Here is a 57671-nt window from a genome sequence, read left to right on the forward strand (position 1 = left end):
CATAGTCATGTTTGTTAAAAAATGTCTTAAATACAATTAGTTTAAACAACTTCAAATAAAAAAAGAAAAAAGGCGTAACCATTCATACGCTTGCCTTTCTTCAGGTTACCGCCAAGTGACCTCGTACATAACAAGCAACGAATGGTTCACGCCTTATGGCGCGAACCTTCAAACTGCTTATCCTCATGTACGGAATATTGGCGGTATTCGAAGAAAGAGAACAAGAGCTAAAAGCTCAATATATCTCACCCTCATGGGTGGCAAAATGTTATGGAATGGTGACGCGTCAGGTTATTTAATGTGTTAAAATTAAATAGTTTGCGAGTTTATGAAGATAGGCTTTCCCTGCCGTAGCACTCGCCATGAACACGCCGTATGCCTTGCATCGGCTGTCCTTTCATATGCGTCTCATTCTCTTTTATGTCTGTTTCTTAAACAATTAATTTAAAGGGTTATACATTCAATTAACTCTATTCTGCAAGCCATGCTACATGGCTACTCGTTGCAAAGATAGTGCAAGGCGAACGCAATAAAGTTCACTTTAATTGCTGAGCCGAAGCCTATCTTATGCAAAAGTAGTGCAAAGCGAACGCAATAAAGTTTACTTTAATTGCTGAGCCGAAGCCTAACTTATGCAAAGATAGTGAAAATCTACAATATACGCAAATATTATGCCTGATTTTGTAGATGGCACTGACAATGCAAACTAATTTTGCGGACTAACTTGCCTACATTTTCCCATTATAAAACTCCATGAATGCGACTGTGCAATACTCATGGTCGGCTGCGGAACCGGTCTCACGCACACTGTGCATGGCAAGCACAGGATTGCCCATATCCACACCACGGAGAGGGAGAGAGGATGCGAGAATGTTGCCCAAGGTTGAGCCTCCGGCGACATCACTGTGGTTAACAAACCGCTGGCAAGGCACACCGGCGTGCTCACATATCTGCTGGAACACGGCTGCAGAGACGGCATCGCTGGCATATTTCTGTGAGGCATTGAACTTGATGACAGGTCCTCCGCCAAGCACAGGGTGGTTTGTAGGGTCGTATTTCTCAGAGTAGTTTGGATGCCATGCGTGTGCATTGTCTGCACTAATCATAAACGCGTGCTCCACAGCACGGTACATATCCTCTGCTGTTCCTCCCTGAGCGGAGACAAGACGCTCAATGAGCGACATGAGGAACGGACTGCCTGCCCCCTGCTTTGTCTGCGAACCGGTCTCCTCATTGTCAAAGACGGCAAGGACTTTCGTCACTTCCGGCACTGTGTCGCAAGAACTTACCAAGGCTTCCATACCGGCATGAACCATGGAAAGGTCGTCAAGACGCCCTGCAGAAATCAGTTCATTGTGCATGCCGAAGAGACATGCCGGAGTGGTATCGTAAAGATAAAGGTCAAAATCAAGGATGTCTGTCGGCTCAACCATTGGCGCGCCGTCCCGACGTGTGGCGTTAAGTTCGTCGCAGACAGCCTTCATAAGCATGCCGTCACGCTCCAGTTCGTCATTGACAAATCCCATTATCGGGAGCATATCCTTCTGTTTTGACAGCTTCACACCGTCATTCACCAGCCGATTGAAGTGTATGGCGAGATTGGAAATCTGCAGAAGCGGACGCTTGATGTGCAAAAGGCGTGTCTCAGGACTAAGAGGGTTTGATGTGCGAAGTATCACCCTGCCGGCAAGAGACAGCGGACGATCAAACCAAGTTGACATTATAGCACCACCGTAAAGTTCGGTGTTCAGTTTCACCATTCCTCCCTCGCAACGAATCTCGGCATTAGGCTTTATGCGGAATGTAGGGGAATCGCTGTGCGCACATATCATCCTGAAGCCCGCATCACCTATGTTTTGGCTTCCGATATGGAATGCGAAGACAGCGGAATCATTCTTTGTCACATACAGTTTGTCACCAGGTTTGACAGCCGGCATACGGTCTTTGGCATCCACACGGATGTAACCGCTCTTGTCAAGCGTGTCGCAAACATTCTTAACTGCAAGGAAATTAACCGGAGAAGCGTCAAGAAACGCCAAGAGTTTTTCTGTGTACATAGTGTTATTTTTTTTGTTATCAAAGTTCTGTCCTTTAAGGGCTTTAAAAACATTTGAGGGCTTTAAGAACCCTAAAATCTTTAGAGTCCTTAAAGCCCTCAAGCTCATTACTGCATGACGTACTGCAGAGCGTAAAGGTATATAACACTTGCCGGAATGGCAAGAAGAGATGAATCAAAGCGGTCAAGCATTCCTCCATGTCCTGGAAGGATATTGCCGGAATCCTTAATGCCTATCGTGCGCTTGATAAGTGATTCCACCAAGTCGCCCCATGTGCCGAAAACCGCGACTACAACGCCAAGGCCTATCCATTTTGCAATATGTGATGACAGTGGCATAGGGTCAACGTATGAGGACGGGATATAAGAGAAATAGCCAATGAGAGCTGCCACTATAATCACGAATATTCCACCTCCAATACTGCCTTCCCATGATTTTGCCGGAGAGATGCGTGGGAACAGCTTGTGCTTTCCTAACAGCGAACCGGAACAATAGGCACCGGTGTCGTTTACCCACAAGAAGACAAACACGCTCAATGGCAGAAGATACTGGTACTCAACGTATCCGTCAACGTTCTGAAACGCAAGGATATTGATTGTGGAGAACGGCAATGCGATGTACATCTGTCCCATCATCGTGTACGCCCAGTCAGCCAACGGATTGGGATTGCCTGTGTACAGTTCGCTGACAAGCAGATAAATGATTGTCAGAAGATAAGGTATGAACACCTCAGCCGTAGACATTCCGCTGACGAAAGCGGAAGTTGCAAGAAAGAGGCACACACCTGCTGCGGTGGAGATGAAACGGTTGACGGAGACATTCTCCACATTGTCATTGACAAGCCCTGTATATTCCCATATAGACATTCCCGTTATCAGGGTAAACAGGAACACCATCGATGTCGGCTTTAGAAAGCAAGTGACAAGGGCGGCTACAAAGAACACGCCCGTTATTGCCCTCACTATCAGATTTTTCTGTTTTTCAGTCATAGCATTAAGGTTATTATACGCATCACGCGTCTTTTGGAGTTGTGTCTGTAATCACATCATCAGCCTGTGGGTTGCCTTCAGGAACAGAAACAGAAATGTCAGCTGTTTTTGTCTCATCGTCAGAAGAGAGCAGTTCCTCTGAGCGTGAAGCCCATTGGCGTTTGCCAAAGATGCGCTCAACATCCTCTGCAAAGATGACCTCTCTGTCTATCAGCAACTGTGCCAATGCGTTATGCCCCTCACTATATTTCTCCAGCAGTTTCTTTGCACGGACATACTGCTCACTAATCATCTTCTGCACCTCCTCGTCTATAAGTCGTGCGGTAGTGTCAGAATATGGTTTTGTAAATGAATACTGATCCTGATTATAGTAGCAAAGATTAGGCAAAGCGTCACTCATACCTGCATACGCTACCATAGAGTAAGCCGCCTTTGTGGAACGCTCAAGGTCATTCATTGCACCAGTAGAGATTCTTCCGAGGAACACATCTTCTGCTGCACGACCGCCGAGAAGTGCACAGATTTCGTCCAGCATAGCCTCCTTTGTCGTTATCTGACGCTCCTCAGGAAGATACCATGCAGCACCGAGAGCCCTTCCGCGCGGTACGATTGTCACCTTGACAAGCGGATTGGCATACTGACAGAACCAACTGATTGTGGCATGACCAGCCTCATGATATGCAATGGCTTTCTTTTCATCCGCAGTCATTACTTTGGTCTTTTTCTCCAGACCACCAATGATACGGTCGACAGCAGCAAGGAAGTCCTGCTGTGTGACAGCCTTCTTGTCGGCACGGGCGGCTATCAGTGCAGCCTCATTGCAGACATTTGCAATGTCCGCACCGGAGAATCCCGGTGTCTGACGGGCAAGAAGCTCTATGTCAAGGTCTTTGTCTATCTTGACAGGACGCAAATGAACCTTGAAGATTGCCTTACGCTCATTGAGGTCAGGCAGTTCGACATGAATCTCACGGTCAAAGCGTCCGGCACGCAAAAGTGCCTTATCAAGCATGTCGACACGGTTTGTTGCTGCAAGAATAATCACACCGGAGTTTGTTCCGAAGCCATCCATCTCAGTCAGAAGGGCATTAAGAGTGTTCTCGCGCTCGTCATTTCCTCCCATTCCCGGATGATTGGAACGTGCACGACCGACAGCATCAATCTCATCGATGAAGATGATGCTTGGCGCTTTTGCCTTTGCCTTGTTGAACAAATCGCGCACTCTGGATGCACCAACACCCACGAACATCTCCACAAAGTCAGAACCTGACATTGAGAAGAAAGGCACTCCTGCCTCTCCGGCAACAGCCTTGGCAAGGAGAGTCTTACCTGTTCCCGGAGGACCTACAAGCAATGCGCCCTTAGGAATCTTGCCTCCGAGGTCGGTGTATTTCTTAGGGTTCTTCAGGAACTCAACTATTTCTTGCACCTCCTGCTTGGCACCCTCCTGACCTGCAACATCCTTGAATGTTATGTCATGAGAATTATCCTTTCCGTACTCCTGTGCCTTGCTCTTGCCTACATTGAAGATACTGCTTCCGCCGGCAGAGCCACCCCCACCGAAACCGCCACTCATGCGGCGGATGATGAATATCCATATCGCAATGAAGAATATCGTCGGAGCAAGTGAAAGGAGGATGTCAAGGAAGCCATTGTGGCTAACCTCATATTCAAGGTTTCCGTTGAAATGCTTCTGTGCCTGCTGAGCGTCAAGGAATTTCTCCACCTGGTCAACAGAACCGAAATTCACATTAACATAGGGATTGACACCCACCTGCTTGGCACCGGTGTGGAACACCTGACGGACATGCTCCGCCTTAACATACATCTTGAGGGAAGACTCACTCTTGTTTACAACAACCTTGGAGGCATATCCATGACTAACAAACTGCTTGAAGTCACTGTATGATGCTTCCGTGGAAGACTGTTTTCCTATATTTCCACCACCGGTGAAAAAGAAATAGGCAAGTATTACGATTATTATCGCATAAAGCCAATTCAGATTAAATCGTGGCATTTTCGGACCCTTTGGCATGTTGTCCGGTCCGAAGCCTCCTACTGGTGATTTTGCCATAGTCGAACTTTGTCCGAAATATTTTTTACTTTTTGAATTATATAATTATGTATTGCTTTGGTAAAAGCCATGAAACATACACAACTTCATGGCACTGCATAAACAAGCAACCTTGGGTCAGTCCACGTCAGGAATGACTTCCGACGGAGCATCTGACCACAAATGCTCCAAATCGTAATGCTCGCGTGTCTCAGGGACAAATATGTGAACCATGATGTCAACATAGTCCATTGCCACCCAAACACAGTTTTCAAGACCGGCAGTCTTTATCGGCTTTTCTTTTAGGTCCACACGCATCTTCTCCTCTATATTGTCGGAGATTGCCTCAACCTGTGACGGAGAGCCACCTTCACAGACAACAAATGCTTTTGTTATGCAACCATCAATATCCGAAAGGTCTATCACTGTTATTCCACGACCTTTTTTATCCTGTATGGTCTCTACAACTTTGTTGACTAATGTCTTTATTTCTTCTGTCATGATTATCTTATTTATAATTATGTGATTTCTTAGGTTGCAAAGGTACACTATTTCTATTGAATAAGCATCGTAGAGGCTCTTTTTTTGTGTTTTTTTATGTAATACAAAGGAAAAACACATGTTTTTCAAAAAAAAACAGCAAAAAGTTTGGTGGTTTCAAAAAAACTCCGTACCTTTGCACTCGCAATTGAGAAACACAGTTGCAGTGCTAAGAGAAGCACATCAAAATTGGGGTATGGTGTAATGGTAACACTGCAGATTCTGGTCCTGCCTTTTCTGGTTCGAGTCCGGATACCCCAACGAAGAAAAGCCGAGGTTCTTTTGAATCTCGGCTTTTTCTGTTTACGCATCTACACATACTTCGCACAACACTTCTAACCAGCGAAACCAAGAACCGGCAGGCATTCCCCACACTACCTCTCTTCCATCCGGACAAACAAAAAAAAAGATGCTTAAAACCAAACTGTTTGCGGTTTTAAGCATCTTTTCTGGTGATCCGCTTGGGGCTCGAACCCAAGACCCCAACATTAAAAGTGTTGTGCTCTACCAACTGAGCTAGCGGATCTCCGTTTCTACTTTGTTTTCAAAAGCGAGTGCAAAGGTACTCATAAAAAATGAAATGAGAAAATATTTGAAGACAAAATGCATTTTTGTTAGATAATATTAACAAAAAGGACAGAAACAGACAAAATACGATACTATTACATGCTGTAAAGAACAGTAAACAGAAATGGGGTCCGATAGCAGGTGTTTATGCCGCTTTCGGAACCCATTTCTATCATATCTAAGTTATCAACAATATTAATTATGTCTTCAGGAATTTTACAGAACCTTCTTGTAAAGCTCGACAATCTCGGCTTCTGTCACATCACGTGGGTTGCCAGGAGTGCAGACGTCAGTGATTGCCTGTGCTGCAAGTGCAGGAATGTCTTCCTCCTTGATTCCGAGTTCTGTGAGAGTCTGAGGTATTCCTACACGTATAGAAAGAGCCTTGACAGCATCCACGGCAGCCTTAGCAGCCTCTTCAGGTGTCATTCCGTCTGTGTTTACGCCCATTGTCTTTGCTATGATGCCGAACTTCTCGATGCACTTAGGCATGTTGAACTCCATGATTGTAGGAAGGAGAAGTGCATTGGCAACACCGTGAGGTATGTCGTGGAGTGAGCCCATAGGGTGAGCCATGCCATGGACAAGTCCGAGACCGACATTAGAGAAAGCCTGTGCTGCAATGTACTGTGCAAGTGCCATTCCCTCACGGCCGACAGGATTTGTTGGCTCATCGACAGCGATAGGAAGGTTTTCGGCAATCATCTTGATAGCCTGAAGCTCATACATGTCAGACATTACCCATGCGCCTTTTGTGATATAGCCTTCAATAGCATGTGTGAGAGCGTCCATGCCTGTTGCTGCTGTAAGTCCCTTTGGAAGAGAATACATCAGTTCCGGGTCAACGATAGCCACGGCAGGGATGTCGTTAGGGTCTACACATACCATTTTAGCCTGACGCTCCTCATCAATGATGACATAGTTGATTGTCACCTCCGCACCTGTACCTGCAGTAGTAGGGAGTGCGATGATTGGCACGCTCTTTTTCTTTGTTGGAGCGCAGCCTTCGAGGCTTACGATGTCTGAGAATTCCGGGTTATTGGCAACAATGCCGATACCCTTTGCTGTGTCCATGGAAGAACCGCCACCAATAGCGATGATACAGTCCGCTCCGGAAGCCTTGAATGCCTCAACACCCTGCTTTACGTTTGTAACAGTAGGGTTAGGCTTGATTTCAGAGTAAATTTCATAAGGGAAATTCACATCATCAAGCACCTCTGTCACTTTTGCTGTTGTACCGACCTTGATAAGCCCTTTGTCAGAACAGACAAGGGCTTTTTTCAGTCCCATGCGGTTAAGTACTTCCGGGAGTTCCTTGCGACATCCCGCACCGAAATATGATACTTCGTTAAGAATGAATCTTTGTGCCATAAATGTTTTTTGTTAGTTTGATTTTTATTTAATGTTGGAGTTTTTGTCGAGGTTGCCTGTACTGTCAATATTGCCAATACTATTGGTACAGTCTGTTTCCATATTATTGCCACCGGACACATACCGTTTCCAATATGTCAGGAGTATCGTTGTCAACGGCAAAGCTATTATGAGCCCTATGAATCCAAGCAGAGAGCCCCATACTGACAATGACAGAAGCAGTATGGCAGGGTTCATTCCCATAGCCTTCCCCATTATCCTCGGAGTGACAATCATGTCTATTATTATCTGCACTATTGCGAATATTGCAACGGCAGAAGCGAAAATCACCCAAAAGTTCTGTCCGGTGTCGGCAGCCTTCATCAGGGCAAGGAATGCTGTCGGGATAAGCGCAAAGGTGTGCAGATATGGCACAAGGTCAAGTATACCTATAAGGATGCCGAGACCTATAGCCATCGGAAAGCCGATAATAGTGAATCCGATGCAGAAAAGGATGCCCATTATAAGTGCCACAAGTGATTGTCCGCGGACATAGCTGTTCATCGCTACAGAAACATCGCGTATGAGCGACTGCACGAAAGGACGGTTGTTTGCAGGAAACATATTCACGCATGCGTCCGTAAGTTTCTCATAATCAAGAAGTATGAAAAACATATAGAGCAATGTGATACATGAGCCCACGAAACTCTTTATGAATGTGAATGTCTCTGTCACGACATCAATCACCCCCGGAGCCGTATGCTTCACAATATCACTGAAATTCTTAGAGAGGAAGAAATTGTCAATCTCTGCACGGTAAGTCACGAACAACTCATTCAGTGCCTCCGGAATACTGTCAATATGCGCATGCCGGTGAATGTAGTTTGTAGCTATCTCTCCAAGTCTCTGAAACTGTTCTACCATTGGAGGAATGATGGCAAGAGTCACTCCCGTCAGTACCACGGCAACGATAATGACCGTTATTATTATTGCCAATGCGCGGATGCGTATCCGCATGACGCGCTCCACAAAGGTGACAATGGGAAACAGCAGATATGCCAATCCCCATGCCACGAAGAACGGGAGCAGCACACTACTGAGATAGTTGACAATAAGGAACACAGCCACAACAGCAATAGCTGTCATCACCCAGCGGATAAAGCGGTCAAATGTTATTTCGCTTTGAATCATTTTATGTCGGATGTTTCTGAGGTTTTATGTTAATCAGTAACTATTGTAAATAACTTTCAACAGTTACTTAATCGCGTATTCTCACGGCATTAGTGGCAATGTCATATACGTCACTTGTGCTATTTCACTTGTATGACAAGGTATTTGCTTGTCGACCAGAAAAGCTCCGGATTGGTTATGCGCAGGACATATTGCTTTGATGCATCCGGCTGCAGTGTGTATGATGTTGACGGATGTGAGGTAAGGAGCTTTGCAGACTTTGAGTAGAGTTTGATTTCTTTGTCCACGCGCACATCTATTTTCGTGAAGTAGTTCTTGTTGAAATTAGCGCGAAGCACCTTGCCTTTCTCAAGTATACGGTTCTCTGCAAGCTCTTTCTTTGTTCCGAACACATACCACGCTGTGTTCAGTTGCTTGTCCTGATTGGATATGGTTACTGACTTGGTTGCAGACTCATTCTTCAGTTCTTCAACATCATTGTTGAGCGAGGAGACAGTCATGTCAAGCACCTCTATCCGCAAATCCTTTGCGTGGAGCTCTGTGCGGAGAGTCTCAAGCTGCTTGTTCTTCTCCTCGAGTTGTGCCGTGAGGTTCTCTATTGTCTTCTTCAACTGCTCGGCGGCAATGCTTCCTTCGCGTGCTTGCTTCTGGAGTTTTGCAATCAGTTCGCGGTTGTGCTGCATCTGCTGCGCAATGAACTCTATGTCAGAACGTATCTGCTCCTTGCGGCTTGTAGCCTCGCCGTCCTTTATGACAGTAACACGGTCTTCAGCGATGCTTATCTGGCGGAATCCCTCCTGAATCTCATTCAGGGTTCCAAGCATATCGTTTATCTCATTGTTTTTCTGTTCTATCACACGCTGCAGGGAATCTCTTGACTCCGTGTTGTCAGACTGTTGCTTCTGTGTGTTCTCGCATGCTGTAAAGCACATAAGGCAGAATGCCAGGTATATGATTTTCTTCATAGCTGTATTTGTTTTTATTAGTCGTTGGTAGTCTCTGTGTTTTTATGCCTGTCCTTGTTGTTCTTTGACTTTACAGGCTCTACGCCTGCCAATATTATCACAATCTCACCTTTTGGAGGTGTTGCTGCGAAATGGGCGATGACTTCCACCAAAGAGCCACGCACGGACTCTTCATGAATCTTGCTTATCTCGCGGCAGACACTTACCTGACGGTTCTCTCCGTAGAATTCCGCAAACTGCTGCAATGTTTTCAGCAGGCGGTAAGGCGATTCGTAGAATATCATTGTGCGCTCTTCCCTGCCGAGCTGCTCAAGCCGTGTCTGCCTTCCTTTTTTCTGCGGCAGAAACCCTTCGAAGCAGAACTTGTCACACGGCAGTCCGGAACTGACCAATGCCGGCACGAAAGCCGTTGCTCCCGGCAGCGTCTGCACCTCTATCCCTGCTGCGACAGCCTCGCGGACGAGGAAGAATCCCGGGTCGGAGATGCCCGGAGTGCCAGCATCTGTGACAAGGCATATTGTCTGTCCGGCCTTCAGGCGTTCCACAATGGAGGCAGATGTGCCGTGCTCATTGAACTTATGGTGTGCAAGAAGAGGTTTGTGTATGTCATAGTGTTTCAGGAGAATACCCGATGTGCGGGTGTCCTCGGCAAGGATTACATCAGCCTCTTTCAGCAAACGCACTGCGCGGAATGTCATATCCTCCAAATTTCCCACAGGTGTGGGGACAAGATAAAGTGTTCCCATAACTGTGTACAAAAATACTCCTAAATTCCGATATAAGCAATAAAAAGCGTATATTTCTTTGGAATTTTAAATTTTCTTTGTAATTTTGCGTTGAATTTTATCCTACACTTTTGTTGCCATGGCAGCCAAGGACAAAGTGCCAATAGCTTGCATGGCTTAATACACATAATTATTATATAACAAACAGGTCAATGACTAATAGCATACAAGGTGAGCTGCGTCGTCATGGGCGCATAGAGGTCGTTTGCGGTTCAATGTTTTCCGGAAAGACAGAGGAGCTTATACGCCGCATGAAGCGTGCGAAATTTGCAAAGCAAAAAGTGGAAATCTTCAAACCGGCAATAGACACCCGCTACAGTGAAGCCGACGTCGTAAGCCACGACAACACCACCATCACTTCCACTCCGGTTGAGTCGTCAGGGTCTATACTGCTGCTTACGAGTGACATTGATGTCGTGGGCATTGACGAGGCTCAGTTCTTTGACGACGGGCTTGTGGATGTTTGCAACGAGCTTGCCAACAGAGGAGTGAGGGTCATCTGTGCCGGTCTTGACATGGATTTCAAGGGAGTTCCCTTCGGACCCATGCCGGCTCTTATGGCTGTTGCTGACGATGTGACGAAGGTGCATGCCATCTGCGTGCACTGCGGCTCACTCGCCTATGTAAGCCACCGCATAGTGGAGGGAGACAAACGCGTGCTTCTTGGTGAGACAGGTGAGTATGAGCCGTTGTGCAGGAAGTGCTATGAGAAAGCAAAGCAACGTATGACAGGGAAATGATTTGGAGATATTTTCCGTTTGTTATGTTGCTTGAAAGAGCACAAACGCCCGGAGTGACATAATTTATCACACCACCCACCACACTACACAATATAACACACTGAAACACAACACGATACACACCATAAAACAAAAGGTAACGACTCACATAACGAATCGTTACCTTTTACAGTGTCAAGTGTTACCTTTCATCAGTCAAAAGGTCACACTTTGGTTTGTTGATATATATAATGCCCTCTTTGGTTCAATATTTCAGGCTAAATGAGAGGCATTCCTGCCTCTGTACATTCGCGACGCATTTCATCGGGCCATATTGACGCCTGTATCTCGCCTATGTGTGCCTTATGGAGCATCAGCATACAGAGACGGCTCTGCCCTATTCCCCCTCCGACACTAAGCGGCAATCTGCCATCAAGCAGCAGATTATGGAAATACAGCCCTTTCCTGTCTTCCTTTCCCTCTGCCTCCAGTTGGCGCAACAGTGCAGCCTTGTCCACGCGGATGCCCATTGACGACAGTTCGACAGCATGGTCAAGGACCGGATACCAAATGAGTATGTCACCGTTCAAGCCTATTGTGCCATTTTCTGCCACTGTCGACCAGTCGTCGTAATCAGGAGCACGGCCATCATGCTTCTCGCCGTTGGAAAGTTTTCCGCCGATTCCTATTATGAACACTGCACCATACTCCTTTGTCACCTTGTCCTCACGCTCTTTGGGTGAAAGCTCCGGATACATACGCAAAAGCTCTTCAGCATGGACGAAGTGTATTTTCTCCGGAAGGAATGGCTTAAGCTGAGGGTACCATTCGCAGGCAAGATACTCCGTGCGACGTATTGCACCGTAGATGCGCTCCACAACCTCGCGAAGGTATGCCTGTGTACGCTGCCCCTCATTGATGACAGCCTCCCAGTCCCATTGGTCGACATAGAGCGAATGCAGGTTGTCCAGTTCTTCGTCAGCACGTATCGCGTTCATGTCTGTATATATTCCGTACCCGGGAGCGATATTGTCCTCCGCAAGTTTCATGCGTTTCCACTTGGCAAGGGAATGCACCACCTCTGCCTTTGCATCGCCAAGCTCTTTGACAGGGAATGTCACAGCACGCTCAACGCCATTCAAATCGTCATTGATGCCCAACCCCTTTAACACAAAAAGTGGTGCTGTGACACGGCGCAGGCGCAACTCTGTGCTGAGGTTCTGCTGGAAAAACTCCTTTATGAGCTTTATGCCCTGCTCTGTCTGTACCGTGTCCAAAAGAGCCTTGTACCCTGAAGGCTTAATCAATTTACTCATTACCTATTATGTTTTGAATATTTCATTCTTTTGGTGCAAAGTTATAAATAATATTTTATATTTACAACTTTTTGTCAATAAAAATTACTATTCCACATCACATTTGTAAAAATCCTTGGATTTCACTTTCATTTTGCATACAACAAAGAAGGTTAATAAACTATAAAATAACATTCTAAAAGATGACAAAAACACAGAATTTCAAGAAAAAGCATTAATTTTGCAATGATGATGGCCTGGTAGCTTAGTTGAATAGAGCGCAGGATTCCGGTTCCTGAGGTCCTGGGTTTGAGTCCCAGCCGGGTCACTCCACTTATATATTATGTTTGACTTTCATACGAAGTCAAATTACATAATGTCACGAATTATTGGTGGCAAAATTTGGAAAATCAAAAAAAATATGCTACTTTTGCAATCCGAATTATGGAAAAAGCAAAAGTAGCATATCTTGTAAAACATGGGTTTGAAGAGTTCTGCCCAAAGGTCGCACTGTTCGATATGGACGGTGTGCTTTACGATTCCATGCCCAATCATGCCAAGGCATGGCGTGAGTCCATGGCAAGTTACGGTCTTGAAATGAGTGAGGAGGAAGCCTATGCCTTTGAGGGCATGCGTGGCTTCGAGACTATCAAGATTGTAGCAGGAAAGCAATGGAACAGGGAAATCTCCGATGAGGAGTCCGTGGAGATGTACCGCGTGAAGTCCGACTGCTATTCTGCATGCCCCACAGCCCCCATGATGAGAGGCACTTATGAGCTTCAGCAGGAGATGCGCCGCCTTGGTCTGGACATTGGAGTTGTAACAGGCAGTGGGCAGATATCACTGCTTGAGCGTGTCAAGGCTGACTACAAAGGACTTGTGAATACAGAGGTTTTTGTTACAGCCCTGAACATAAAAAAAGGGAAGCCTGCCCCAGACCCTTATTTGAAAGGCATGCAACTTGCCGGAACAAAGCCGTGGGAGACGATTGTTGTCGAGAATGCACCGCTTGGAGTTCGGGCAGGCGTAGCAGCAGGAGCATTTACCATAGCGGTAAATACAGGTCCTTTGCCGGACGAAATGCTTCTGGATGAAGGGGCTGACTTGCTTTTCCATTCCATGGATGAGTTCCGCAATGAATTGCGTGGAATACTCACTCCGTGCAGGAACTCATGAAAACGATGATTCCGGACCATGGGAAATACCCATGCGTGTGGATAACAATAAATGTCTAACCTTAAAATCAAAAGATTATGACACCTCACAACGGTGCCCAAATGGGCGATTTCGCCAAGACAGTGCTTATGCCTGGCGATCCACTCAGGTCAAAATTCATTGCAGAGGAATTCCTCGAGAACCCTCGTCTTGTAAATGAAGTGCGCAATATTCTCGGCTACACAGGCACATACAAAGGGATTCCTGTGTCTGTCATGGCTTCAGGTATGGGCATGCCTTCGATAGGCATATATTCGTATGAGCTTTACCAATACTATGGCGTAGAGAACATTGTACGCATCGGCTCTGCAGGTTCTTATGTTGAAAGGTTGAATGTCCGTGACGTTGTCCTTGCCGAAAGCGCTTACAGTGACTCGACTTTCGCGCTGAAGACAAGTGGTGCGACGGAGAAAACAATGTATCCGAGCGAAGAACTGAATGCCATAATCATGAGCAAGGCTGACGAGCTTGGCATAAACTGCAAGAAGGCAGTGGTACATTCAAGCGACGCTTTCTACACTACTCCAAACGTCGGCGGTTGGCAGGACATTCGCGAGCAGACCGGTACGGAGTGTGTGGAGATGGAGAGTTTCGCACTCTTCCATAATGCCAACATGCTGAATAAGCGCGCTGCATGCATACTAACGATTTCCGATTCTTTCTGCACAAATGAGGTTCTCTCGGCAGAAGACCGTCAGAATTCTTTCCGCGAGATGATGCGGCTTGCACTGGAATCTGCAATAGCATTCTGAACAAACTGTCCATATTTATAATATCATAAAGACAGAACAAGTCGGCAGATAGATTTTGTAGGATATTGTAATGACAGTATCGTTATAATGTTTCTGAAATTTATCTGCCGACTTTTTGTATGCAGATTTGACATAACTGGTTGTCGAATAGTATTAAAAGAACAATGCCACAAAATGGAGATTATACCCATTTGGTGGCATTGCACATGTATGTCCACAAGTGATTATTTCCTGAATCAGTTCACAGGAACGCTGATAGTTGCAGATTTGACGCCACTTGCCTTTGCTGTGAATTTCAATGTACCTGGCTTGTTTCCGGAACGAACGATAGCTGTGGCAGCACCGCTGAAGAGTTTCATCTCCGGTTTATGGAACGGCAACAGGCATTTTGCATCACCGTTTGCTGTCGCCTCGAATGCTCCGCAGCCCTCGACAGAGAACTTCACAAGACGCTCATCGGTAGGAACGATGTTGCCGTCTTTGTCAGCTACCTGAACAGTGATATACAGCAGGTCCTCACCATCGGCAGCCAACGATTTGCGGTTTGTGGTAAGCATGATGTGGTGAGGCTTGCCTGCTGTCCGTATTGTTTTCTCGGCAGCTTTCCGCCCCTCTTTGTCGTACGCCACAACCTTCACCTCTCCCGGAGTGTAGACCGTCTCCATCCACATAAGGCGGTAACGGTTCTGCCATGTGGAGTTGTTCTTTTCCCTCACGCCCTGGCTTTTTCCGTTGATGAACAGTTCTGCCTTAGGATAGTTGGTGTAGACCATAATCGGTGTAACCTCCCCTTCACGTCCTTTCCAATTCCAATGAGGAAGGATGTGGAGGGTGTTGTCCTTCTTGTTCCATTGTGAGCGGTAAAGGTAATAACGGTCCTTTGGCAGTGAAGCAAGGTCAATCATTCCGAACATGGAGCTATGGTTAGGCCATGCGTCTGTGTCATAAGGAGAAGGCTCTCCAAGATAGTCGAAACCTGTCCACACAAACTGTCCGAGAACCCAATCGTGGTCGTCATCGCGTGCAAAGTCTATATCGGGGATGTTCGACCATGAACAAGTCTCGTTGTCATAGCTTGAACACTGGTTGTCTGGATGTGTCTCTGTATGGCGGGCATTAGTTCCAGGCATCACCAAAGGGAAATGGTAAACGCCGCGAGAGGATACCGTTGAGGCTGTCTCCGAACCAAGAACCATCTGCTGAGGCATACGTTTATAGATGTCCTCGTAGAACTGTGGCTTGTAGTTGAAGGACGGAATGTCGAGTGCAGCGGCAAAACCATTGTCAAGGACAGATCTTATCTGGTCCATGCCGCAAGTGACAGGGCGTGTCGGGTCAAGTTTGTGGACAAGGTCCTGAAGCATTACCAGCTCGTTCATTCCCACCGGTCCCCACTGCGAAGGCACTTCGTTGCCTATCGACCACATGACGACAGAAGGATGGTTGCGGTACTGTTCCACCATGTTTGTTATGTCACGCTCCGCCCATTCGTTGAATACTGCGCCGTAGCCGTTAGGCGATTTCGGACGGAAGCCCCAGTCGTCAAACGGCTCAATCATGAGCATCATGCCCATCTCGTCACACAGTTCCACAAGTTCAGGAGCAGGCATGTTGTGCGAAGTGCGTATGGCATTAACACCAATATCCTGCAACATTTCTATCTGATGACGCAAAGCCGACTTGTTGACAGCCGCTCCCAACGGTCCGAGGTCGTGATGATTGTTCACACCCTTGAACTTAGTATGCTCGCCATTGAGGAAGAATCCTTTTGCCGGAATGTACTCTATGCTCCTGATTCCGAAGCGAGTGTCGTAGACATCGACAGTCTTTCCGCCTACGGAAAGAGTAGTGCGTGCAATGTAGAGTGCAGGATCTTCTGTCCCCCACAGCATCGGTTTCTCCACAAGAAAGTTTTGCGCAAAGTCCTGTCCGCGTGCTATATAGGTGGAAGAGTCTGATGCCACCTCCTTCCCGTCAGGAGAGATTATGACTGTTTTCACACCGACAGCGTCGCCATAAGGCCATTTCTTGAATTGGCGCGCGCCTTCAATCTTCATGTGCAGGCTGACGGTTGCATAATCCTTGCACACTTTCGGTGTGGTGACATAAGTGCCCCAGGTTGGAATATGCACCTTGTCTGTCATGACAACATGCACGTTGCGGTAGATGCCTGCTCCCGGATACCAGCGTGATTGCCCATCCTTATTCTCGCAGGAAACCTCCAGTTGGTTGCTACCGGGCTTCACTGTGCCGTCTACAGTGCAGTGGAAAGAGTTGTAACCGTATGGCCATGCAGCCACATCCTTGCCGTTCAGCTTTACACGGGCGTTGCTCATGACACCGTCAAAGACAAGTGTGACGGTCTTGCCTGTGGTGTCCGGAACCTCGAAACTCGTGCGATAGACACCTTTCCCGATAAAAGGCAGACCGCCCGTCCTGCCTGTTTTTTCAGTTGCTTCCTTCTCTCCGTTCTGCTCTACGGCAACGACTTGCAGGTCGTTCTTGCGGTCAAAAGGACCGTAAATCGCCCAATCGTGGGGCACGGAGACGTTTTCCGCACTTTTGGCATTGAACACTTCACCTTTCGAGAACTGCCAATTTTTCTTCAATGTCTGCACACTGCGCTGCGCATAGGCTGTTCCGTTGCAGCAAAAAGCTGTCAAAACGGACAGCATAACTATTTTTGAATCCATATTTTTTTGAATGTTTTTTATCGGTTAATCTTTTTTCTGTCCTTTGAAATGAGCAGTCCCGGCGTAGACGCATCGACACGTTGGCCATTCAGGTTATACCACCGGGTGGCTTCATTGTTGCCTTGTTTAGTAACGCCATCTATTCCCGTCCCACTGCTGCCATACGAACATAGCGTACGGAATGCTGATGATGCACGACCGGTTGTTGGGTCAAAAAGTGGCGCATTGTACCACCCAGAGAGGTTTGTGTTATAAGGATTGTACTCCATCCACCACCAAAGCAGCCCGTTGACAGACTTATGCTTCTCCACAGTTGCAACCAAGTCTTGCATGAATTTCATCTGACCGGCGTCAGAGATAGGCCAAATCGATGTGTGGTCAATAATGTCATTGTATGGAACCTGCCATTTCAGACCATATCCGGTCTCCACAATCATTATGTTCTTTGTCCTGAATTCCGTCTCAAGGGCAGTCAGAGCCTTGTCTAACTGTGCCATGTCACCATGCCAAAAAGGATAATAGCTCAGTCCGATGATGTCGTAATCTACGTTCATTTCCTGCATCTTACGGTAGAAGTTTGTCATCACATCAATCTGCAAAACTCGCTCGGTGTGCAAGACAATCTTTGCCGAAGGGACAACTTCGCGGCACGCTTCTATGGCACGGGAAAGGAGTTTGCCGAAGCGATCCCAGTTAGCATTGCTGCCCATAAACGCCTTTTTAGGAGATGTAGTGCCAAGGTTGCCCCACAGCATACCATAGCTTATTTCATTGCCCGGCTGGATAAAAGTCGGAGTAACACCGGCTTCCTTCAATGTGAGCAGCGACTCTTTGGTGTATTCATAAATCTTGTCACAAAGTTGTTCATCATTCATATTCTCCCATTCTATAGGAGTCCATTGCTTTGCCGGGTCTGCCCATGTGTCGGAATAATGGAAATCAAGCATCAGACTGTGCCCAGAATTGACAATGTCCTGACACAACGGCAGAACAAAATCTATGTCCTGGCAGGCATTCGAGTCATACCTCGTATCTGCATTATTATCATTCGCATGAAGTACCTTGTATTTTTTCGGGTTGACGAAAAGCCGCACACGCATCGTATTCATACCCTCTTCATGACACCACGGCAGGAAATCCACAACGGCCTTCCCTTCATGGTCAAAGTATTTTGCACCGGCATTCACATAATTAGGGAGGAGGGATATGTCCCCACCTACATAACGTTCCTGAGCCTGCACAGACGTTGCCACAAAGAGCAGCCCTGCCAAGAGTTTCTTAATGGAAATTCTCATTGTCTTATCTTTATCATAAAGCAAAATCACCACCCCCCCAAAAAACATGATTGGCAATCTTGTCTTTGCTTTTCTTTATACAGTTTTGTTTTTATCAGGTAAATATTTTACAAATATAGCAATTATTTGAAATATTACAAAACAAATTACAGAAAAATATTGCTATTCACACTTCTTGCCTCGCAAAAATGCCTTTACAAAGACGAAAAACGATATATCCATGCCATTGTTTTGGGCTAAGACTGTGTATATACTCATAATACCGTGCCATAAAAGCTCTCGCCCGACATGAACTGCCCCTTTTTAGGGACAATTATTTCGTCTTTGGCTGGAGAGAAATAAGCACGGTTCTATTTCCTGAGTCTTATAGGACAGAGCCATCCTTTCTCAGCAATCATCGTGTCTACCGCCGGAAAGGAGAATGCAGCATCATTGTCCTTTCACTCCGGATAGGAGCAGGAGCATCGTGGCATTCATGCCGTTGTACTCTCTTCCGTACATGTTGCGTGGCTATGCAAGTGATTCCGTGAACCAAGGCTTTTGCCAATTTGACTTTTCGATCTCTGAAATCTTGTCAATCATGAGGTCTGCGAACTGCTGCAGTGCCTTCTCTTCATAGTTTGTCTGTTTCATCGTTCTTTGCTTTATAGGGTTTATCAAAACTAAAGGCTCATTATGTCAATAAACTGAATGTCAACAATGTTTGTCAGGCTCTCAACCTTTGACTGGGCTTCTGCCTCGTCGTAAGCTGACACTTCGAATTCTTCAAAATCATCGTCCTCGCCATAGACGCAAACTTGATAAATCTTGTCCATTACGTTGTTACGCTTGCGATAATGTGTCCTGCAACCTGTGCTGAGTTCTGTGAAGATAGCTGTGTGTACCATTTTTATAAATTTTAATTGATTGACTTTTTTATTTTTTACGATGCTAACAGAGGAGCAAGTGAAGAGGAAGCAGCACCGGCAAGGAACTAGCTTAACTTTTTTTGTCTGTATCAAAGAATAGTTTTTTTTACAGACGGAGGAGGCAAAAAAAACAAAAAAGTTCAACAGCACGCCTTGCAGTTCCTCCTTGCCCTAACTTTGCAGAGGAAAAAATAACAAGTCAGTCAATGGCACGGAATAATGCGAATGGCACACACGCTTATCTCAGAACGCCAGGTGCAGGACATATTTTTGCATGTGTAACAAAAAAGCGGACAAGCCGGGTTTGCGGTATCAGCGATGACGATGATAAAATAATGCTGTCAACCGACAAAGGCTGAGAGGCTGTCAAAGAAACAAGAGCCAACAGCTACACATTCAGTTTGTTGTCATAATGAGCACAACCACACCATTAACCATAAGAGCAAAGAACGGTGGAGCGGACTTGGGGACAATGCAGGCACAAAAAAGGCCGCCGAATCTCACGAGCAGACGACCAAAAAAATTGTAAATTATAAAAAGTAAAATGGGCACAAGCCTTATCCGTAAGTGTTCACGATGCCGGCACGCACATGTGACTGTGGGAATCTTTCAACGCCGATGCAGAGCGTGTCAAACGCATCCGAGCCGTCGGTACGGCTTTCGAGCTTGTCTTCTTCTGTTTCGACAAGTTTCTCCCCACGCTTGTCCTTCTGACCGTTGTAAACGCCCGCCGAGGTGATGGAGATGAGAAAGTCGGGATTGTTGTCCCTGTTTATAAGCACCATGAACCGCGAGCGTCCCTTGAACATCCTGTTTATGAGCGCGTTCTTGTCAATGTGCTTCATAGGCTGACCGATATACACGGCCTTGACCACCCACTGTGCCTTGCGCAGCAAACGCTCAATCTCGGAATGGAAATCATTGTTATGCAATGCGTAGTTATTGCCGACGAAGGTGGCATCATAATAGAAGATGACCTGCTTCCTCCTGTGCCAGCGATAGTATGCGAGGAAATCATCGATAAGCTCCGGAATTTTCCTTTCATACTTGACGTAGAAAGACTTCAGGACACGAAGCTTGCCATCCTCTCCCACCTGCCCGACCACAAGCCAGTTGATGTTGGCGTTAGCGTCGAGAGCTATTATCAGCGGTAGTCCGGTGTCTGCAAACCAAGTGAAAAACGGTTAACGGAAATACAAGCCGGAATCCGTGAAATCGCAAAAGAACTTAACAGCGTCAACCTCGGTTGATTCTGAATACTTTCAATTTTTAATAGAACACGTTGACTCCTCTGGTGCGCGACGCATCGGGGGAGTTTTCATGTCTAAATGTTAAATTATAGTATGGTAGTAAAAATAGTACCGGAAATACTTGCACAAAAGTATAAAAAGCACTACCTTTGCATTGCTAAACAAAACTATTAAGATAATGAATTTATAAAAGGTACAAAGTAAAAGAGGTCATCAAGTTGCTTGAAGCTGATGGATGGTATCTCGCAAGGACAAGAGGAGACCACATGCAGTACAAGCACAAAACAAAGAAAGGCACTGTCACCGTGGCAGGAAAAACAAGTGAAACACTTGAACAAGAGATTTTGAACAGCATTTGGAAACAGGCAGGGTGGAAATAACCACCCTACCTTCCAACAACAAGAATAAAAGAAATACAAGATTATGGAAAAAATCAAGGTAGAGGTAAGATGGAGTGACAAGAATTTTTGTTGCGGTTGGGCTTTGGAAGGTGTCGGAGCTGTCATGGCTACCGGAAAAACACTTTCAGAGTTAAAGCAAAAGTTTCATGACGCATTGAGTTTCCATGTTGAAGGCATGCAGGAAGACGGTGAGAAGCTACCGCAGTGGCTTGCTGACGGCGACTATATAATAGAGTACGACCTTGACACCACAGCTCTCATCCGTTACTCTGAAGAGTTCACAACCATGGCAGCCATCAGCCGTGCATCAGGCATCAACGCCCGTTTGCTCAGCCATTATGCCAACGGAATCAAGACACCACGCGAAAAACAGCGTGCACGTATCATCGAAGGACTTCACAAGATAGGTCAGGCTTGCATGGCATTATCCTAGGTTTTGTTTAGCGGCAACCTTTAGTGCATATTCCTGACCTTGAACTCTCCCGATGGAGAAACAAAACAATAAATTTTGATTCCCTCGGTGCGTGAGCATCGGGGGATTTTCCTGAGCAAAACCACGAAACACCATGCAGAACCTGACTAAAAAAGAAAAAGACTTTATCATCTTCCTCGTCACCACCATCAGCGGTGAGGGCGGAAGGATGGACTTGGTAAGCCTAAAGTATGTCTACCTGAGGAAATACAACAATGATTTTGAACTCGAACTGCTCTTTGAATCGCTGATGAGCGACGAAACCTATTTCCGCTGGCTCGGTCAGGCATACATAGAGATTACCGCTGAGGGGCAGAGAATAGCAGAGAATGGCGGATTCGAAGACAAAACCGTAAGAAGCTATCCGCTCGTGGACTACGACCTTTTCCCCATAAGAGAAGACTGTCGCATAAGCAAAAAGAAAATATGTAAGGACAAAATTGTGACAGCATGTAAGGTTATCGGTGGAGTCATCGACGAGGTGCCTCTTGGCACAATCAACGCATACATGCAGCTCAACAACTACACCCTTGCCACTCTTGCTGACGGGTCTGTCGCATGGGCGATATGGCGAAAGCCTCTTGACCCTGAGGGCTAAAAACGAAAAAACATTTTTTTTACATCTTCCTAAAAAAAGGGCAGTTCGTCGTGATGACGCACTGCCCATTTTTTGATACCTTACATGAACCCATTGAAATGCTTCGTCACATCATCCACATTCCCATCCTTGCCCACCAGATACCTGTTTGTCGTCGAAATATCCGTATGCCTCGCCTGTTCCTTCGCCGTCACCACGCCGCAGGCGTTCGACAAGTCCCTTATGCCTGAGTCCTTCAAAGAGTAGAATTGGTAAGTCATCGGGAAGCAAAGCACATGGCGCAGCTCCTCAAACTTCTTCCTGAAGATGTCAGACCGTGCCATCATGTTGCTTGGCTGCATGTCCTTTCCGAAGAGGAAGAAACTGTCGGGATAGTCGAAGACCTCCAGCTCTACCAGCAACCGCGCCACATTCTCGTTCAAAGCGATGAGACCGTCACGGTTGTTCTTGCTCACGGAGGAAGGGACGAACAACGTAAGGTCAGACATTGAAATGTCACGGATTCGGATCTGGACAAGCTCAATGGGGCGAATCATCTCGTAATACTCAAACATGCATGCAAGCAGGAAACGCTTGTCGGTTATCCTCAGGTGCTCCGACAGCTTCCTGATGTCAGCTGTGGAAAGAGGCTCACGGAATTTCTTTTTCTCCGGCAACGCCCTTATGCCGGCTATCGGGTTGGAGTCAAGGTAGTTCCTTTCCACAAGCCATGAGCAGAACGCCGAGCACCATGTGCGGTAATTGTTCCTGGTTGTGCTGCTGTTGACACGGTCAAGAAACACATAGTCAAGGAAATCGACAAAGAAAGAAGTGTCGACGCGCCCGATTTCAAGTTCCGAAAGCCTGCGGTCTTCAATATATTCGCTGAGGATGCTGATTCTTGAAAAATAGTCGACCTTTGTCTTCCACTTCATGTGCCCCTTCTCCGCCATGGAAGCTATGTAACGCGAGTACAAGCCGATGACTTTGGCAACCGTGGCACTGCGACGGAGCGACAGCGCATCAGCGGCCTCCGCCTTGAAGAACATGTTGAAAACCTGTGCGGACAGTTGCGCAGCCATCATGTCACGCTCACGGCCTTTCTTGTAGCGGTTGAGCATGATCTTGTGGCGGACATACTTGTTCGTCGTCTCGTCAAGAGTACAATAATAGATGTAATCGTCCTTTCCGTTTGAGCTCTGAGCACGCTTGCATGGTTTGAACTTTGGTAAGAACTTAAACGGGGTTTTGTCGTTCAACTGCCCCTGTGAAGGCTCTTTAGATTTTTTGTTGTTTGTTTCGTTTTTTAAAAACATTTTTTTTACATTCTTTGGAGTGAAGAATGCAAGTGATGTCCGAGAAGGACTTATGTTTCTTAAAAGAAAAAGCACAATTCCCTGAATATCAGGAAACTGTGCTTTTCTTAGTTGCGGAGGCCCGACTCGAACGAACGACCTCCAGGTTATGAGCCTGGCGAGCTACCAACTGCTCCACTCCGCGATATAGATTCTGAAAACCATCGGCAACACTTTGTGTTAACATTGTTTTCAAAAGCGAGTGCAAAGGTACATATTTTTTGTGAACTGTGCAAATATTTTCCCACTTATTTTCTATAAAAAGTCAAAAAGGCTTATTATGCTGCATATTTTCAGGTAATAATTTGGCTATATGGAATAAAATTTCTACTTTTGCACAGAATTGAGTGATGTGCAATGAATATTCACTTGCAAGCACCTATACCTATTATTATATGTCAGTATCAAAAACAAGACAGCATTTTGTTAATGTCGCGCGGCAGCTTTTCGCCAAGAATGGTCTTGGGAACACGACCATGAACGACATTGCCCTTGAAGCAGGAAAGGGGCGCAGGACTCTGTACACTTATTTCGAGAGCAAGGAGGAAGTTTACTCCGCCGTTATTGAGTATGAGTTGGAGCGTCTTTCTGAGCAGCTTGACCAAGTTGCGGAAAAAAGGATGCGCCCTCAGGAGAAGATTATAGAGCTGATTTACACCCATCTTCACATGATACGTGAGACAGTTGTCCGCAACGGCAATCTTCGTGCAGAGTTCTTCCGCAACATTTGGATGGTGGAGAAAGTCAGGAAGAATTTTGATGATGACGAGATAGAATTGTTCCGCAAGGTCTATGCAGCCGGAAAGGAAGCCGGAGAGTTTGAAATAGACGATGTCGAACTGACAGCAGCCATAACACATTATTGCATCAAAGGACTTGAGGTTCCATACATTTACGGACGTTTGGGAAAAGGTGTCACAGACATCAGCACCCGTCCGCTTGTGGCAAAATTTGTATATGGAGCATTAGGCAAGAGCAAAGGATTTTAGAATTAAAAGACAAATAGTTCGAAGAACGAAACTAAAAATATTAAAAACACAACAATTTATTATGGGATTATTATCAGGAAAGACAGCCCTCATCACAGGTGCTGCGCGCGGTATCGGCAAAGCCATCGCGCTTAAGTTTGCAGAAGAAGGAGCAAACATCGCATTTACAGACCTCGTACTTAACGACGACATGGCAGCCGGACTTGAAGCCACACGCAAAGAAATCGAGGCTGTTGGTGTAAAGTGCAATGCTTATGCCGGCAATGCTGCTGACTTTGAGGAGACAGAGGCTCTCGTCAAGAAGGTAAAGGAAGAGATGGGCTCAATTGATATTCTTGTCAACAATGCCGGCATCACCAAGGACGGTCTTATGCTCCGCATGACAGAGGCTCAGTGGGATGCTGTCATCAATGTGAACCTGAAGTCCGCGTTCAATTTCATCCATGCCTGCACCCCAATCATGATGCGTCAGAAGGGCGGTTCTATCATCAACATGGCTTCTGTCGTAGGTGTTCACGGTAACGCAGGACAGTGCAACTATGCTGCATCAAAGGCCGGTCTTATAGCCCTTGCAAAGTCTATCGCACAGGAAATGGGTGCAAAGGGTATTCGTGCCAATGCCATTGCTCCGGGCTTCATCGAGACAGCAATGACAGCACAGCTGCCTGACGAGGTTCGCAAGGAATGGGCTAAGAAGATTCCTCTCCGCCGTGCGGGACAGGTTGACGACATCGCAAACACAGCTGTCTATCTTGCTTCCGACCTCTCAAGCTATGTCAGCGGACAGGTTATCCAGGTTGACGGTGGCATGAACATGTAATGCGTGTAGTATACGAAGACAACCACATCATTGTGGTATATAAAGAAAGTGGGGAGATTGTCCAGGGCGATAAGACCGGCGATGTTCCCCTTTCGGATATTGTCAAAGGATATATCAAGGAGAAGTACCAAAAGCCGGGAAATGTTTTTCTCGGCGTGGTACATCGCCTTGACCGTCCTGTTTATGGCCTTGTCCTCTTTGCACGCACGTCAAAAGCCCTTCCGCGCCTTAACAAGATGTTCCAAAACAAAGAAGGCGAGGAAGGAGTAAAAAAGACCTATTGGGCTATTGTGCCTAAAGCGGAGGAAAAGAAAAGCAAGAACGCAGAGGTTTTGCCTGATGGTTTCACGCGGCTTACCCATTGGCTGTCAAGGAACGAAAAGCAAAACAAAAGCTACGCCTATGACAGCGAGAGGCATGACACGAAGAAAGCCATTCTCGAATATAAAATCATCGGCAGTTCCGACAGATACCAGTTGGTGGAGATACGACTGCTTACAGGACGCCACCACCAAATCAGATGCCAACTTGCGAAAATAGGTCTTCCTATAAAAGGAGACTTGAAATATGGCGCACCGCGCTCTAACCCCAACGGCAGCATATCATTGCTAAGCCGCAAAATGGAATTCATACACCCTGTATCGAAAGAGCCTATCTCTATCACCGCTCCTTTGCCTGACGACAAACTATGGAAGGCAGTAGAGCCGTAAAACAGGATTTAGTAATAACATACAATAAAAGCAAATGGGCAAATCTGCATGATAGAAGAATTTTTCGTTTGCCTATATCAAAAACAGCTTTGCCCATTTGCTTGACCAACGTAATAAAACAAGGTATCAGTTTTGAGAAAATCATTCTATTGGCTGATTGGCATTGCAGCATCACCATTCGTTATATTTCTACTACTGACATTGCTGCTTTATTGTCCTCCTGTCCAAAAGTGGGCGGTAGGCATAGCTACTGAGTATGCGTCTGACGCCACCGACATGGAAATATCCATTGAAGATGTACGGTTGCGTTTTCCTTTGGACCTCAAACTCAATGGGGTAAGAGCCCTGCATAGGAATGACTCTCTGCCACAAGTGAAAGACACACTTATTGACGCACAGGGAATACTATGCGACATACAGCTACGTCCATTGTTCGATGGTAAAATAGAGGTTGATGCCCTGCAATTTGACAATGTCATACTAAACACGAATGGCTTCATCTCCGACTGCCGCGTGAAAGGCAAAGTCGGAAGAGTGCATGTAACCTCCCATGGCATAGACCTTAAGAATGATTCTGTCCTTATAAACAAAGCACGGATGACAGGTGCCGACCTTGACATCTGCCTCTCGGACACAGCGAAAGAGGACACCACAAAATCAGAAACACCTTGGCTTGTAAAAGTAAAATCCCTTGACATTGCCAAATCAAAGGTAAAAGTGCATCTTCCCGGTGACACACTGAACATCACTGCCGGAATAGGTGCCTTCAACATCAAAGACGGAGCATTCGACCTGAAGAATTCCGAATACAAACTTGCTTCTGCCACACTTGCTGACAGCAAATTACAGTATGACAACAGATTTGAGACAAAGGTTAAAGGACTTGACTACAATCATATTGACATAAGCAAACTTAACATAAGCATTGCTAATCTGTTATTCAAACAAAACGAAAAAGACTATAACCTTGCACTGCTTGTAAGGGACAGCCATCTTTATGAAAAATCAGGGCTGACAATCAAGTCGTTAAAAGGAAAAATCAGCCTTGACACAACCGCTGTCCACATCAACGATTTGGCACTCACGACTCCCTACTCTACAATAACAGGAAACACCGACTTTGATTTTACAACCTTCAACACATCAAACCCAGGAAAGACAAGTGCATGCCTTGACGCATCACTCGGAAAGGAAGATGTGATGATATTTGCTGCAGCATATCTTCCTAAAGACATCAAGCGCCTGTGGCCGACAAAACCGGCAACTGTCAAAGGTTGCATCGATGGTAATATGAAGCGCATGGAGATTAATGACATTGTCGTCAATATTCCGACATTGATGTCCGGAACATTGACGGGCACTCTCCGCAACCTTGATAATACAGACAAACTTTCCGCCAAAGCCAGTCTGAAAGTCCAAGCACCAGGCAACAATGGCAGCATTGCCGGCACTGTCGCTTACGACATGCGCAGCGAGGCATATAGTGCAAACCTTGACATCCGCAGACTCAACCTTAACAAATACCTGCCAAAGCACGGGCTTGGCAGGATGTCAGGCACAGTACGCATCAACGGAAACGGTACAGACATATATTCCAAAAGAACCAAAATCAATGCCATGGCTAAGATTCATGGCTTCCGCTATGGGCAATACGACCTGGGCGGAGCCTCTGCGTCCATGTCCTTAAAGAATGGCATAGCACATGCTGAGATACACACACCATCTGAAATACTCAACACAGACCTTGTCCTTGACGCACAAATGATTAAGAAGGGCGTAAAGGGCAATATCGCCGGCGAGGTGAAGAACATAGACATGTATGCCTTACGCCTTGTTGACACTCCATTGTCAACATCGATGAAGGCTTCCCTTGCTCTCTCAAGTGACATGAAGGACAACCATGCCATCAACGGAACTATATACAATTTCACACTGAAAGACTCTGCCAAGGTACACTATGCCTACAACATAAACCTCGACGCATTTACCCGACGTGACACAACACATACCCATTTTGACTGCGGGGACCTTATATTCAAGACTGATTTCAGCCTTGGATACAAGAAACTCATGAATCTCGGCAATGCCCTTGCCAACGAAGTGAAATCACAAATCAGCAACCGTGTCATTGACGAAATAGCATTACGCAGCAAACTCCCAAAAGGCAGACTATATGCAAGAGCAGACAAAGACAATCCTATCGCACGCATGCTCAATGGGCTTGGCTATTCTTTCGCCTCTGTTTACGCAGACATGGATATGTGCCCTATAAAAGGCATAAACGGAGAAATGCAGCTTGACACACTTATCGTTGGTGGCATGCAACTTGACGACATACACCTTGAACTGCAGTCCGAGCAAGACAAAATGGACTACAAGCTCATTGTACAAAACGGCAAAGACAATCCACAATATTCATTCAAGGCTGACACTCATGGTGCCTTGCGTCCGAACAGCCTGACCCTGTCAATGGCTCTTGACGACAAAGCCAGCAGAAGAGGACTTGACATAGGGCTCTCTGCAATGATGACAGAAGATGGCATCAAAGTTGCCATTGACAGTGACGAGCCAATACTTGGATACAGAAAGTTCAAAGTCAACAAGGACAACTACATAGCTTTCAGAAATGACATGCGTGTATCTGCAAAGGTACAGTTGCATGACAACGCAAACACAGGTATACAGATTTATACAGACGATGAGAATACGACGGCACTGCAAGACGTTACCATGTCTGTGACCAATCTCAACCTTGCTGACATCATCTCCGTCATACCATACATGCTGGACATCAAAGGCACTGCCAACGGTGACTACCATATCATCCTTAACAAGGAGGACATGTCTATATCTGCAAATATGGACATCCGCCAATTCACCTATGAAGGTTACAACCTCGGCAACCTGTCTACGGAACTGGTGTATATGCCTTTGAGCGATGGTTCACACCATATAGACGGCGTGCTCTACAAAGACAACAATGAAGTGGCTTCCGTACAAGGTGCCTACCATTTCATCAATGGCGGCGACCGCATTGATGCAGAAATAGACATGAAAGAAATGCCACTGAACCTTGTCAACGGTTTTATTCCTGACCAAATTATTGGTCTGGAAGGCTCTGCCGTGGGCCACCTTACAATCAAGGGAGAACTGGACAGACCGGACATTAACGGCACTGCCGACTTGTCACGTGCACAGCTTGTTTCCGTGCCTTACGGAGTGAAACTCAGGATGGACAGCAAACCTGTAGCCATATCCAACTCAAGCATCAAGTTCAACGACTTCAAATTCTTTGACTCCAACAACCAAGCTCTTACCGTCAACGGCACTTACAATTTTGCCGACTTGAGCCACATGCGTGCTGACATGCGTATCTCGGCAAACAACATCCTTGTCGTTGATGCCAAAGAAACACGCAAATCACTTGCCTATGGAAAAGCATACATCAATTTCCTTTGCACCGTAAAAGGCGAAGTCGATGCTCTCAAAGTGCGTGGCGGACTTGAAGTATTGCCTACAACAGACCTCTATTATATCCTGAACGACTCCCCTATCACCACGGACAACAGACTCAAGGAACTTGTGGACTTTGTGGATTTCTCAGAGAAACAGACTCCGGTGTCCTCTCCACCAACAGTTGATGGTATCTCCATCGACCTCAATGTGAACATATTGGACGGTTCACACATCACTTGCTGGCTTAACCCTAACCACAGCAACTACCTTGACATTATCGGCAACGGCAACTTGCGTTTCCTCTATCAGCAGGATGATATGTCCATGACAGGAAGATACACCATCTCTCAAGGAGAAATGAAATATTCCTTGCCGGTCATACCTCTGAAGACCTTCACCATCTCACAAGACTCCTACATCGAGTTTACCGGTGACATAATGAACCCGAAACTCTCAATCACAGCCATAGAGAATGTACGTGCCAACGTCAGCGCTGCCGAATCAAACAAGACAGTAAACTTCCAGTGTGGAGTTGTACTGTCAAAGACATTGAACGACATGGGACTGCAATTCATCATCTCCGCACCTGAAGACCAGTCGGTGACAGACCAACTCAACATGATGTCCATGGAGGAAAGAGGCAAGATTGCTGTAACAATGCTCACTACAGGAATGTTCCTGACAGGAAACAGCACCTCCAATTTCTCAATGAACTCCGCACTGAGCAACTTCCTGCAGTCACAAATCAACAGCATCGCAGGCAGTGCCATGCGCACACTGGACCTCAGTGTGGGACTTGAGAACACAATTCAAGAGGATGGAACTATGCGTACTGACTATGCTTTCAAGTTTGCGAAACGTTTCTGGAACAACCGTCTCTCAGTCTCATTAGGAGGAAAAATCGCAACAGGCCATGAAGCTGACGGAAAGACAGCCTCCATTTTTGACAATGTGGAAGTGCAGTATCGTCTGCATGAAACCTCTAACCAATATCTGCGCTTGTTCTACAAACATGATGTCTACGACCACTTGGAAGGATATGTTGACCAGTTTGGAGCCGGTTACATGTACAAACGCAAATTCAGCAACCTGTACGAACTCTTCCACCCGTCATCATCCAAAATGCCGGACAACCAAACAAATAGCGGTGTAAAAACAGACTCTATAACAACAAGAAAGGATTCTATCAATGCAAAATAAACAATCATTGACACGCACCATACAGTTTCTGCTTCTGACTCTCTCCATTACAGGATGCTCCACAACATCTTCACTTGAACCGGGTGAGCAACTGTACACAGGAATGAAGCCAACAGAATACATAAAAGACAATACCACCCCTTCATTGACATCCGTCTCACAGAAAGACCATTTCATTGACACAAAGGAAGAACTGGAAGCAGTGCTCGCATGCGCCCCTAACGGTGCACTGTTCGGCTCTTCCTACTACCGCACACCATTCCCTTGGGGACTGTGGATTTGGAATGCTTTCTCACAAAAGAAAGGGGCTATCCCAAAATGGCTGACCTCCAGTTTCGGAAAAGCACCTGTGCTAATCAGCGATGTCAAACCGGAACTGCGCATGTCAGTGGCAAAGACCGTACTTGAAAACAACGGCTATTTCCGTGGTAACATCCAATATAAGATTCATGAGGGCAAACCTACAACCACACGCCGTGACAGTGTCCTGCGCCCACATAAAGCGAAGGTCAGCTACACTGTTGACATGGGACCGGTATTCACCATTGACAGTATTGCTTACAAAGGCTATACCGAGGAAGAAATGGCACTGTTCAATGACAGCACTACATTCCTTCACAAAGGCGACCCGTTCTCTGTCAATGCACTTGACAATGAACGCGCACGGCTCTACAACATCTTCCGCGACAATGGCTACTATTTCTACAAACCGCAATATGCAAAGTATGCTGCCGACACCATCAAGGTTCCCGGTCATGTGCAGCTTGTAATGCACAAAATAGACTCTCTGCCTATAGAAGCAAACAAGAAATGGTACATCGGAAAGACAAATTTCCATATACGCCGCAATTTTGCAGAACAACTTACAGATTCTATCACACACCGCACCCTAACAATACACTATGCCGGAAAAAAGCCAGCCGTAAGACCAAGAATTGTGCTTAAGGACATTCTGCTGAAACGGCGCCGCCTTTTCTCACAGGCAAACTATGAAGAATCTATGTCGAGATTGTCACAAAAAGGAATTTTCTCTTACGTGAACATCAATTTCACACCAAGGAACATGCCGACAACTGACAGTCTTATGACAACAACCGACTCGGCAAAGACTGATTCATGCTTTCTTGACATGACTGTCGACTGCATCCTTGACAAACCGTATGATATTTCCATGCAGGCCAACTACACCCAGAAGTCCAACGGACGCCTTGGTCCCGGAGCCGGCGTGAGCTTCTCTATGCGCAATGCTTTCCGAGGAGGAGAACTGCTGTCATTCAATGTTTCAGGAAACTATGAGTTCAATGTCGGGAAAAACAATGCCGGTAAGAAAGGAAGCTATAACATCATCACCGACATGACACTCGAACTGCCTCGCCTCCTTCTTCCCAACTGCATGCGTCCGGACATCAACCGTGCCCGGAGAATGAGAGCAGCAAACCGTACCACACCGCTGTCACTCATGCATACATCAGCAAACACAATCCTGCGCATCGCACGCGAGACAATCAACAGGACAGGTTCCTACCGGAGACATGTGCTGTCAGGTGAGCTTACTTATAACTACAAGCCAAACGAGGTGTCACGCCACTCGTTCACACCACTGAGTATCGACTACTCCTATGTAGCCGAAAGTACAGAAGAGTTCTGGGACAAAATGGAGAACTCCGTTGTCGCCCTTATTGCACTGGAAGACAACTTCCTGCCGAAAATGCGTTACTCCTATACCTACACCTCACCTTCCACAAAACGCCATCCAATCTATTTCTCCGGAACAGTGACGGAATGTGGAAATGTTGCTAACGGAATCCTGTCACTCGGGAAACACCACTCATGGAGCGAGGAAGGAAAGACAATGTTCAATGCGCCTGTGGGACAATTCATGAAACTTGACCTTGAGTGGCGCAAACTATGGCGCGTAAGCACAAATGCAAGCCTCATCGCACATGCTGCAGGAGGTTGGATGATTACTTATGGCAATACAAGCTATGCGCCATTCTCAGAACAATACTATGTCGGTGGTGCCAATGACTTGCGCGGCTTCTCAACACGCAGTGTCGGACCGGGCTCTTTCCGCTATAACGACCCAGACAATATCGGTATTGACAACAAAGAGATGAACTACCTGCTGGCAAACGGTGACATGAAACTGAAATTCTCTCTTGAATACCGCCCACGGCTCTTCGGCTCACTTTATGGTGCCGCATTCATTGACGCCGGTAATGTATGGTGTCTTGACAAAAGCCGCAGGGACACAGAAGGAATGGGGTTCAAATTCAAGAACCTCCCTAAAGACCTTGCCGTAGATGCAGGTGTAGGCATACGCTATGACCTTGACTTCTTCATCATACGCCTTGACTGGGCATTCATTGTCCATGCCCCATACGACACCGGCAAAAGCGGATATTTCAATACTCCGAGATTCAGCAAGGCACAATGTCTCAACTTTGCCATCGGCTACCCATTCTGATGATAGAAAGTTATTCTTGCGACAGCACGGACAACAACAATAATGGATGAACTGCCCACAGGCAGATTCAATATACAATGTGTTGATTATGGACTTCCAACCGGAGGCTATACACCGGAACTACCGCATCGTCAACATCCTTCAGGACTTCGGGCGCACACTCGGTATGACCTCGGCACAGGTGGCTCTCGGATGGCTTCTGCATAAGGCTCCGTGGATGGTGCCTATCCCCGGAACGACAAAACTCTCACACCTTGAAGAGAATCTCCTCACGCCGAACTTCCAACTCGCTGACAGTGAATGGAACGAACTTGAACAGCGCGTCTCTGCCATCCCTGTAGTCGGTGACCGATACAATGCCGAACAGCAGAAACAGGTTGGATTCTGACAAGCATCTGTGGAGTGATTAAAACAACAAACATAAAACCCATAAAACCCACCAAACAAACCAACACACCATGACACATCAACTGCTTTTCATAGGGAGCATAGGTATGCAGGAAATGCTTCTTATCACCTTGGCTATACTTCTCCTCTTCGGCGGCAAAAAGATTCCCGAGCTCATGCACGGCGTGGGAAAAGGGCTACGCTCCTTCAAGGAGGGAATGAACGGCATAGAAACGGACCTCAAAGAAACTCAAAAACAATCCACTAACAACAAAACCTGATTATTCTATATCCCCAAACGTCTCGGACATGATTATGGAATGTTGCCTCTCGCATTATGAAAGATAACCATTCACATTGGAAAAGGTTACACTCGGCTTAACAAAAGGTAACGTTTGAACGTGAAAAGGCTTACCTTTCGTTTAATCATCCATATTTTAACATGTGTTATATTTTCAATTTACCAAAAAATGCAATATCATTGTCATTATGCAAGCTATTATCGGTATTTTACTTACATAATGAACAGAATCGAGTTGCAGGCTCATAGACATTGAGAAACTTGATTATCCTGAACACGCATATTCACACACAATTTTCAGTCATGCCTCACAGAATATCAGTATTGGCAACAACAGAAAACACTGACATACAATGACATATACCTACAGAAAGAGCAGAATCGGAATAACTCTGATTCTGCTCTTTCTGTAGGTTCTGTTTATTTCGTACTATTGGTGTCCGGTAAAAACGCAAATACATCTTTGATTGTGTACGCAATTTCCGGATGTTTCCGGACAGAGAACCGCGTTAGCTTTGACAAGACAAGCCCATTTTGAAGAAGAACCTCATAAAATGGGGATATCTAAGAACTTTGCTGATTGTCATTGTTTTTTACCGAACATCAATAATTTCGCACAAGACAAGAAACGCGCCTCTGTACATACATATCTGCCACTCTTGTCCACAACAGTGTCAAACAGTACTTTTCCGTCATAGTCAGCAAGGACATTGCGGATATGTTCTGCTGAGCCGATGCCTATCCCGAGGAGCTTGATGAGTGCTTCCTTCTTTGTCCAAAGGACGGTGAACAGCAGGTCTGTCTCAGCAGAAGGGCGTGGCACAGATGTGTCCGGAGAGGAATAATGGATATGATGAAACTCATCGTCCGACAGGGTGCACTCCGCCAGAAAACGCTTGTAGCGCCCTACCCTCTCAATGTCTACTCCGACCGGGGCATCATCGACAGCACACGCCACAGCACAATGGCAGTGGGAAAGGTTGAAATGCAGTTCCGGATGTCCCTTTATCGACGGCTTCCCATGCTCTCCGATGACAAACTCCAAGTCACGTATTCCGGTCATTTCCTGCAGCAGGCGGAATGCCATTACCGATTCCCTGCGCCCTGTCATGTGCTTGTAGCGCAGGGCTTCCTGCCGCCGCCACTGTGGCAACAGTGCCATTTCGGCTATAAGAGTATCCTCGCTTACCGTCTCTATATTGTCGTTTATTCTCAGCAATGCCTTTCGTTCGCTTTTACAAGGTTAGTCTTTCGCAACGGCTTCAAGCTCTGCCTTTACAAGGTTTGTCAGTTCGACAAACTGCCGGACAGTCAGTTGCTCAGGACGTTTTGTCATTATCTCATTTGTAAAGAACTCCTGCCGTGCCTGCTGCTCTCCATTGAAAATCTGCTTCAGGGAGACGCGCAGCATCTTCCGGCGCTGGTTGAATACCGTCTTCACGACACGCTTGAAGAGCACTTCGTCACATCCAAGGTCGGTAACTCCGTTGCGTGTCATGCGTATGACTGCCGACTTGACCTTTGGCGGTGGATTGAAAACCGTCTCATCGACAGTGAACAGATACTCCGTGTCATACCATGCCTGAATGAGAACGGAAAGGATGCCATAGGCTTTTGTGCCCGGTTCTGACGCTATACGCAAGGCGACCTCACGCTGTATCATACCTGTGCAACAAGGTATCAAATCCTTATTGTCAAGCATTTTGAAGAAAATCTGTGATGATATGTCATAAGGATAGTTGCCCGTCAGCACGAACTGTTCGCCTCCAAACACCTCTTTAAGGTCCATACGAAGGAAGTCGCCACTGATAATCTGTGGCTGAAAGTCTGACCAACGCTCATTAAGATATGCCACACTCTCCTTGTCTATCTCCACAACCTTGAACGGACGCGGCTTCTCTTTCAGGTATTGTGTCATCACACCCATGCCCGGCCCTATCTCAAGTACAGGCAGCTCCGGGCATGCATCCACGGTGTCAGCTATGCGTCGCGCAATCCCGAGGTCTGTCAGGAAGTGCTGTCCGAGTTGTTTTTTCGCTCTTACTTGCTTCATCAGTTTTCTCTGTAAAAGTCAAACGCCTCAAAGATTTCCTCCTTGGTGGCAGTCTGGTTGATTTCTATTCCTCCTATGTCGGAAAGGAGTGTAAAGTTGATTGTACCGGCGGTGTTCTTCTTGTCGTGGGTCATCAGTTCAAACAAGGTCTCGTAATCATCACAGGAAATCATCATTTTGCCATAATAATCATTGATGAACCGCACTGTGCTGCGCATGATATCCTGCGGGAAACCGGTCTTGACACATGACAGCCACAGTTCGCAGACCATACCATAAGCAACTGCATAGCCATGCGGGACAGGGCTGACGCTGCTGTTTTGCTTGCCGTCAAGACGTTTTCCGCAAGCCATACCGAAACTTTCAAAAGCATGCCCCACTGTATGTCCGAAGTTCAGTGCCTTGCGCAGACCGTGTTCCAAGGGGTCGATCTCCACGATATGTTCCTTCACCTGCACCGATTCCGCTACCATGCGCTGAAGCTGCTGAAGGTCAGGAGCCGCAATGTCAAAGTCCATAAGTTCCGCCCACATACGCTTCCGGGAATGAGAAGAGTCATCACCGGAGGTGCATATCAGCCCGTGTTTCAGCATCTCTGCATAGCCTGAACGCATCTCAACGTTGCTGAGCGTGTCGAGAAACTGTGTGTCAAGAATAACAACATCGGCAGTGTTGAACACTCCAATCTCATTCTTCAACCCTCCAAAATTTATGCCAGTCTTGCCTCCTACCGATGCATCGACAAGCGAAAGGAGTGTTGTCGGGATGTTCACGAAGTGTATTCCACGCTTGAAAGTCGACGCGGCAAAGCCACCAAGGTCTGTCACCATTCCGCCACCGATATTAATCATCATGGAGTGGCGTGTCGCCCCACCCTTCTGCAACGCTTCCCAAACACCGGCGATAGCGTCAAGATTCTTGTTGGAATCACCTGCCTTTATCACAATAAGACCGGCATCTTTCAGGCATTCGAACGCCTTTACTTTCGGAAAGCACACCTCCGCCGTGGTCGCATCGCACAGCAGAAACAGGCGGTCAGGACAAACCGCCTTGATGACATCGTCAAGATGCTGTTCCAAAGATGTCGAAATTATAACCTTTTGTTTCATCATTCTCTTGTTTCCTAATAATGTTTATTGCTGTCATTGTTCTACACACAGCACGGACAACGCACATCTCAGAACGGATAACCGACACCGAAATGGAACGCGAAATCGCGCGACAAATCGGGATAGAGGATTGGATAGTGCTCACTCCGCTTTGTATATACCGGATTGACAGCTTTCATTCCGCAGTCAAAACGCAGGATGAAATATCCGAAATTCAGACGCACACCGACTCCGTAAGCGACAGCAAGCTGCTTGTAGAACTCATTGAACTTGAATTGTCCTCCCGGTTGGTTCTCATACTCGCGTATTGTCCAGATGTTGCCGACATCGATGAACGCCGCACCATACAGCTTCCAGAACAGGAAAGTGCGATACTCCATGTTCAAATCCAGCTTTATGTCGCCCGTCTGGTTTATGAAGTCTATGCGCCCGTCACTGCCTCCGTATTTGCCGGGTCCGAGACCACGGACAGCCCATCCTCTAACGGAATTGGCTCCACCTGAGAAATATCGTTTCTCGAACGGCAGTATCTTGGAGTTGCCGTATGGGTAGGCAATGCCCAATCTGCCATGAAACACAAGTTCGGAACCGGGAGAGAGCTTCATTATGTGTGTCGCATCAAAGTCTCCCTTGACATATTGCGCATACGCGATATTGAACAATGTATACTGTCCGTCATTGTTTTTGCCGAAATTCAAAGCACTCGCAAAGCCATTGAGGATGTTTCCCGCCGTCTCGACATTGAGCTTGAACGCGTTGGTTCCGTTATTGTATGACAGTCCGAAGCCTATCTTCATTATGAACAGGTCCTCGTAATTATAACGCAAGATAGCATTACGGTTGTCGTCGGAGTCCAGATAATCCTCCTTGAATGTCTCTGAAATCCATGGCATATAGACATAGTTCAGGTCTATCATGTCCAGCTTGTAACTGGTATGGTGGTTAGGTTCCGACCATTTGTAGCCCCATGATGTGGAGAACACACGGCGGTGGAACTCAGGGCGGTTCTGCAGGTTATAAGCTACACTCAGTTCGCTTGTGGACTGTATGTTGCGCTTGAACGAATTGGAGATGAAAGGTGCTATGAACCTCGGGAACTGCACTTTGGATTCCAGTCCGTACTCCACATAGTTCTTGTCATTATAGCCTTCCAGCTGTGTTATTGCCTCATAAGCACCACGAAGCTGCATGGAGAAGGTCTCCGAACCATGGAAAAGATTCCTGTTGGAATATGTCAGGGACACCGCTGCGCCAAGGTCTCCGGCAGTGTTCGTGCCTTCCGGCTGCACAGAGATGGAGTTTGGCTTGCGTGAAGAAAGCTGTATGTCGCAGTCAAGTCCATACTTCACAGGCGCGGACACATCTGCATCCGTCTGCACAATGTCATCTTCTGCCACCTGATTATCATCCCCTGCTATTGAATCGGGAAGTGTTTTCAAAGTGTCGTTGACCTCATTGAACCGGATGTTTGTGTAGCGCAGAGCCTGCAGGCGTGAGAAACGCCGGTAAGTTCCTTGCAATGCCGACGCGCTGAACGGTTCGCCCTCACGCAATTCCGTGCTAATGTCCAGCACACTGTTACGCAAAACGACCTTCTCATCCCCACCACCTGGAAGATAGTTTATCTTGCGTACCGTGTAACATGGATGCGGTTCTTCCTTCGCATTGTTATTGGCACGGTAAGGAAGGAGCAGCAACGTCAGGTCAACGGTATTCTTTCCTTTGACAGTGTCTGCCTCAAAGCGTATGAATTCCTTATTGAACTTATAGTATCCGCGGTCTTGCAGGAACCCGGAAATCAAGGAACGCTCAGTGTTAAGGTCTGCCACACTGAACTGTTTGCCTTGTCTGATCACCCTGTCTTCCTCCGGAAGTTCACGTAAAAGTGTGTCTATGCGCGCATCACGGATATCATATTTTATGTCATCCACGACATACGGCTCATTCGGATGAAGGAAATAAATCACCTCACACTTAGGATTCCTCTTGCCGGCAGTCTTCGGACGCACCACAACAGATGACCTGACATCGGCATGAAGATAGCCCTGATTGGCAAGAGCCGTGACAAGGTCCTCGCATGTCAGGCGTGTCTTCACCGAGTCATAAGCATGATGCAGACGCTTTCCGTTCTCCAAGCCCGGAAGCTGGCGCACATAGTTACGCATCATCTGCGTATCTATGTTGGGATTATCAGTAACAACACGGACTTTCTTTATCTCCATTTCTCCCTCTGCAAAGCGTTCTTTCGTGGAACAGCTTATAAGAAAAACGGAAATAAAGAAAGCCTGTGAAAGTTTGTATATATGTGTCTTTATCACTTAGTTATCAGCACGGGGAAAGTTCATTCATACAGCCTGCCCCGTTCAACACATTGTTTTACCTTATTTTGTTATCACCGCCTTAGAGCGGATTTCATACTTCACGCCCTTTGAAGCCTTAGGCTTCTTGAACGTGCCGTCAAGCACCAAGACTATCGCCTGCTTTCCTGCCGGAATGGCTTTGACAGCCTCCTCTATGGTAAAGAAATTGCCACGTCCTTCCTCCGACACAACATAGTCATAGTGACGGACATGCTCCTTCAAAGCTGGGACAGCCTCTCCTATGGCGTCAGCAAGGCGGTTTGCCACGACACGGGCACCATATATATTATAATGTGTGTTGTCCTTCCTGCCTTTAGGTATGCTTGCAACCTCACCGGGCTTAAGCCACATGTGCAGTTTGCGTGAGCCTTCCACACCATACTCTGTCTCTATCCAGTGCGTTATGCGGTTGGCATCGACAAAAGGCACGTTGAGCCGCTTTGCAACAAGATAAGGAGCAGCGGTATAATCACCATCCTCTGTATAGTGTGTTGCCACAAGATACTCGGTGTTGACCTCTTCCTCACTGTACTTAACATCACGCAACGCCTCATCATCGGCAGCACCTTTCTTCTCAGCGGCTGACAATTCCGCTGTTTTTTCTGCATCAGTCTTCTTCAGACGTGCATCAAAGAAGAGTCTGCGCTCCACACAGTTGAAAAGAACAGGTATGCCGCCCTTCTCACGTGTCTCACGAACATAACGTTCGAGGTTAGCGTCAAACGACGTTCCCGGTTTGGCAAAGCGTTTCGACTTGCCCGGGATGTCATGCTTCTCGTCATTATGCCCGAACTGTATGAACACATAATCGCCCGGCTTTATCTTGTCCATGACCTTCTGCCACAAGCCTTCATCCCTGAAAGAGCGTGACGATCTGCCGTTGCGTGCATGGTTATCGACAACTATGTCTTCAGAGAAACATCCTTGAAGCATCATGCCCCAGCCACGCTCGGGAGAGCCTTTTGATATGTCTTTCTCCGCTGCCGTGGAGTCACCGATGATGAACACTGTCGTCTGACGCTTTGACGAGGAGACAAGCAGCGTAAGGCACACTGCAAGGAGTATGCTGCAAATGAATTTCATCTTTCTCATTTCATTTATATTTTCAAGCTATAACGTTATCTTACAAGCCTTTATCACAACGACCAGAGAATACGGCTCAAGACTCGTACCACGATCAGCATGTGCCTGAAATTGCAGCAATGAGTTCCTCAGGAGTTACGAGTGACTGCTCGCCTGTTGTCATATTCTTCAATGTCAGCTTGCCTTCCGCAATCTCATTCTCGCCGGCAAGGGCAACGAAAGGTATATGCTTGGCGTTGGCGTATGACATCTGCTTCTTCATCTTCACACTGTCAGGAAACACCTCCGTACGGATTCCTGCCTTCCTTGCTGACGCTGCAACAGGCAGACAGTAAGCAGTCTCCTTCTCTCCAAAGTTGATAAAGAGAAGCTGTGTTGTGTTGACAGCCTCCTTTGGATAAAGATCCAACTGGTTCAGGACATCATAAATGCGGTCAGCACCAAATGAGATGCCCACACCGGACAAGCCAGGCATGCCGAAGATTCCTGTCAGGTTGTCATAACGACCGCCACCTGTGATTGAGCCTATCTGCACATCAAGTGCCTTCACCTCAAAGATTGCGCCGGTGTAGTAGTTAAGTCCGCGTGCAAGAGTGAGGTCGAGCTGTATCTCGTTGTTAAGCGAACCTTTCAGGCTGTCAAGGATAAACTGCGTCTCCTCAACACCTTTCAGTCCGGTCTCGCTTGTCGCAAGCACCTCACGGATGACATTGAGCTTGTCATCATTGGTGCCCTCGAGTTTGATTATCGGCTGCAGTTTCTCTATTGCCTCCTCAGAAATGCCATCCTTGCGCAACTCATCGTTGACAGCGTCAAGTCCTATCTTGTCGAGCTTGTCGATAGCGACAGTGATGTCTACAATCTTCTCTGCCTCACCAATCACCTCGGCAATACCGGTCAGAATCTTACGGTTGTTGATTTTTATCTGCACACGGACACCGAACTTTGTGAACACAGTGTCAACAATCTGCATAAGCTCCACCTCGTTGAGCAATGAGTCTGAACCCACAACATCAGCATCACACTGGTAAAACTCACGATAGCGTCCCTTCTGAGGACGGTCGGCACGCCACACCGGCTGTATCTGATAGCGTTTAAAAGGCATCTGAAGTTCCTCACGATGCTGCACGACATAGCGTGCGAAAGGCACTGTAAGGTCGTAGCGGAGTCCTTTCTCGCAGAACTTTGCCGCCAGTTTCAGCGTGCTTGTCTCTGCCACTTCCTCGGCTGTCATGCCATGGAGGAAATCGCCGGAATTAAGAATCTTGAAGAGAAGTTTGTCGCCTTCCTCGCCATATTTGCCCATAAGCGTGGACAGATTCTCCATGGCAGGAGTCTCTATCTGCTGAAAGCCGTAGAGCGCATAGACATCCTTTATAGTATTGAAGATATAGTTGCGCTTCGCCATTTCCATTGGTCCGAAATCGCGAGTGCCTTTTGGTATGCTTGGTTTCTGTGCCATAATCTTACTTTTGCTTCTTCAGGATTACTTGCGGACAATGGTCTGTGCGCGGTCAGGACCAATGGAGATGACAGTGATAGGTGTCTCCAGCTCTTTTTCAAGGAATGCTACGTAGTCCTTGAACTGCTGAGGGAACTCGTCCTCTGATGTGAACTGCGTCATATCGGTCTGCCATCCCGGAAGCTCTGTATATATAGGTTCGATGCCCTTCTCTATGTTATAAGGGAAATCGCGTGTTTCCTCACCATTCACCTTGTATGCCGTACAAGCCTTGATTGTAGGGAATGTGTCAAGCACATCCGACTTCATCATGATAAGCTGTGTAACACCATTGACCATGATTGAGTAGCGCAATGCCACAAGGTCTATCCATCCGCAACGGCGCTCACGGCCTGTCACAGCTCCATACTCATGACCGATGTCACGCATCTTCTGACCTGTCTCGTCAAAAAGCTCTGTCGGGAACGGTCCTGCGCCTACTCTTGTACAGTAAGCCTTCATGATTCCAAACACCTCACCTATCTTGTTAGGACCAACACCGAGACCGGTACATGCTCCCGCACAGATAGTGTTGGAAGAAGTCACAAACGGATAAGAGCCGAAATCCACGTCAAGCATAGTGCCCTGAGCACCCTCTGCAAGGATTGTCTTGCCTGCCTTAAGAGCCTTGCCGACAGTGTGCTCGGAATCAACGATATGGAACAGTTTGATGTACTCTATACCCTCCATCCACACTTTCTCTGTCTCTGCCAGCTGCGCCTCATCATATTTGAAACCGATAGACTCCAGTATCTGTATGTGGCGTGCCTTGTGAGCAGCATATTTCTCAGCGAAACCGTCAAGAATGTCACCTACACGCAAACCGTTGCGTGAAGTTTTGTCTGTATATGTAGGACCGATGCCCTTTCCGGTGGTGCCAACCTTGTCCTTGCCCTTCAGCGATTCGTAAGCCGCATCAAGAATACGATGGGTAGGCATGATAAGGTGTGCTTTCTTTGAAATGTAGAGACGCTCCTTCAGGTCATGGCCGCTCTTCTCAAGTTCTTTAGCCTCACCCATGAAAAGATCCGGCGCAAGAACCACGCCATTGCCTATGATGTTGACCTTTCCACCCTGGAAAATGCCGGAAGGAATAGAACGGAGGACATACTTCTGTCCCTCAAACTCCAATGTATGTCCGGCGTTAGGACCACCCTGGAAACGTGCAACAACATCATACTTCGGTGTGAGAACGTCAACGACCTTACCCTTACCTTCATCGCCCCACTGCAGACCGAGCAGGACATCGATTTTTCCTGAATTCATAACTTTATAGTATTGTTTTGTTTTTATTCCTCTTTCATGACCTTGTACCAACGGCACATAATCCGCTACAAAAGTAGCAAAAAAAAACGAGACAAAAGAAAATCCGCCTCGAATATTTATATTTTTTATGGATGTCCTGTAAAATCTTTAGGCGTATGAGGAACATTACTCACTCGTCCACCTCACATCGCCATAGCTTGCCGCCACGGATTTCGATGTCCATCTCTATGTTTTCCTTATAGGAATACTCGGGGATGTACAGCATGAACGGTGCGACACGACCGGCAAGAAGCGCAATGTTGCGCAGCCCGATATTGCTCTCACAGGTTGCACCGAGGATTACCTCCTTGCCTTTCTGCTGTGCATCACAGATTCTTTCGATAGCTCCCGTTATGCCACCGTCAAGCATCGGGCGGACAAGGAGGCTGTCTTCCGGCACTTCGGAGACAACAGGGATTCCCATTTCGCTATGGGCGAAAGGTGTGTCGTAAAGCAACGGATTCTTCTGATAGTCAAACATTGCCGACTCCAAAGCGAACAGCAGTGCAGGACAAGGACGCAGGAACGCCGTGTGGTCATCACTGCGCAAAGCCTTATCCACCAGTCCGGCAATGACTTGCATCATGCCTTCCGCATCGATTTTGCCGGCGGGCATGTCGAAAGTCTCGGGCGTCACAAGGCATTCGCCTATACCGATTCTGTCGCTTCCCTCGTCAACGATTGAGATGACAGCAAACAGTCGTTCTCTGTTTTCGTCATGTCCCGAACAGGAAGAACCGTTCAACACTAAGGTCTTTGGTCTGATATTTATCTGCATAACACTATGTTTTTTAGAATCTGACATAAGTTTCCAACCAAAATTCGCAATAGTCTGCCTTGGCAAGGTTGCGGTCGTGGACATAATTGAACTGCGGTTGGAACATAAGATTCTTATGAAGTCTTATGTGTGGCGTAACACTGTAAATGGACTTTGCAGAGCCCCATGTCCCTTGGTCGCGGTAGACATCGTATTTGACATAAGTCTTCAGCCATGCCGTGCAAGGCACACCGAGGGTGGCATACCACGCATCGGCACGCCCTGTTCCACCTGAAACGTAAGCCTCCCCATGCTCATCAATGGTGAAATCAGCATAACGATGACCGACAGAGTGGACATATTCGGAGCGGAAAGTCCAGTCGGCAGCATCATATTTTGCGGAGATTGCATAGCGTTCGCGGTCGGCAGTGACACCGTTATATGTGAAGTTTCCAGTCCATCCGAAAACTCCGAGCACAAGTCCCTTTATTGGCTGAATCTGGATTGTGCCAAGAATGTCCTTGCGCTTGTTGGCATCGGCACAGTTAATTCCCTGTCCGTTGGCAACCATAAGCTGGTAATGAAGAAGGCTGTGCTTGTCCTTTCCGACAGGGAACAAGTCGCCCTGAATCTGCAGACCTTGGTCGCGTCCGCTGCTGTTCTCGCCCGGATAATCTCCTGAATTTGACAACTTAAGCATCACCTGCGAGTAGTTTCCGTTACCGACATCCCACGGATTCATCGGGTTCTCAAAGGTGAAAGCACGCTTAAACTGGCCAATCTTCACACGGAACTCCTTGAATTTCTGCCATTCAAGGAAGTAGTCCTTCATATGAAACTTGTCGTTGTTGGTCTGAACCTGTATGCGGTAGGCAAAATCCTTCAGTATTTTCCCGTCAACATAAAGACGCACGAAACGCTGGGAGAAACCGTCACCGCTTTCTTTCCCCTCCTCCGTGGAATAGCTGTATTTGCCGACAAAGTATCCGCCAAACTTTGGTGCGCTGACATAGTCAGAGATATTTTTCGCCTCGGACTTGTTCTGCTTCTCGACTCCCTTTGCAATGGCTTCGTTGACATATTTTGTCAGAAAGCCCTCCTCAAGTTTCTCTTCAGAAGCAAACTCGTCATCCGTGTCTGCAAACACAGCCATCGGCTGGAGCAAAACAGTAAGAGCCACAGCACATCCTCTGAGCCATGACGCCGGTCCTGCCGGTCCTTTATGGCAGTGGTGTAAGGGAAAGGCTGACCATAATCCTGTCGTTTTCATCATAATAAAAGTTATTTTTGTGATTCCAAATGCAAAGTTACGAATTTATTTTATAATTTTGCAGTTATTATGAAAAGAATCATCCGAAAGACAATCAAAATACTGCTGCCATTCATACTTGGCAGCGCGATACTCTATTGGATGTACCGTGATTTTGACTTCCAAGGGATGTGGAGGTTTATGGAAAAGGAGATGGACTGGACATGGATGTGGCTGTCATTCCCTTTCGGCATCCTTGCACAGGCATTCCGTGGCTGGCGGTGGCAACTTACTTTGGAACCTATCGGCGAGAAGCCGCGCACATCGACAAGTGTCAACTCCATTTTCCTTTCTTATGCAGTAAGCCTGCTCATACCGCGCGTAGGCGAGTTCATGCGATGCGGTGTGCTTCACAAAAAGGACGGAGTGTCGTTCCCTAAAGCTCTCGGCACGGTCGTGGTGGAAAGGATGGTCGATTCCGCCCTCATCCTTATGATTACAGCCTGTACACTGTTGTTCGAGATGCGGGTGTTCGGCATTTTCTTTGAGAAAACCGGTGTCAATATCGGCGATTTCCTTGGCCGATTCACCGCGACCGGCTATATCGTGACCGCCATCTGCGGCATCGCAGCACTCATCTCTCTTTATTTTGTAAGGAAAAAACTGTCTTTCTATAATAAGGTGAAAGCCACGACACAAGGCGTGTTGGAGGGCTTGATGTCATTAAAACAAGTTAAGAACATCCCACTATTCCTCTTCTACAGCATCGCAATCTGGGCAAGCTATTTCCTGCATTACTATCTGACTTTCTTCTGTTTCGACTTTACCGCCGACCTCGGTGTGATGTGCGCCCTTGTCACTTTCATCGTCGGCTCGATTGCAGTCATAGTCCCAACACCTAACGGTGCAGGCCCTTGGCATTTCGCAGTGAAGACTATGCTGATACTTTACGGTGTGGATGACATCAACGCACTTTACTTTGTGCTTATCGTGCATACTGTGCAGACACTGCTTGTGGTGGCATTGGGCGTATACAGTTGGATAGCACTGTCTTTGACAAACTCTAAAAAACAAATACTATGAACGAGATTAAGAACCTTAAGCCGGAGTGCATCTGGCGCAATTTCGACCTGCTCACACAGGTTCCACGTCCTTCAGGACATCTTGAGAAAATACAGAAGTTCCTCCTTGACTTTGCGGAAAAGGCGGGAGTGGAAGCGTTCCAGGACCCGGCAGGAAACATCGTAATGAAGAAACCTGCCACTCCGGGCATGGAGAACCGCAAGGGAATCATCCTTCAGGCGCACATGGACATGGTGCCGCAGAAGTCTCCCACATCCACACACAACTTCGAGACCGACCCTATCGAGACACACATCGAGGGCGACTGGGTGTATGCCAACAACACGACTCTCGGCTCTGACGACGGTATGGGCGTGGCTGCAATCATGGCAATCATGGAGGACAAGACTCTAAAGCATGGTCCGCTGAACGCGCTCATCACTGCCGACGAGGAGACTTCCATGGTCGGCGCAAACGCTCTTCCTGAGGGAGAACTCGAAGGCGAGATACTCCTCAACCTCGACACCGAGACAGAGGGCGAGATGATTATCGGCTCTGCGGGCGGTGTCGATGTCACTGCGGAGATAGAATATAAAGAGGTGGCGACAGACTGCGAGGACAAGGCCGTGAAAATCATTATCGACGGACTGCACGGAGGACACTCCGGACTGGAGATTGGCTTGGGACTTGCCAATGCCAACAAACTCATGGCGCGCATCGCAGTGGACATAATCGCTAACCTTGACGCAAGACTCGCGACATGGAGCGGCGGCAACATGCGCAACGCCATCCCACGCACCTGTGAGGCTGTCTTCACCGTTCCGGCAGAGAATGTGGAAGAACTGAAGGCAATTGTGGCAGAGTACAACGACACATTCTGCAACGAGTATAAGGGAATAGAAAAGGGAATCGTCGTGACAACCGAGGACACCGAGCTGCCTGCGACACAGATTCCGGAGGATATTGCCGACAATGTCATCAACGCAATCAACGCGTGCCACAACGGTGTGCTGCGCTATATCCCTTCCATTCCAGAGATTGTCGAGACATCAAGCAACCTCGCCATCGTAAGCATCGGCGACGGAAAAGCCGCGATAAAGATACTCGCACGCTCGGCTTCCGAGTCACAGAAGGATTACATCGCTTCAATCCTCGAAAGCGCATTCTGCATGGCAGGAATGAAAGTCACTCTCTCCGGAAGCTATGGCGGCTGGGATCCGAATCCAGACTCAGAGATGATAAAGATTATGTCGGCCATCTATGAGCGTGAGTTCGGCAATAAACCAATAGTAAATGTCGTACACGCCGGTCTGGAATGCTCCGTTATCCTCAGCAAATACCCTGGTCTTGACATCGTCAGTACAGGACCGACACTTGAACATCCGCATACACCTCAGGAGCGTTGCCAAATCTCTACAATGTGGAAATTTTGGCAGCTTATCAAATGCACTCTTGAGGAAGTTCCTGAGAAGTAACAGGTTTTTGCACGACATACATTTAGAAACAGGATGCAATGTTTGTTGTTAAAAAAAGTATAAAACAACAACTCGTATCATTGGTTTTAGGAATATATTTACTACCTTTGCACCTGATTTCGGTGTAAAGGTAGTTTTCTTTATACTCATGTTTAACCAATAAGAACAAGAAATGGACGATTATCATCCGGAAAACGAAACCATGTGATTCTGGGGATACGACCTTTGGGATTGTAGGCCTCAGGAAATGTTTTGTGTAAAAAAAGGCTTACAAATTATGAAGAATTATTGGAATACCGAGCATCAGCTGAAACAGATTGATGAATGGCAGCCAAACTGCTGGATACAGGTGACTTGTCCTACCGACGAGGACCGCCGTCACTTGGAAGAGACATACAAGATTCCCGATTATTTCCTTTCCGACATCGCCGATAACGACGAGAGGGCGCGCTATGAATACGACGACGGATGGATGCTTATCATCCTCCGCATACCTTATGTCAAGGAGATAAGGTCACGCACACCATACACCACCGTGCCTCTCGGCATCATCCACAAGCGCGATGTCACCATCACCGTCTGCAACTTCGAGACAAACATGATGATAGACTTCATCAGTTTCCACAAGCGCAGAGGCGAAGGATTCACGGACTATGTGGACATGATTTTCAGGCTTTTCCTCAGCAGTGCGGTGTGGTATCTGAAACGCCTGAAGCAGATTTCACAGCGCATCGACCAGGCAAAGAAGGACATGGAGGATGTGGACAACGAGGCTCTTATCGGTCTCTCACGCCTGCAGGACTCCCTGACCTATTTCCAGACATCCATCCGTGGTAATGAGAATCTTATGGCAAAGCTGAAATTCAAGCTGCAGGTGGACGAGCTTGACGCCGACCTCATCGAGGATGTCAACATCGAGATGTCACAGGCACGCGAGACAACGAACATCTATTCGAACATCCTTGAATCGACAATGGAGACTTACCGCGGTATCATCAACAACAACATGAACACCACCATGCGTACGCTTACCTCAGTGACGATAATCATGATGTTCCCCACTCTCATTGCATCCCTCTTCGGCATGAATCTTGTCAACGGCATGGAGAATAATCCGCTTGGCTTTGCCATCGCCCTGTTCATCTCCATCTTCGTCAGCATCGCCAGCTGGGCAGCATTAAAATGGAAACAGTTGATTTAAAGCACATGGCACAAAGACTGCCATGACAGATAGCAACGACAATACAAATGTGCCTTACAGCAAATTCCTATTATCTGATTCATGACCGAAAAAAGCATGTCCAACTATAACATAAATAGTCATGTCCAATGGACAATGATATAAAAGAAACAGACTTGTCACTCGGGAATCATGACATCAAGAATAAGTGCAATGACGTTATATGCCAACATGAACACAGAGGAGTGCTATCATCTCTTAACAAACAACAACATTCTGTCACAATTGAAATCATAGCCGCTATCATTTGACAACCGCCGGCTATGTAACTATCCAAACATTTTTCAAATGATAAAAACATTCCTATTATCATTGACAGCTGTATGCTTCTGCACACTTGAAACTTCCGGACAGGAGTTCATACCATTATGGCACGGAGGTAACAGTCAGTACAATAAATGTGTAAGCACAAAAGACAGCATGAATAATGAAATTATTTATAAGGTAAGGACTCCCGGGATATATGTTTTTCGTCCTTCTGCATTTACAAGAAACGGAAGTGCTGTGCTAATTATTCCCGGAGGAGGATATGCTCATCAGGCATACAGACTAAGCGGTTTCGAGATTGCCAAGTGGTTCAACACTATTGGCATCACGGCTTTCGTATTAAAATACAGGCTGCCTATGGCCGGGGAATCCGCATCGTCTTATAACATACCTTTAGAAGACGCACAGAGAGCCATGAAAATAATAAGAGGCAATCATGCTACGTACAATATAGATAAGGACAAAATCGGGACATGGGGATGTTCGGCCGGAGGTCATCTTGCCGCATGCCTCTCAACAATGGATGATATATGCGAAACCACCGGCGATTCACTTGACACCATAGCAACCAGACCAAATTTCACCATGCTGATATCACCAGTCATATCCATGGAGACATATACACATAAAAGCAGCCGGGAGAATCTGTTAGGAAGCATCTGCAATGACAGCATCAGAACAATGTTTTCATGTGAGAATCGTGTTCAGGAAACTACCCCGCCTGCATTTATCGTACACGCAGCAGATGACCGTACTGTATCTTGCTTAAACAGCATACTATACTTTAAAGCACTGAAAGAACATAATGTGGGCAACTCTTCACTGCATATATACCCTAAAGGAGGACATGGCATCAATCTGACAAACAACCCGGACATGACTTCAACATGGACGATGCTTGCCATAAAATGGCTAAGGAGTATCGGATTTTCGCAATGAAAATCATTTTTGAGATAGTCTGGCACTCAGTCCAATGCCACATCACTTCTTCGCTCACTCATGATAAACGCCTGTAATACAATAAAGTTTTCAGTATAGCACAATTCCATACAATTAGTTACGCCAGCACTTGCCGTGCATCAATAAATTTATAGAGGAATTCTTTTTTATGAAATAGACAAAGAATAGAAATATATTTATTAACTCTGAAGCAACATGCCTGACGAAACTGAAATGGACTGGTAATACATATAGAGACAGTATTACAGAAGCTGTCTTCGATACTTCTTTTTCACAGGCAAGGCTTACATCATTATTCAATTAATTTCGCTTACAGCCACTCCCTTGTGACAATATCCGGTCTATAAAATCTCAACACAAGCAATGTGACGGATATGGATGCATTATTCTCCGACTGCGTTTCTATAACATCACTTGATTTGAGCAATTTTAACACAAGTAACGTTAAGAATAACTATTCAGCAATTCATTAAGTTTGATAATCAGTTATTTATATAATTTACAAATAGAAAAGATAGAAGATTTTTATGAAAATCAGACATCGCTTCTTTCTATTTACACAAAACTTCTTAGATTCTCTATCTATTTGAATAGTCTTATCATCAGGAAAGCTTCAAATGATAGAATTATTCACTGAATAGTTACCGTGAAGACCATGTAAAATATGCTCTATGGATACTTGTTTCAAAAGTGTGACGTGAGAATCAAAGAAACGGGAATCCCATAAAGAGAATCCCGTTTCCTGCACTATTTTCCTTATATTATGCAATATACCATACAAATGATTACTGAGCCTGCTTTATAAGTTCGAGAACCTTGTTGCAAGCCTCATGCAAACCATCGGCATTCTTTCCGCCTGCCTGAGCGAAGTGTGGCTGACCGCCGCCGCCACCCTGGATGAGCTTCGCAGCCTCACGCACAAGCTTGCCGGCGTTCAGACCTGTAGCGACAATATCGTCGGAAAGCATGATGTTCAGCGATGGCTTGCCCTGTGACTCAGCTCCGATAACACAGATAAGCTTCTCTGGAACTGCTTCACGGATTTTGAAAACAAGATCTTTTGCTGCAGCGGCATCCATACTGATTACAGTATTAATGACTGTTGTGCCGTCAGTAGCGTGGTGACCCTTCTCGACAAGGGCTGTCTTCAGACGTTCTACCTGCTGTGCCTTGAAGGACTCGACCTGCTTCTTGAGGTCAGCATTCTCGGAGATGAACTTCTCGATGGCTGTGTGAAGGTCCTTGGCATTGTTAAAGAGAGCCTTGATGTCCTTGATGGTGTCCTCCATCACATAGCAGCGCTCTTCCCAGTTCTTGCCAGTAGCAGCCTCTATACGACGGATACCAGCCGCAACGGATGCCTCCGAAAGTATCTTTAACATTCCTATACGTCCGGTAGAGGTTGCGTGCATACCGCCACAGAATTCTACGGAAGGACCGAACTGTATGACACGAACTTTATCTCCATATTTCTCACCAAAGAGGGCTATGGCACCAAGTTTCTTGGCTTCTTCTATAGGAGTGTCACGATGTTCCTGCTGATGGATGTCTTCTCTAATCATAGAATTGACAATGCGTTCCACCTCACGAAGCTGCTCATCACTAACTTTCTCGAAATGAGCGAAATCAAAACGCAGTGTATCCGGAGAAACATAGGAGCCTTTCTGCTCTACATGGTCGCCAAGAACTTGCTTCAGGGCATAGTCAAGAAGGTGGGTCGCTGTATGGTTGGCAGCTGATGCGTCACGCTTATCAATATCTACGCACGCCATGAACTCTGCTTCCATGTTTTTCGGAAGTTCTTTCACAATATGGACAGTCTGTCCGTTCTCACGCTTTGAGTCAATAATTGCGACTGTCTCACTTTCACTTACAAGGACACCTTGTTCACCGACTTGACCGCCCATTTCGCCATAGAAAGGAGTATTGTCAAGAACAAGCTCATAGAAAGTGTTCTTCTTCTGCTTCACCATACGGTAGCGGGTGATGTGACAATTATACTCAGAGAAGTCATATCCGACAAACTTCTGCTCCTCGTTGATGTCAAAGTCGCCGACAGTGTTCCAGTCGCCGTTCTCCACCTGCGCGGCATTGCGTGCACGAGCTTTCTGGGCTTCCATCTCCACATTGAACCGGTTCTCGTCCACCTCTATGCCTGCCTCACGGCAGATGAGTTCGGTAAGGTCGAGAGGGAAACCGTAGGTGTCGAACAGGCGGAAAGCCTTTGAGCCGTCGAGGACTGTCTTGCCCTCTGCCTTCAGAGCGTCGACAGCATCGGTAAGCATGGAGATGCCCTTGTCGAGAGTGCGGAGGAAGGAATCCTCCTCTTCCTTTATCACACGGCCGATAAGTTCGCGCTGTCCCGGCAGTTCCGGATAGGAAGAACCCATCTCCCGGATGAGCACAGGGAGGAGCTTGAACATGAATGCCTCCTTTTGGTCAAGGAATGTGTAGGCATAGCGCACTGCGCGGCGGAGGATACGACGGATAACGTAACCTGCCTTGGCATTGGAAGGCAGCTGTCCATCGGCTATTGAGAATGCAACGGCACGCAAATGGTCAGCGATAACGCGCATAGCAACGTCTGTCTCTTCCTCCTTGCCATATTCCTTGCCTGACAAACGGCATATTTCCTTGATAATCGGCTGGAATATGTCAGTATCGTAATTAGAGTTCTTTCCCTGAATGGCACGCACAAGACGCTCAAAACCCATACCGGTATCTATGACATTCATTGATAATGGTTCCAGATGTCCGTCAGCCTTGCGTTCATACTGCATGAAAACAATATTCCATATTTCAATCACTTGTGGATTATCTTTATTTACCAGCTCACGTCCGGGAGTCCTGGCTTTTTCCTCAGAAGTGCGGGAGTCAAGATGAATCTCAGAGCAAGGGCCACAAGGTCCTGTATCGCCCATCTCCCAAAAATTGTCATGTTTATTACCATTGATTATATGGTCGGCAGGCACATGTTTCATCCAATAACCTGCGGCCTCATCATCACGCACAAGTCCTTCTTTCTCATCGCCCTCAAAAACTGTAACATAAAGGTCAGCAGGATTTATTTTCAACACGTCTACCAGATACTCCCAAGCCATGTCAATGGCACCTTCCTTGAAATAATCTCCGAAAGACCAGTTGCCGAGCATCTCAAACATTGTATGATGATATGTATCATGTCCTACCTCTTCAAGGTCGTTGTGCTTGCCTGATACTCGCAGACATTTCTGAGAGTCAGCACGACGGCGTGGCTCAGGGTCACGTGTTCCGAGAATTATATCCTTCCATTGGTTCATGCCCGCATTGGTGAACATCAATGTCGGGTCATCCTTCACCACCATTGGTGCACTTGGCACAATGGCATGTCCCTTTGACTCAAAATACTTCTTGTATGAGTCACGGATTTCATTTGCTGTCATCATATATTTTTGTTTATATCTTTTTATTATCAATTGTCATATTCCAAGATTCACTTCACTGCAAAGTATCCAATTGTTTGCGAATCGATTTAAGTTCGTCACGGACAGAGACAAGGGTATTAAGAATCTCCGTACTCTTATCAACAACAGTCGGGTTCTTAAGAATCATCTTGCGTGCTGCCGCAATCTTGAATCCACGCACCTTGACAAGGTTATGGATGTTGCGAATCTGCTTTATGTCCGCTTCAGTGTATTGGCGCACATTGTTCGATGTGGTCTTCGGATGGAGAGTAGGAAACTCTGTCTCCCAATAGCGGAGAAGACTTTCGGAAACGTCAAACATCTTTGCCACTTCCTTTATTGAGTAGTAGAGCTTTAGCTTCTTATTTGTATTCAATGCCATAACTGTATAAATAGAGGGGTTATCGTAATCGATTCCGTTCAAAACTATTGCGGACGTAGGTGAAGAAGAACACCACGCCGAACAAGTTCACGGCTGCTCCAAGCCGGAATGCCGACCCATAGCCGAACATCTCCGCCAATATGCCGCCGAACACTACTCCAAGTCCCACACCGGCATCCCATGATGTGTACAGCGTGGAGTTTGCCGTACCGCGCAGACTATTCGGCGCAAGATTGACAAACATTGTCTGTACCGCAGGAAACATGTGACCGTTGCCAAGACCGATAATCAACGCCGAGGCGTAGTATGCCCACAGGTCAGGAACAGCGGCAAACAAGATGTAGCCGAAGACAGAAATACTCACGCCGACGGCTGCATTATGGGTTATGTTGCCGTCGCGCAATGCTTTTGCTCCTTGCAGACGCGAAAGCATCAGGCCGACACTCAATATCAGGAAATACATTCCCGTGCCGCTTGTTATTCCCAACCGCTCACGCCCGTAGATGGCAAGATAGGTGGAGAGGATGCCGTAACTCAGTCCGAAGCAGCAGGTTATCAGTGCCTGGCTCCATCCTTTTGTAAGGAAGAAGCGGTCGAGCTTCATCTTCGGCAGTTCCACTTTTTGCGTGCATTCCTTGGACTTGACCTTGATTGAGGAAGCTACGAGCAGTCCTATTCCGCTGACAAGCATGGATAGTGCGAACAGGATTCGGAAATCATGTGTGACATCGTATATCAGTATGCCTACAGAAGGACTCAACGCCGTTGCAAGATTGTTGGACAATCCGTAGTAGCCGATGCCTTCCGCACGGCGCGATGACGGCAGGACGTCTATTGCCACAGTGCTGTTGGCGATTGTCGTCGCACCGTAAGGAGCTCCATGGAGTGTCCTTACAAGTGTGAACAGCAGTAGCGAGCCTCCTATAAGGTATCCGCCGAAGAGGATGAACATCACGCCATAGCATGCTGTCAGCACCTTCTTCCTGTCAAAACTGTCAACTATGTATCCGCTGAAAGGGCGCACCAGCATGACGGTTATGGTATATCCTGACAGCACAATACCAATGGTATGCTTCCCTGCTCCATACGTATCAGCAAGATACAATGGCAGAATCGGCACTATCAGCATGAAGGAAAAGTACAGCATGAAATTCGCTGTCAATGCCTTCACATAATTCCTGTTCCACAAAGTCTCCATCACTATCAAGTTATCCCTACTGTTTTCCGACTGTTGTCTATCGGTGAATCTTTTACCTAATATTTATCTGAGCCACTCGGTATCACCGCCGAACACCTCTGCCGGTGTTATCTTTGCAGCCTCTTTCTTTGTCAGTTGCTTTGCCCATGCAACACGGCCTTCGGTCTTCGCGCCTTCCCCACGGTTGTTGTACTCCAAGTAACGGGCAGTCTTTTCGTTTTCCTTATTGCCCCAGTTATGCCAGCCCTGAGGGAGAATGTGTGCTCCCAACTCGCAATTCATGAACAGAGTGTAGCCGTAAGGACGCCACGGACGGCCAAGATAGCATTTCTTGATTGGCTGCCCTCCACGGTTGCTCTTTGCAGCAGCCTCACCGGTAAGGCAGGTTATCTTGCAGTTGTTGAAGACATATCCGTACTTTTGGTCTTTCGGAGTAGACGCTGCTGTGACATAAGAATCAGACTTGTTCACGATGTCGCAATGCTCAAACCATACTGTAGAAGGACCGAAAATGAAGTCTGTTGTCCCCTCTATGTAGCAGTCCTTGAAATATTGGAGTGCGCCTCCGCGACCTGTATAGATTGTGTCCTGATGACCAAGGAAGCGGCAGTTCAGGAACACACATTTGTCTCCCTCTACATGCAGGGCTACAGCCTGACCGAGTCGTGCGGAGTTGTTCTCAATCGTAATGTTCTTGAACGTTATGTTTGAACCGGTTATCTTCACAGTGAAAGTGCGGAAAGTCCCCATTGGCTTGCCGGTTTCAGGCTGTTTCACGTTTGCATGGTCATCCCATGTGATGATGGTGTTGTCACGGTCTTCGCCACATATCTCTATATTGGTGAGCCATGTCGGAACATCAATCTTCTCCTTGTAAATGCCTTTCTTTACGAAAATCACCTTATGGTAGTCCATAAAGGCGCGGCAAACCTCTATCGCTTCCGCAACATTGCGGAACTCTGCCGTGCCGTCACGAGCAACAAACAGTGTGTCCGGGTTATCATACTTATTGGCAGCCTGAAGGGCAACGACATTCATCAGGGCAACGAATGCCAGCAATATCTTTCCAAAGTAATTCATGATTTTATAGATTTTGGTATTTTATTCTATTAGCTATTCCTATTTATTATTGTGTATTTGGCTTGCAGTTCACTCCATAGAGATTTCCTCTATTCCCTGAATGCCACGCAATTTCTTTATTATGTCCTGAACCTCGGCACGGTGGTGAACTCTGATTGCGAAATGTGCCTCAAAAAGTTCGTTCTCACAATTTATGTTTACAGACTTTATGTTCAATTGCAGCTCGTCAGAAAGTATCTGCGTCACATCCTTCAACAAGCCGATTCTGTCTATTCCTTTCGCAAAGATTCCCGCATCGAAAAGCATTTGGTTATGCATTCCCCACTTTGCGTCAACAATACGATTGCCATAGCTTGACTTCAGACGTATTGCTACAGGACAGTCACGACGATGAATCTTTATCCGGTTCTTGTTGTCTATATATCCTAATATGTCATCACCCGGAATGGCATGGCAGCAGTCCGGGAATATGTATTTGCCGATTGTCTCCTCCGTGAGATATACAGGCTTTTTCTTGTCAAAATCATCTGTGACTATGAATTTATCCTCAGTCTTGACAGCTTTCTTTTTCTCAGCTTTTATGAAAGGGACATACTTGCGCCAGCCTGCAATGTCAACAGCCTTTCGTTTCTTGCCTGTGAGTTTCTTGTGCAAAACATCGTCAAGCACAAAAGACTTACGTCCTATTCCCAGATACAGTTGGTCATGCTTATGCACTTCCAAAAGGTCACAAAGCTTGTCAACAAGAGACACCGTCATTTCCGTGTCATGTTCCTTGAACCATTGACGCAGCATCTCTTCGCCTTCACTGCGTATGACTTTTTCGTCACGACGCAATTGAGCTTGAATCTTGCCTTTTGCCTTCGCTGTAAACACAAAGTTTATCCATTCAGGCTGTACGTGCTGTGCTTTCGATGTCAACACCTCCACTTGGTCACCGGACTGCAGTTTATGGCTTAACGGCACAAGTTTATGATTGACTTTTGCACCTATACAGTGGCTGCCGATGAACGTATGGATATTGTATGCGAAATCCAAAGCTGTACATTCTGCCGGCATGGTGACAATCTCACCCTTGGGAGTGAAGACAAATATCTCGCTTGCAAACAGGTTCAGCTTTATCGTGTCAAGGAAATCCATTGCATCCGGCTGCGGATCATCAAGGATTTCCTTGATTGTGCGCAGCCAGTCGTTCAACTCTTTGTCACGCTCATCGTCAGGGCTGTTCTCTCCTGCCTTATATTTCCAATGTGCGGCAAATCCCTGCTCGGCAATCTCATCCATGTGCTTTGAGCGTATCTGCACCTCTATCCATCTGCCAAGCAGAGACATCAGGGTTACATGAAGAGCCTGATAACCATTAGCCTTCGGATGGTTAAGCCAGTCGC

Annotated in this window: 45 protein-coding genes, 4 tRNA genes and 2 pseudogenes (1 of these 51 running past the window's edge); 20 read left to right on the top strand and 31 right to left on the bottom strand. The window is 46.8% G+C overall.

Annotation, left to right across the window (positions count from 1 at the left end; genetic code table 11):
- Positions 1 to 728: 728 nt before the first annotated feature.
- The 4 genes from E5358_RS05985 to rsfS form a co-directional block, all read right to left on the bottom strand.
- On the bottom strand, positions 729 to 2057 hold the full coding sequence (locus tag E5358_RS05985) for a M18 family aminopeptidase (RefSeq protein ID WP_135939332.1): 1329 nt from the start codon (positions 2055 to 2057) through the stop codon (positions 729 to 731).
- A 107-nt stretch (positions 2058 to 2164) separates the two neighbouring features.
- Complete coding sequence (locus E5358_RS05990) at positions 2165 to 3046, bottom strand: phosphatidate cytidylyltransferase (protein WP_135939333.1); 882 nt, start codon at positions 3044 to 3046, stop codon at positions 2165 to 2167.
- Positions 3047 to 3068: 22 nt separating this feature from the next.
- Positions 3069 to 5120: an ATP-dependent zinc metalloprotease FtsH gene (gene ftsH, locus E5358_RS05995; RefSeq protein WP_277821181.1), complete on the bottom strand. Its 2052-nt coding sequence runs from the start codon at positions 5118 to 5120 to the stop codon at positions 3069 to 3071.
- A gap of 117 nt (positions 5121 to 5237) precedes the next feature.
- Complete coding sequence (rsfS, locus tag E5358_RS06000; protein ID WP_135939334.1) at positions 5238 to 5600, bottom strand: ribosome silencing factor; 363 nt, start codon at positions 5598 to 5600, stop codon at positions 5238 to 5240.
- 229 nt (positions 5601 to 5829) lie between these two features.
- Here rsfS and E5358_RS06005 point away from each other — a divergent pair.
- A tRNA-Gln gene (locus E5358_RS06005) sits at positions 5830 to 5900 on the top strand.
- Positions 5901 to 6089: 189 nt separating this feature from the next.
- Here the strand turns inward: E5358_RS06005 and E5358_RS06010 are convergent.
- The 5 genes from E5358_RS06010 to rsmI all read right to left on the bottom strand — a co-directional run bounded on the left by E5358_RS06010 (position 6090) and on the right by rsmI (position 10458).
- A tRNA-Lys gene (locus E5358_RS06010) sits at positions 6090 to 6165 on the bottom strand.
- A gap of 257 nt (positions 6166 to 6422) precedes the next feature.
- The gene (fucO, locus tag E5358_RS06015) at positions 6423 to 7577 is read right to left on the bottom strand and encodes a lactaldehyde reductase (protein ID WP_135939335.1); all 1155 of its coding nucleotides are present in this window, start codon (positions 7575 to 7577) and stop codon (positions 6423 to 6425) included.
- Positions 7578 to 7601: 24 nt separating this feature from the next.
- Complete coding sequence (locus E5358_RS06020; protein ID WP_135939429.1) at positions 7602 to 8744, bottom strand: AI-2E family transporter; 1143 nt, start codon at positions 8742 to 8744, stop codon at positions 7602 to 7604.
- Positions 8745 to 8866: 122 nt separating this feature from the next.
- Complete coding sequence (locus E5358_RS06025; protein WP_135939336.1) at positions 8867 to 9712, bottom strand: Cbp1 family collagen-binding glycoprotein adhesin; 846 nt, start codon at positions 9710 to 9712, stop codon at positions 8867 to 8869.
- 17 nt (positions 9713 to 9729) lie between these two features.
- On the bottom strand, positions 9730 to 10458 hold the full coding sequence (gene rsmI, locus E5358_RS06030) for a 16S rRNA (cytidine(1402)-2'-O)-methyltransferase (protein ID WP_135939337.1): 729 nt from the start codon (positions 10456 to 10458) through the stop codon (positions 9730 to 9732).
- 191 nt (positions 10459 to 10649) lie between these two features.
- Between rsmI and E5358_RS06035 the strand changes: the two genes are divergently transcribed.
- A complete protein-coding gene (locus tag E5358_RS06035; protein ID WP_135939338.1) occupies positions 10650 to 11237 on the top strand; it encodes a thymidine kinase in 588 nt (195 codons plus the stop codon).
- A 257-nt stretch (positions 11238 to 11494) separates the two neighbouring features.
- On the opposite strand, the gene asnA is transcribed toward E5358_RS06035, so the two are convergent.
- A complete protein-coding gene (gene asnA / locus E5358_RS06040; protein ID WP_135939339.1) occupies positions 11495 to 12532 on the bottom strand; it encodes an aspartate--ammonia ligase in 1038 nt (345 codons plus the stop codon).
- 233 nt (positions 12533 to 12765) lie between these two features.
- Here asnA and E5358_RS06045 point away from each other — a divergent pair.
- From E5358_RS06045 to deoD, 3 genes are all read left to right on the top strand, one after another.
- A tRNA-Arg gene (locus tag E5358_RS06045) sits at positions 12766 to 12839 on the top strand.
- Between the two features lie 116 nt (positions 12840 to 12955).
- Positions 12956 to 13687, top strand: a complete 732-nt coding sequence (locus tag E5358_RS06050; RefSeq protein ID WP_135939340.1) for an inorganic diphosphatase — start codon at positions 12956 to 12958, stop codon at positions 13685 to 13687.
- A gap of 77 nt (positions 13688 to 13764) precedes the next feature.
- Positions 13765 to 14478 carry a purine-nucleoside phosphorylase gene (gene deoD, locus E5358_RS06055; protein WP_277821182.1) on the top strand — a complete coding sequence of 238 codons (714 nt, stop codon included), beginning with the start codon at positions 13765 to 13767 and terminating at the stop codon, positions 14476 to 14478.
- Between the two features lie 236 nt (positions 14479 to 14714).
- Here deoD and E5358_RS06060 read toward each other — a convergent pair whose 3' ends face one another.
- From E5358_RS06060 to E5358_RS06080, 5 genes are all read right to left on the bottom strand, one after another.
- Positions 14715 to 17171, bottom strand: a complete 2457-nt coding sequence (locus tag E5358_RS06060) for a glycoside hydrolase family 2 TIM barrel-domain containing protein (protein ID WP_135939342.1) — start codon at positions 17169 to 17171, stop codon at positions 14715 to 14717.
- A 17-nt stretch (positions 17172 to 17188) separates the two neighbouring features.
- Positions 17189 to 18466 (bottom strand): glycosyl hydrolase 53 family protein, encoded by a 1278-nt coding sequence (locus E5358_RS06065; RefSeq protein ID WP_135939343.1) that lies wholly within the window; start codon positions 18464 to 18466, stop codon positions 17189 to 17191.
- A 510-nt stretch (positions 18467 to 18976) separates the two neighbouring features.
- Positions 18977 to 19099, bottom strand: a complete 123-nt coding sequence (locus E5358_RS06070) for an ssDNA-binding domain-containing protein (RefSeq protein ID WP_135939344.1) — start codon at positions 19097 to 19099, stop codon at positions 18977 to 18979.
- A 29-nt stretch (positions 19100 to 19128) separates the two neighbouring features.
- A complete protein-coding gene (locus E5358_RS06075; protein WP_135939345.1) occupies positions 19129 to 19353 on the bottom strand; it encodes a hypothetical protein in 225 nt (74 codons plus the stop codon).
- 578 nt (positions 19354 to 19931) lie between these two features.
- Positions 19932 to 20480 carry a hypothetical protein gene (locus E5358_RS06080; protein ID WP_277821183.1) on the bottom strand — a complete coding sequence of 183 codons (549 nt, stop codon included), beginning with the start codon at positions 20478 to 20480 and terminating at the stop codon, positions 19932 to 19934.
- Between the two features lie 356 nt (positions 20481 to 20836).
- Between E5358_RS06080 and E5358_RS06085 the strand changes: the two genes are divergently transcribed.
- From E5358_RS06085 to E5358_RS06095, 3 genes are all read left to right on the top strand, one after another.
- The gene (locus E5358_RS06085; protein WP_422121065.1) at positions 20837 to 21004 is read left to right on the top strand and encodes a type II toxin-antitoxin system HicA family toxin; all 168 of its coding nucleotides are present in this window, start codon (positions 20837 to 20839) and stop codon (positions 21002 to 21004) included.
- A 43-nt stretch (positions 21005 to 21047) separates the two neighbouring features.
- Positions 21048 to 21458, top strand: coding sequence for a type II toxin-antitoxin system HicB family antitoxin (locus E5358_RS06090; protein ID WP_135939346.1), 411 nt, complete (start codon positions 21048 to 21050; stop codon positions 21456 to 21458).
- 133 nt (positions 21459 to 21591) lie between these two features.
- Positions 21592 to 22095, top strand: a complete 504-nt coding sequence (locus E5358_RS06095; protein WP_135939347.1) for a hypothetical protein — start codon at positions 21592 to 21594, stop codon at positions 22093 to 22095.
- An 80-nt stretch (positions 22096 to 22175) separates the two neighbouring features.
- On the opposite strand, the gene E5358_RS06100 is transcribed toward E5358_RS06095, so the two are convergent.
- Positions 22176 to 23390: a tyrosine-type recombinase/integrase gene (locus E5358_RS06100; protein WP_135939348.1), complete on the bottom strand. Its 1215-nt coding sequence runs from the start codon at positions 23388 to 23390 to the stop codon at positions 22176 to 22178.
- 111 nt (positions 23391 to 23501) lie between these two features.
- Positions 23502 to 23574 (bottom strand) — tRNA-Met (locus E5358_RS06105).
- A gap of 250 nt (positions 23575 to 23824) precedes the next feature.
- Between E5358_RS06105 and E5358_RS06110 the strand changes: the two genes are divergently transcribed.
- From E5358_RS06110 to E5358_RS06140, 7 genes and pseudogenes are all read left to right on the top strand, one after another.
- The gene (locus E5358_RS06110; RefSeq protein ID WP_135939349.1) at positions 23825 to 24418 is read left to right on the top strand and encodes a TetR/AcrR family transcriptional regulator; all 594 of its coding nucleotides are present in this window, start codon (positions 23825 to 23827) and stop codon (positions 24416 to 24418) included.
- A gap of 61 nt (positions 24419 to 24479) precedes the next feature.
- Positions 24480 to 25238, top strand: a complete 759-nt coding sequence (gene fabG / locus E5358_RS06115) for a 3-oxoacyl-[acyl-carrier-protein] reductase (protein ID WP_135939350.1) — start codon at positions 24480 to 24482, stop codon at positions 25236 to 25238.
- Complete coding sequence (locus E5358_RS06120) at positions 25238 to 25948, top strand: RluA family pseudouridine synthase (protein ID WP_135939351.1); 711 nt, start codon at positions 25238 to 25240, stop codon at positions 25946 to 25948. Before fabG ends, E5358_RS06120 begins: the two co-directional genes overlap by 1 nt.
- 132 nt (positions 25949 to 26080) lie before the next feature.
- On the top strand, positions 26081 to 30604 hold the full coding sequence (locus E5358_RS06125; RefSeq protein WP_135939352.1) for a translocation/assembly module TamB domain-containing protein: 4524 nt from the start codon (positions 26081 to 26083) through the stop codon (positions 30602 to 30604).
- On the top strand, positions 30594 to 33071 hold the full coding sequence (gene tamL, locus E5358_RS06130; protein ID WP_135939353.1) for a translocation and assembly module lipoprotein TamL: 2478 nt from the start codon (positions 30594 to 30596) through the stop codon (positions 33069 to 33071). Before E5358_RS06125 ends, tamL (E5358_RS06130) begins: the two co-directional genes overlap by 11 nt.
- Before the next feature lie 94 nt (positions 33072 to 33165).
- Positions 33166 to 33459, top strand: a pseudogene (locus E5358_RS06135) (aldo/keto reductase); the annotation flags it as partial.
- 70 nt (positions 33460 to 33529) lie between these two features.
- Positions 33530 to 33739 carry a Sec-independent protein translocase subunit TatA/TatB gene (locus tag E5358_RS06140; protein WP_135939355.1) on the top strand — a complete coding sequence of 70 codons (210 nt, stop codon included), beginning with the start codon at positions 33530 to 33532 and terminating at the stop codon, positions 33737 to 33739.
- A gap of 603 nt (positions 33740 to 34342) precedes the next feature.
- Here the strand turns inward: E5358_RS06140 and E5358_RS06145 are convergent.
- The 9 genes from E5358_RS06145 to E5358_RS06185 all read right to left on the bottom strand — a co-directional run bounded on the left by E5358_RS06145 (position 34343) and on the right by E5358_RS06185 (position 45200).
- Positions 34343 to 34978 (bottom strand): 4'-phosphopantetheinyl transferase family protein, encoded by a 636-nt coding sequence (locus E5358_RS06145; RefSeq protein ID WP_135939356.1) that lies wholly within the window; start codon positions 34976 to 34978, stop codon positions 34343 to 34345.
- Between the two features lie 24 nt (positions 34979 to 35002).
- The gene (rsmA, locus tag E5358_RS06150; RefSeq protein ID WP_135939357.1) at positions 35003 to 35812 is read right to left on the bottom strand and encodes a 16S rRNA (adenine(1518)-N(6)/adenine(1519)-N(6))-dimethyltransferase RsmA; all 810 of its coding nucleotides are present in this window, start codon (positions 35810 to 35812) and stop codon (positions 35003 to 35005) included.
- Positions 35812 to 36921 carry a 3-dehydroquinate synthase gene (locus E5358_RS06155; protein ID WP_135939431.1) on the bottom strand — a complete coding sequence of 370 codons (1110 nt, stop codon included), beginning with the start codon at positions 36919 to 36921 and terminating at the stop codon, positions 35812 to 35814. The genes rsmA and E5358_RS06155 overlap by 1 nt, the downstream gene beginning before the upstream one ends.
- A gap of 68 nt (positions 36922 to 36989) precedes the next feature.
- Entirely contained in the window at positions 36990 to 39239 is a 2250-nt protein-coding gene (gene tamL / locus E5358_RS06160) for a translocation and assembly module lipoprotein TamL (protein WP_277821185.1), read from the bottom strand.
- Between the two features lie 63 nt (positions 39240 to 39302).
- Positions 39303 to 40364 (bottom strand): rhamnogalacturonan acetylesterase, encoded by a 1062-nt coding sequence (locus E5358_RS06165; protein ID WP_135939433.1) that lies wholly within the window; start codon positions 40362 to 40364, stop codon positions 39303 to 39305.
- A 94-nt stretch (positions 40365 to 40458) separates the two neighbouring features.
- Positions 40459 to 41826, bottom strand: coding sequence for a histidine--tRNA ligase (gene hisS, locus E5358_RS06170; RefSeq protein ID WP_135939358.1), 1368 nt, complete (start codon positions 41824 to 41826; stop codon positions 40459 to 40461).
- A 24-nt stretch (positions 41827 to 41850) separates the two neighbouring features.
- A complete protein-coding gene (locus E5358_RS06175; RefSeq protein ID WP_135939359.1) occupies positions 41851 to 43131 on the bottom strand; it encodes an adenylosuccinate synthase in 1281 nt (426 codons plus the stop codon).
- A gap of 169 nt (positions 43132 to 43300) precedes the next feature.
- Positions 43301 to 43948: an enolase-like domain-containing protein gene (locus E5358_RS06180; RefSeq protein WP_135939360.1), complete on the bottom strand. Its 648-nt coding sequence runs from the start codon at positions 43946 to 43948 to the stop codon at positions 43301 to 43303.
- Positions 43949 to 43961: 13 nt separating this feature from the next.
- A complete protein-coding gene (locus E5358_RS06185) occupies positions 43962 to 45200 on the bottom strand; it encodes a porin (RefSeq protein WP_135939361.1) in 1239 nt (412 codons plus the stop codon).
- Between the two features lie 66 nt (positions 45201 to 45266).
- Here E5358_RS06185 and E5358_RS06190 point away from each other — a divergent pair, with 66 nt between their 5' ends.
- The 5 genes and pseudogenes from E5358_RS06190 to E5358_RS15315 all read left to right on the top strand — a co-directional run.
- Positions 45267 to 46259 (top strand): lysylphosphatidylglycerol synthase transmembrane domain-containing protein, encoded by a 993-nt coding sequence (locus tag E5358_RS06190; protein ID WP_135939362.1) that lies wholly within the window; start codon positions 45267 to 45269, stop codon positions 46257 to 46259.
- The gene (locus tag E5358_RS06195; RefSeq protein ID WP_135939363.1) at positions 46256 to 47713 is read left to right on the top strand and encodes an aminoacyl-histidine dipeptidase; all 1458 of its coding nucleotides are present in this window, start codon (positions 46256 to 46258) and stop codon (positions 47711 to 47713) included. Before E5358_RS06190 ends, E5358_RS06195 begins: the two co-directional genes overlap by 4 nt.
- A 277-nt stretch (positions 47714 to 47990) precedes the next feature.
- On the top strand, positions 47991 to 48914 hold the full coding sequence (locus E5358_RS06200) for a magnesium transporter CorA family protein (protein WP_135939364.1): 924 nt from the start codon (positions 47991 to 47993) through the stop codon (positions 48912 to 48914).
- Between the two features lie 327 nt (positions 48915 to 49241).
- Positions 49242 to 50159, top strand: coding sequence for an alpha/beta hydrolase (locus E5358_RS06205; RefSeq protein ID WP_135939365.1), 918 nt, complete (start codon positions 49242 to 49244; stop codon positions 50157 to 50159).
- Between the two features lie 368 nt (positions 50160 to 50527).
- Positions 50528 to 50653: pseudogene (locus E5358_RS15315) on the top strand (BspA family leucine-rich repeat surface protein); the annotation flags it as partial.
- Positions 50654 to 50965: 312 nt separating this feature from the next.
- Here E5358_RS15315 and alaS read toward each other — a convergent pair.
- From alaS to E5358_RS06235, 5 genes are all read right to left on the bottom strand, one after another.
- Positions 50966 to 53605, bottom strand: coding sequence for an alanine--tRNA ligase (alaS, locus tag E5358_RS06215; protein ID WP_135939366.1), 2640 nt, complete (start codon positions 53603 to 53605; stop codon positions 50966 to 50968).
- A gap of 52 nt (positions 53606 to 53657) precedes the next feature.
- Complete coding sequence (locus tag E5358_RS06220; RefSeq protein WP_135939367.1) at positions 53658 to 54005, bottom strand: MerR family transcriptional regulator; 348 nt, start codon at positions 54003 to 54005, stop codon at positions 53658 to 53660.
- A gap of 19 nt (positions 54006 to 54024) precedes the next feature.
- On the bottom strand, positions 54025 to 55203 hold the full coding sequence (locus tag E5358_RS06225) for an MFS transporter (protein ID WP_135939434.1): 1179 nt from the start codon (positions 55201 to 55203) through the stop codon (positions 54025 to 54027).
- A 63-nt stretch (positions 55204 to 55266) separates the two neighbouring features.
- Complete coding sequence (locus E5358_RS06230; protein WP_135939368.1) at positions 55267 to 56283, bottom strand: pectinesterase family protein; 1017 nt, start codon at positions 56281 to 56283, stop codon at positions 55267 to 55269.
- A gap of 69 nt (positions 56284 to 56352) precedes the next feature.
- A protein-coding gene (locus E5358_RS06235; protein WP_135939369.1) for a RelA/SpoT family protein crosses the window boundary here: on the bottom strand, positions 56353 to 57671 show its 3' portion. Its footprint extends 940 nt past the window's final position; the window shows 1319 of its 2259 coding nt (coding positions 941–2259); its start codon lies beyond the right edge, outside the window; the stop codon is at positions 56353 to 56355.

The organism is Palleniella muris, from assembly GCF_004792655.1.
Taxonomy (GTDB): Bacteria; Bacteroidota; Bacteroidia; order Bacteroidales; family Bacteroidaceae; genus Prevotella; species Prevotella muris_A.

Coding starts and splice junctions, on each gene's coding strand:
- E5358_RS06220 (WP_135939367.1), bottom strand. CDS start 54,005: ATGGCATTGAATACAAATAAGAAGCTAAAGCTCTACTACTCAATAAAG.
- E5358_RS06175 (WP_135939359.1), bottom strand. CDS start 43,131: ATGAATTCAGGAAAAATCGATGTCCTGCTCGGTCTGCAGTGGGGCGAT.
- E5358_RS06200 (WP_135939364.1), top strand. CDS start 47,991: ATGAAGAATTATTGGAATACCGAGCATCAGCTGAAACAGATTGATGAA.
- E5358_RS06100 (WP_135939348.1), bottom strand. CDS start 23,390: ATGTTTTTAAAAAACGAAACAAACAACAAAAAATCTAAAGAGCCTTCA.
- deoD (WP_277821182.1), top strand. CDS start 13,765: ATGACACCTCACAACGGTGCCCAAATGGGCGATTTCGCCAAGACAGTG.
- E5358_RS06195 (WP_135939363.1), top strand. CDS start 46,256: ATGAACGAGATTAAGAACCTTAAGCCGGAGTGCATCTGGCGCAATTTC.
- tamL (WP_135939353.1), top strand. CDS start 30,594: ATGCAAAATAAACAATCATTGACACGCACCATACAGTTTCTGCTTCTG.
- E5358_RS06230 (WP_135939368.1), bottom strand. CDS start 56,283: ATGAATTACTTTGGAAAGATATTGCTGGCATTCGTTGCCCTGATGAAT.
- E5358_RS06090 (WP_135939346.1), top strand. CDS start 21,048: ATGGAAAAAATCAAGGTAGAGGTAAGATGGAGTGACAAGAATTTTTGT.
- E5358_RS06185 (WP_135939361.1), bottom strand. CDS start 45,200: ATGATGAAAACGACAGGATTATGGTCAGCCTTTCCCTTACACCACTGC.
- E5358_RS06025 (WP_135939336.1), bottom strand. CDS start 9,712: ATGAAGAAAATCATATACCTGGCATTCTGCCTTATGTGCTTTACAGCA.
- ftsH (WP_277821181.1), bottom strand. CDS start 5,120: ATGGCAAAATCACCAGTAGGAGGCTTCGGACCGGACAACATGCCAAAG.
- E5358_RS06225 (WP_135939434.1), bottom strand. CDS start 55,203: ATGGAGACTTTGTGGAACAGGAATTATGTGAAGGCATTGACAGCGAAT.
- rsmI (WP_135939337.1), bottom strand. CDS start 10,458: ATGGGAACACTTTATCTTGTCCCCACACCTGTGGGAAATTTGGAGGAT.
- E5358_RS06075 (WP_135939345.1), bottom strand. CDS start 19,353: ATGGTACACACAGCTATCTTCACAGAACTCAGCACAGGTTGCAGGACA.
- E5358_RS06180 (WP_135939360.1), bottom strand. CDS start 43,948: ATGCAGATAAATATCAGACCAAAGACCTTAGTGTTGAACGGTTCTTCC.
- E5358_RS06140 (WP_135939355.1), top strand. CDS start 33,530: ATGACACATCAACTGCTTTTCATAGGGAGCATAGGTATGCAGGAAATG.
- hisS (WP_135939358.1), bottom strand. CDS start 41,826: ATGGCACAGAAACCAAGCATACCAAAAGGCACTCGCGATTTCGGACCA.
- E5358_RS05985 (WP_135939332.1), bottom strand. CDS start 2,057: ATGTACACAGAAAAACTCTTGGCGTTTCTTGACGCTTCTCCGGTTAAT.
- E5358_RS06165 (WP_135939433.1), bottom strand. CDS start 40,364: ATGAAATTCATTTGCAGCATACTCCTTGCAGTGTGCCTTACGCTGCTT.
- E5358_RS06155 (WP_135939431.1), bottom strand. CDS start 36,921: ATGAAACAAAAGGTTATAATTTCGACATCTTTGGAACAGCATCTTGAC.
- E5358_RS06060 (WP_135939342.1), bottom strand. CDS start 17,171: ATGGATTCAAAAATAGTTATGCTGTCCGTTTTGACAGCTTTTTGCTGC.
- E5358_RS06070 (WP_135939344.1), bottom strand. CDS start 19,099: ATGAAACAGACAAACTATGAAGAGAAGGCACTGCAGCAGTTCGCAGAC.
- E5358_RS06050 (WP_135939340.1), top strand. CDS start 12,956: ATGGAAAAAGCAAAAGTAGCATATCTTGTAAAACATGGGTTTGAAGAG.
- E5358_RS06190 (WP_135939362.1), top strand. CDS start 45,267: ATGAAAAGAATCATCCGAAAGACAATCAAAATACTGCTGCCATTCATA.
- E5358_RS06065 (WP_135939343.1), bottom strand. CDS start 18,466: ATGAGAATTTCCATTAAGAAACTCTTGGCAGGGCTGCTCTTTGTGGCA.
- E5358_RS06110 (WP_135939349.1), top strand. CDS start 23,825: ATGTCAGTATCAAAAACAAGACAGCATTTTGTTAATGTCGCGCGGCAG.
- asnA (WP_135939339.1), bottom strand. CDS start 12,532: ATGAGTAAATTGATTAAGCCTTCAGGGTACAAGGCTCTTTTGGACACG.
- rsfS (WP_135939334.1), bottom strand. CDS start 5,600: ATGACAGAAGAAATAAAGACATTAGTCAACAAAGTTGTAGAGACCATA.
- E5358_RS06035 (WP_135939338.1), top strand. CDS start 10,650: ATGACTAATAGCATACAAGGTGAGCTGCGTCGTCATGGGCGCATAGAG.
- E5358_RS06095 (WP_135939347.1), top strand. CDS start 21,592: ATGCAGAACCTGACTAAAAAAGAAAAAGACTTTATCATCTTCCTCGTC.
- E5358_RS05990 (WP_135939333.1), bottom strand. CDS start 3,046: ATGACTGAAAAACAGAAAAATCTGATAGTGAGGGCAATAACGGGCGTG.
- fucO (WP_135939335.1), bottom strand. CDS start 7,577: ATGGCACAAAGATTCATTCTTAACGAAGTATCATATTTCGGTGCGGGA.
- E5358_RS06205 (WP_135939365.1), top strand. CDS start 49,242: ATGATAAAAACATTCCTATTATCATTGACAGCTGTATGCTTCTGCACA.
- fabG (WP_135939350.1), top strand. CDS start 24,480: ATGGGATTATTATCAGGAAAGACAGCCCTCATCACAGGTGCTGCGCGC.
- E5358_RS06120 (WP_135939351.1), top strand. CDS start 25,238: ATGCGTGTAGTATACGAAGACAACCACATCATTGTGGTATATAAAGAA.
- rsmA (WP_135939357.1), bottom strand. CDS start 35,812: ATGAAGCAAGTAAGAGCGAAAAAACAACTCGGACAGCACTTCCTGACA.
- alaS (WP_135939366.1), bottom strand. CDS start 53,605: ATGATGACAGCAAATGAAATCCGTGACTCATACAAGAAGTATTTTGAG.